At 61.7% G+C, this 57671-nt stretch carries 51 protein-coding genes and 1 pseudogene; 16 read left to right on the top strand and 36 right to left on the bottom strand.

Annotated elements, in window-relative coordinates; translation table 11 throughout:
- Positions 1-460 precede the first annotated feature (460 nt).
- From NKH28_RS19385 to NKH28_RS19370, 4 genes are all read right to left on the bottom strand, one after another.
- Positions 461-1498: a phosphatidylglycerol lysyltransferase domain-containing protein gene (locus NKH28_RS19385; protein WP_352613678.1), complete on the bottom strand. Its 1038-nt coding sequence runs from the start codon at positions 1496-1498 to the stop codon at positions 461-463.
- 276 nt (positions 1499-1774) lie between these two features.
- Entirely contained in the window at positions 1775-2497 is a 723-nt protein-coding gene (locus NKH28_RS19380; RefSeq protein WP_352448862.1) for a glycosyltransferase, read from the bottom strand.
- Between the two features lie 108 nt (positions 2498-2605).
- Positions 2606-3379 carry a glycosyltransferase family 2 protein gene (locus tag NKH28_RS19375; protein ID WP_352980072.1) on the bottom strand — a complete coding sequence of 258 codons (774 nt, stop codon included), beginning with the start codon at positions 3377-3379 and terminating at the stop codon, positions 2606-2608.
- Positions 3380-3491: 112 nt separating this feature from the next.
- Entirely contained in the window at positions 3492-4655 is a 1164-nt protein-coding gene (locus NKH28_RS19370) for a glycosyltransferase family 4 protein (protein ID WP_352980070.1), read from the bottom strand.
- 221 nt (positions 4656-4876) lie between these two features.
- Between NKH28_RS19370 and NKH28_RS19365 the strand changes: the two genes are divergently transcribed.
- The gene (locus tag NKH28_RS19365; protein WP_352471921.1) at positions 4877-5857 is read left to right on the top strand and encodes a glycosyltransferase family 2 protein; all 981 of its coding nucleotides are present in this window, start codon (positions 4877-4879) and stop codon (positions 5855-5857) included.
- A gap of 30 nt (positions 5858-5887) precedes the next feature.
- Here NKH28_RS19365 and NKH28_RS19360 read toward each other — a convergent pair whose 3' ends face one another.
- The 11 genes from NKH28_RS19360 to NKH28_RS19310 all read right to left on the bottom strand — a co-directional run bounded on the left by NKH28_RS19360 (position 5888) and on the right by NKH28_RS19310 (position 16315).
- The gene (locus tag NKH28_RS19360) at positions 5888-6577 is read right to left on the bottom strand and encodes a sulfotransferase family protein (RefSeq protein WP_352980068.1); all 690 of its coding nucleotides are present in this window, start codon (positions 6575-6577) and stop codon (positions 5888-5890) included.
- A gap of 20 nt (positions 6578-6597) precedes the next feature.
- Complete coding sequence (locus tag NKH28_RS19355) at positions 6598-7377, bottom strand: sulfotransferase domain-containing protein (RefSeq protein ID WP_352980066.1); 780 nt, start codon at positions 7375-7377, stop codon at positions 6598-6600.
- A 301-nt stretch (positions 7378-7678) separates the two neighbouring features.
- Positions 7679-8857: a glycosyltransferase family 9 protein gene (locus NKH28_RS19350; RefSeq protein WP_352980064.1), complete on the bottom strand. Its 1179-nt coding sequence runs from the start codon at positions 8855-8857 to the stop codon at positions 7679-7681.
- Positions 8847-10034 (bottom strand): glycosyltransferase family 9 protein, encoded by a 1188-nt coding sequence (locus NKH28_RS19345; RefSeq protein WP_352980062.1) that lies wholly within the window; start codon positions 10032-10034, stop codon positions 8847-8849. Before NKH28_RS19345 ends, NKH28_RS19350 begins: the two co-directional genes overlap by 11 nt.
- Before the next feature lie 9 nt (positions 10035-10043).
- On the bottom strand, positions 10044-11225 hold the full coding sequence (locus tag NKH28_RS19340; protein ID WP_352980060.1) for a glycosyltransferase family 9 protein: 1182 nt from the start codon (positions 11223-11225) through the stop codon (positions 10044-10046).
- Between the two features lie 6 nt (positions 11226-11231).
- The gene (locus NKH28_RS19335) at positions 11232-13019 is read right to left on the bottom strand and encodes an ABC transporter ATP-binding protein (protein WP_352471929.1); all 1788 of its coding nucleotides are present in this window, start codon (positions 13017-13019) and stop codon (positions 11232-11234) included.
- A 237-nt stretch (positions 13020-13256) separates the two neighbouring features.
- The gene (locus NKH28_RS19330; protein ID WP_352815633.1) at positions 13257-13883 is read right to left on the bottom strand and encodes a class I SAM-dependent methyltransferase; all 627 of its coding nucleotides are present in this window, start codon (positions 13881-13883) and stop codon (positions 13257-13259) included.
- Between the two features lie 380 nt (positions 13884-14263).
- Positions 14264-14518: a DUF6894 family protein gene (locus NKH28_RS34505; RefSeq protein WP_352977186.1), complete on the bottom strand. Its 255-nt coding sequence runs from the start codon at positions 14516-14518 to the stop codon at positions 14264-14266.
- Positions 14519-14733: 215 nt separating this feature from the next.
- Entirely contained in the window at positions 14734-14958 is a 225-nt protein-coding gene (locus tag NKH28_RS19320; protein ID WP_352502409.1) for a hypothetical protein, read from the bottom strand.
- 260 nt (positions 14959-15218) lie between these two features.
- On the bottom strand, positions 15219-15530 hold the full coding sequence (locus tag NKH28_RS19315) for a hypothetical protein (RefSeq protein ID WP_352980058.1): 312 nt from the start codon (positions 15528-15530) through the stop codon (positions 15219-15221).
- Positions 15531-15769: 239 nt separating this feature from the next.
- Positions 15770-16315, bottom strand: coding sequence for a hypothetical protein (locus tag NKH28_RS19310; protein ID WP_352980056.1), 546 nt, complete (start codon positions 16313-16315; stop codon positions 15770-15772).
- 289 nt (positions 16316-16604) lie between these two features.
- Between NKH28_RS19310 and NKH28_RS19305 the strand changes: the two genes are divergently transcribed.
- Positions 16605-17660: a methyltransferase family protein gene (locus tag NKH28_RS19305; protein ID WP_352980054.1), complete on the top strand. Its 1056-nt coding sequence runs from the start codon at positions 16605-16607 to the stop codon at positions 17658-17660.
- Between the two features lie 33 nt (positions 17661-17693).
- Here the strand turns inward: NKH28_RS19305 and NKH28_RS34500 are convergent, their stop codons facing one another.
- Positions 17694-18266: a DUF982 domain-containing protein gene (locus NKH28_RS34500; RefSeq protein ID WP_502906642.1), complete on the bottom strand. Its 573-nt coding sequence runs from the start codon at positions 18264-18266 to the stop codon at positions 17694-17696.
- Between NKH28_RS34500 and NKH28_RS19295 the strand changes: the two genes are divergently transcribed.
- The 4 genes from NKH28_RS19295 (at position 18252) to otsB (ending at position 24242) form a co-directional block, all read left to right on the top strand.
- Positions 18252-19313, top strand: coding sequence for a glycosyltransferase family 4 protein (locus tag NKH28_RS19295; protein WP_352980052.1), 1062 nt, complete (start codon positions 18252-18254; stop codon positions 19311-19313). The two genes, NKH28_RS34500 and NKH28_RS19295, sit on opposite strands and share 15 nt — an antisense overlap.
- Before the next feature lie 47 nt (positions 19314-19360).
- Positions 19361-21523, top strand: a complete 2163-nt coding sequence (locus NKH28_RS19290; RefSeq protein ID WP_352540550.1) for an amylo-alpha-1,6-glucosidase — start codon at positions 19361-19363, stop codon at positions 21521-21523.
- A gap of 179 nt (positions 21524-21702) precedes the next feature.
- Positions 21703-23484: an alpha,alpha-trehalose-phosphate synthase (UDP-forming) gene (locus NKH28_RS19285; protein WP_023674969.1), complete on the top strand. Its 1782-nt coding sequence runs from the start codon at positions 21703-21705 to the stop codon at positions 23482-23484.
- Complete coding sequence (gene otsB / locus NKH28_RS19280; RefSeq protein ID WP_031211298.1) at positions 23481-24242, top strand: trehalose-phosphatase; 762 nt, start codon at positions 23481-23483, stop codon at positions 24240-24242. Before NKH28_RS19285 ends, otsB begins: the two co-directional genes overlap by 4 nt.
- A 17-nt stretch (positions 24243-24259) precedes the next feature.
- Here otsB and NKH28_RS19275 read toward each other — a convergent pair.
- Positions 24260-24469: pseudogene (locus tag NKH28_RS19275) on the bottom strand (ABC transporter ATP-binding protein); the annotation flags it as partial.
- Here NKH28_RS19275 and NKH28_RS19270 point away from each other — a divergent pair.
- Together NKH28_RS19270 and NKH28_RS19265 are read left to right on the top strand one after the other, a co-directional pair.
- Positions 24465-24857 carry an MmcQ/YjbR family DNA-binding protein gene (locus NKH28_RS19270; protein ID WP_352474256.1) on the top strand — a complete coding sequence of 131 codons (393 nt, stop codon included), beginning with the start codon at positions 24465-24467 and terminating at the stop codon, positions 24855-24857. The pseudogene NKH28_RS19275 and the gene NKH28_RS19270 overlap by 5 nt on opposite strands.
- A gap of 193 nt (positions 24858-25050) precedes the next feature.
- Positions 25051-26508 (top strand): NCS1 family nucleobase:cation symporter-1, encoded by a 1458-nt coding sequence (locus tag NKH28_RS19265; RefSeq protein WP_352474257.1) that lies wholly within the window; start codon positions 25051-25053, stop codon positions 26506-26508.
- 29 nt (positions 26509-26537) lie between these two features.
- Here the strand turns inward: NKH28_RS19265 and NKH28_RS19260 are convergent, their stop codons facing one another.
- The 5 genes from NKH28_RS19260 to tpiA all read right to left on the bottom strand — a co-directional run bounded on the left by NKH28_RS19260 (position 26538) and on the right by tpiA (position 31568).
- Positions 26538-27077, bottom strand: a complete 540-nt coding sequence (locus tag NKH28_RS19260) for a DUF1697 domain-containing protein (RefSeq protein ID WP_352474258.1) — start codon at positions 27075-27077, stop codon at positions 26538-26540.
- 10 nt (positions 27078-27087) lie between these two features.
- A complete protein-coding gene (pyrG, locus tag NKH28_RS19255) occupies positions 27088-28716 on the bottom strand; it encodes a CTP synthase (protein ID WP_352448839.1) in 1629 nt (542 codons plus the stop codon).
- 147 nt (positions 28717-28863) lie between these two features.
- Positions 28864-29985 (bottom strand): L,D-transpeptidase, encoded by a 1122-nt coding sequence (locus NKH28_RS19250; RefSeq protein WP_352980050.1) that lies wholly within the window; start codon positions 29983-29985, stop codon positions 28864-28866.
- 199 nt (positions 29986-30184) lie between these two features.
- Positions 30185-30637, bottom strand: coding sequence for a preprotein translocase subunit SecG (gene secG / locus NKH28_RS19245; RefSeq protein WP_352540554.1), 453 nt, complete (start codon positions 30635-30637; stop codon positions 30185-30187).
- A 163-nt stretch (positions 30638-30800) separates the two neighbouring features.
- Positions 30801-31568 carry a triose-phosphate isomerase gene (gene tpiA, locus NKH28_RS19240; protein ID WP_352613710.1) on the bottom strand — a complete coding sequence of 256 codons (768 nt, stop codon included), beginning with the start codon at positions 31566-31568 and terminating at the stop codon, positions 30801-30803.
- 142 nt (positions 31569-31710) lie between these two features.
- Here tpiA and NKH28_RS19235 point away from each other — a divergent pair, with 142 nt between their 5' ends.
- Genes NKH28_RS19235 through NKH28_RS19215 form a run of 5 tightly spaced genes read left to right on the top strand, consistent with a single transcriptional unit; the run spans position 31711 to position 37141 of the window.
- Positions 31711-33603 (top strand): SurA N-terminal domain-containing protein, encoded by a 1893-nt coding sequence (locus NKH28_RS19235; protein ID WP_352772201.1) that lies wholly within the window; start codon positions 31711-31713, stop codon positions 33601-33603.
- Complete coding sequence (gene trpD, locus NKH28_RS19230) at positions 33600-34610, top strand: anthranilate phosphoribosyltransferase (RefSeq protein ID WP_352474265.1); 1011 nt, start codon at positions 33600-33602, stop codon at positions 34608-34610. Before NKH28_RS19235 ends, trpD begins: the two co-directional genes overlap by 4 nt.
- A gap of 4 nt (positions 34611-34614) precedes the next feature.
- Complete coding sequence (gene trpC, locus NKH28_RS19225; protein WP_352980048.1) at positions 34615-35427, top strand: indole-3-glycerol phosphate synthase TrpC; 813 nt, start codon at positions 34615-34617, stop codon at positions 35425-35427.
- 2 nt (positions 35428-35429) lie between these two features.
- A complete protein-coding gene (gene moaC, locus NKH28_RS19220) occupies positions 35430-35936 on the top strand; it encodes a cyclic pyranopterin monophosphate synthase MoaC (RefSeq protein WP_352681152.1) in 507 nt (168 codons plus the stop codon).
- Complete coding sequence (locus NKH28_RS19215; RefSeq protein ID WP_352980046.1) at positions 35936-37141, top strand: molybdopterin molybdotransferase MoeA; 1206 nt, start codon at positions 35936-35938, stop codon at positions 37139-37141. The genes moaC and NKH28_RS19215 overlap by 1 nt, the downstream gene beginning before the upstream one ends.
- Positions 37142-37148: 7 nt before the next feature.
- Here the strand turns inward: NKH28_RS19215 and NKH28_RS19210 are convergent, their stop codons facing one another.
- A complete protein-coding gene (locus NKH28_RS19210; RefSeq protein ID WP_352872420.1) occupies positions 37149-37979 on the bottom strand; it encodes a hormone-sensitive lipase in 831 nt (276 codons plus the stop codon).
- 96 nt (positions 37980-38075) lie between these two features.
- Positions 38076-39323, bottom strand: a complete 1248-nt coding sequence (kynU, locus tag NKH28_RS19205) for a kynureninase (protein WP_352980044.1) — start codon at positions 39321-39323, stop codon at positions 38076-38078.
- A 445-nt stretch (positions 39324-39768) separates the two neighbouring features.
- Between kynU and lexA the strand changes: the two genes are divergently transcribed.
- The gene (gene lexA, locus NKH28_RS19200) at positions 39769-40503 is read left to right on the top strand and encodes a transcriptional repressor LexA (protein WP_023674949.1); all 735 of its coding nucleotides are present in this window, start codon (positions 39769-39771) and stop codon (positions 40501-40503) included.
- On the opposite strand, the gene NKH28_RS19195 is transcribed toward lexA, so the two are convergent.
- Positions 40497-42962: a ComEC/Rec2 family competence protein gene (locus NKH28_RS19195; protein WP_352474271.1), complete on the bottom strand. Its 2466-nt coding sequence runs from the start codon at positions 42960-42962 to the stop codon at positions 40497-40499. The genes lexA and NKH28_RS19195 overlap by 7 nt on opposite strands.
- 96 nt (positions 42963-43058) lie before the next feature.
- Between NKH28_RS19195 and gltX the strand changes: the two genes are divergently transcribed.
- Together gltX and gltA are read left to right on the top strand one after the other, a co-directional pair.
- Positions 43059-44480 (top strand): glutamate--tRNA ligase, encoded by a 1422-nt coding sequence (gltX, locus tag NKH28_RS19190; protein ID WP_352474272.1) that lies wholly within the window; start codon positions 43059-43061, stop codon positions 44478-44480.
- Between the two features lie 179 nt (positions 44481-44659).
- Positions 44660-45988 carry a citrate synthase gene (gene gltA / locus NKH28_RS19185; RefSeq protein WP_023674946.1) on the top strand — a complete coding sequence of 443 codons (1329 nt, stop codon included), beginning with the start codon at positions 44660-44662 and terminating at the stop codon, positions 45986-45988.
- A 106-nt stretch (positions 45989-46094) separates the two neighbouring features.
- Here the strand turns inward: gltA and lpxB are convergent, their stop codons facing one another.
- The 11 genes from lpxB to pyrH form a co-directional block, all read right to left on the bottom strand.
- Positions 46095-47261, bottom strand: coding sequence for a lipid-A-disaccharide synthase (gene lpxB, locus NKH28_RS19180; RefSeq protein WP_352980042.1), 1167 nt, complete (start codon positions 47259-47261; stop codon positions 46095-46097).
- Positions 47251-48153, bottom strand: a complete 903-nt coding sequence (locus tag NKH28_RS19175) for an LpxI family protein (protein ID WP_352685773.1) — start codon at positions 48151-48153, stop codon at positions 47251-47253. Before NKH28_RS19175 ends, lpxB begins: the two co-directional genes overlap by 11 nt.
- A gap of 6 nt (positions 48154-48159) precedes the next feature.
- Positions 48160-48993 carry an acyl-ACP--UDP-N-acetylglucosamine O-acyltransferase gene (gene lpxA, locus NKH28_RS19170; RefSeq protein ID WP_352474276.1) on the bottom strand — a complete coding sequence of 278 codons (834 nt, stop codon included), beginning with the start codon at positions 48991-48993 and terminating at the stop codon, positions 48160-48162.
- 13 nt (positions 48994-49006) lie between these two features.
- Positions 49007-49471, bottom strand: a complete 465-nt coding sequence (gene fabZ, locus NKH28_RS19165) for a 3-hydroxyacyl-ACP dehydratase FabZ (protein WP_352502391.1) — start codon at positions 49469-49471, stop codon at positions 49007-49009.
- A complete protein-coding gene (gene lpxD, locus NKH28_RS19160; RefSeq protein WP_352474278.1) occupies positions 49464-50522 on the bottom strand; it encodes a UDP-3-O-(3-hydroxymyristoyl)glucosamine N-acyltransferase in 1059 nt (352 codons plus the stop codon). The genes fabZ and lpxD overlap by 8 nt, the downstream gene beginning before the upstream one ends.
- Before the next feature lie 179 nt (positions 50523-50701).
- Positions 50702-53056: an outer membrane protein assembly factor BamA gene (gene bamA / locus NKH28_RS19155; RefSeq protein WP_352613732.1), complete on the bottom strand. Its 2355-nt coding sequence runs from the start codon at positions 53054-53056 to the stop codon at positions 50702-50704.
- A gap of 217 nt (positions 53057-53273) precedes the next feature.
- Positions 53274-54416, bottom strand: coding sequence for an RIP metalloprotease RseP (gene rseP, locus NKH28_RS19150; protein WP_352980040.1), 1143 nt, complete (start codon positions 54414-54416; stop codon positions 53274-53276).
- A 104-nt stretch (positions 54417-54520) separates the two neighbouring features.
- The gene (locus NKH28_RS19145) at positions 54521-55354 is read right to left on the bottom strand and encodes a phosphatidate cytidylyltransferase (protein WP_352980038.1); all 834 of its coding nucleotides are present in this window, start codon (positions 55352-55354) and stop codon (positions 54521-54523) included.
- Between the two features lie 3 nt (positions 55355-55357).
- Positions 55358-56080, bottom strand: a complete 723-nt coding sequence (locus NKH28_RS19140) for an isoprenyl transferase (RefSeq protein ID WP_023674936.1) — start codon at positions 56078-56080, stop codon at positions 55358-55360.
- A gap of 32 nt (positions 56081-56112) precedes the next feature.
- On the bottom strand, positions 56113-56667 hold the full coding sequence (gene frr, locus NKH28_RS19135) for a ribosome recycling factor (RefSeq protein WP_084640965.1): 555 nt from the start codon (positions 56665-56667) through the stop codon (positions 56113-56115).
- Between the two features lie 91 nt (positions 56668-56758).
- Positions 56759-57481 carry a UMP kinase gene (pyrH, locus tag NKH28_RS19130; protein ID WP_023674934.1) on the bottom strand — a complete coding sequence of 241 codons (723 nt, stop codon included), beginning with the start codon at positions 57479-57481 and terminating at the stop codon, positions 56759-56761.
- Positions 57482-57671: the final 190 nt, after the last annotated feature.

Below are 57671 nucleotides of genomic sequence, written 5' to 3'. Positions count from 1 at the left end.
GGCTGATTGGATGGCGGGCGCAACTCCTGTACCCATTGACAGTCGTCATGCTCGGTTGGAAGATGAAGAAGGTCCGCGGCGATAGCCATACGGGAAGGCAATGGTCCAACCGCCAGATACCGGACACCATCCTGGCAGCGTCGTCGCGGTCATCGTCATTTGTTTGATCATCGTTGCTTTGTTCTTCATAGGCTTCAGATACTCAAGGCCAGGCCAGGGTGCCCTCGTTATTCCTGGCGGTACGCTGCAGCAACCGTGAATCCGACCCCTTGGCGCTGACGCGGAGCCGTTCTCAGGCCAAAGTGCCCCGGCGGGACTGGTGGACGCCGCAGAATGGGCCGGCGGTTCGCAGCCGGTCTTTTGCTTCCCGCCGCGGCATTCCTTTCCCACCTAAACAACCGAGCCTGACCGGTGTGAGGTCGACCATACCAGGAGACGACGAGCGCTCAGCCACCAGGCACTAGACGGCCCTGATCAGCCGGAGCAGAGAAAGCGCTTCGAAAAAGGTCCCCTTGCGAAAGGCAAGATAGGTCGGCTCTTCGACACCATGGAACCGGCGCTTGAAGGCCGCCTGCCCCTGCAGATTGAAGCGGGTGCGATTGACCCAGGGGGAGTCATAGGCACGCTGGAAGGCGTGCCGCCAGAAATCGCTTTCGGCAAACCCGCTAGGTCCGATTTCGACAAGCGGCGACAGGCCTAGGGTGACGACGGAAACACCTTCATCGCGAAAGCGGTCGACCGCGAATTTGGTCAGGCCGATCTCGGCATGCGCCGAGGCATCGATGTGCTTGCGCTTGAACGAGGTGGTGTAGCCGATGACCTTGCCGTCGCTGAACAGCGGATCGAAATCCAGCAAGGCCACGAGCTCCCCATCCGGACCGTGCAGGACGAAACGGCGCATATCGACGCCAAGGTGATCGGCAAACGGCCTGTTGAGAAATCTCATCTCCCAGCGCTTGACGATGCGGTCGCCCCGCCAATTCTGGGAGAGCCTGGCAATCTCGTCGAGGAAGACAGTCCCGTTGTCCTCCGCGAAGAAAAAACCCTTCTTCAAGAGCCAGCGTTCGGAATAGCGCACTGTCTCATTGCGCTTTCCGGAAAAGTCGTGTCTGGGCAGGACAAGCCTGGTGTCGACGCCGAGGCGGTTGACCTGATAGCCAAGCCCGGCAAGCACGCGCGCCGTCTGGTCGCCGATCTGCACGAACCACGGGCTGCCGGCAACCTCGATGAAACGTCTGATATAGTCGCGCCGATCGGCCGGGGCAGCCACTGGATCACCGAGCGCGAAATGATGTCGCGTTTTGCTGCCGTAAGCGATGTAGCCCTGGGCATCGCCGAAGTAGTGAAGCCCCTTCTGCACGGCGGTCGAATAGGCAAGGGAAAAATCACCATGGCGACGGACCAGCGCCAGGCGCTCGACATGGTTCAGCTGCAGCCGCGGTATTTTAGGCCCGCGGTTCTCCAGGAAACGATCGAGGCGTCTTCGCAGTGACGGCATGGTCGACTTTCGCGTGCCGGCTAGGCCGATGAAAGAGCTGACGGACCCAAAAAACCGATCATATTGCCGCGAGCTGATCCTTATCTCAGCGCGGCATGTTTACCCGGCCGGAGCCGCCAGATTCGTAGGCGCAATCTGCCCCGGTCCCGCCCCCCAGGCGGCAACACGCATTGTTGTCGACGCCCCGCGCCTGACGGCTGGTTGCTGCGCCCTTGGCGACACGAAAATCAATGCCACTTTCGGAAGCGCCCAGGTCACCTGCCAAACACGATGTTCTTATCGAACGGCGCTCTGAGAAGATTCCGCTTGATCGGAAGCCAGGAACTCGTCGCGTTCTGCTATCCACAAATCGGCGTAGTCGACATTCTGCCATTCGGCAAACCACGGGCCGCCGCTGGTATAGTGGACCGCCTTAGGTGTGCCGACCGCAGGCTTTTCATTCCAACCTTCGAGCCAATTCCACTCTACCGGCAATGAGCCCAAATCTTTGTCGGCAACCCACTGCATTCGGTGAAGATAGGCGCCACTTTCCTGATTCACGACCTCTGGCGTGAGCGATCTGACCGAAGGATGCGCGCAATTGAACAGCATCAGCGACGACCAGTTTTTCCGAGGATAGGACGTCTGGACCACACCATCCATCTTGGTTGTGGCCTTCGGCGTATAGTCATGCTGGACGCAATAGACCGCCTTGTCCGAGTCCGTATATTTCAGCAGGCCTGCGACATCACCAAGCCACAGGAAATCACAATCGCAAAACAGGGCCCAACCCGTGTAGTCGGCGAGAAAGGGCGTGAGGAAGCGCGTGTAGGTGAACTCCGTTGAGGCGAGCGGATCTTTTTCCCGCCAATAGAGCCCGCGGGCACGCATCTCGTCCTGTTTGATCGGAATGACGGAGACAGGCGCCGACGCATGTTTGAGCAGCGAGTGTCGCGCGACGTCGTACGCGATCGGCTCACGGCTGTCCCATCCGATAAATACCCTAAACGCATCAGTCATATTCACTACCCTGGCTTTCGATTTTTACGGTCGTACACTAACTAGTTGGCGATGGCTCGGCAACAATTGCGGTCAACCAAGCCGGTTTCTCACAGATTTGTCCTGGCCTCAGCGTTGCGTTTTTGGGTGGACCGGGCCTCGCATTCCCAATGCGACACGGGCCCATTTCTGATAGGTGTAGCTGGCCGAATACGCGGCCACCATCGCACCAATGGAACCGTCCAGAAATCCCAGCCGGAAAATATAGCTGCGCACATAGGCCCAGACCGAGCGCAAAACCGCCTTGCCTATCGAGCTTTTTTTGCCCTCGGCAAGCAGTTGCGCGGCGGACGCCTCTGCGTACCGGCCGATCTTGTCGTGGGCATCTGCCAAGTCGGTAATGGAATCGTGCTCGATCGGCTGGGACAATCGGCCGACCTTCCCGTTCACCAATACCTTCTCGTGCACGGTGTCGTCGCTGAACCGCCCGGAGCGGCGACGGAAGAGCCTGAGCACCAGATCGGGCGACCAGCCGCTATGGCGGACAATGTGCCCGCAAAAGCGCGATCTTCTCGGTATTTCGAAGCCGTCATTGGCTTTTGGGTCGGCGATTGCGGCCCTTATTTCCGCGCCGAGCGGCGCCTCCACCCACTCATCGGCATCCAGCGAGAGGATCCAATCCCCCGTTGCCGCGGCCAGCGCACGGTTTTTTTGCGCGCCGAAACCGGGCCAATCAACGGTCATCAGGACCTTGGCCCCCAGAGCACCGGCAATCTCCCTGGTCCTGTCGCTGCTGTTGTTGTCGAGAACGACGATCTCATCGGCAAAATGGACCGACCGAAGGCATTGCGCGATGGATGCCTCCTCGTTGCGGGTGATGATAATGACCGAGAGCGCCGGCACGGTCAGAATGCTCCGGCATCAAAGCTGCCACTGTCATTCGAATGCATCTGCAGCATCGGCTCCCGCCCGTTGGCACACTGAGGGTACTAACCTAATTCAACAAAGTCGAAAATCATTTCAGATCAAGGCTTTCATAAAGCGCCATCATTCGCTTGATCATGACATTGAAATCATAGTGTTCGGCCGCCGCTCTCACCCGGGCTGCGGTGTCAGGTCGTGACGACAACTGCAGCGCGTGCGCGAGCGCTGCAGCGAGGTCGCTTTCGCTGGCCGCATCGCAAACGAGCGTCGGCTCGAACCGCTCGACAAGCTCGCGCGCTCCACAGCCGGTGCTTACCACGGCGGGCAAGCCGCTGGCCATCGCTTCGATGACCACTGTGCCGAAAGGATCATAGATGGAAGGCAGCACGGCAATATCGGCCGCGCCGTACCACGGCAGCATGTCTTTCTGCGGCCCCAGCATCTTGAGCCGTGCGCCGAGACCGAGCCTGTCACCGGCCTGCCTGAAAGCGTCGGCGCGCGAATCATGGCCGATGACCCACAATTCAGGCTCGCCATCGAGCCTGGCGGCCGCCTTCATCAGTGCAAGCAGTCCTTTTCGCGCAAAGCCCGAGCCGACAAACAGGACGACCGGCCTGTTTTCGTCGGCGTCGAGCCGCGCGCGGATTGTCGCCCGATGCTGCTGGCGCAGCTGCGGGTTGAAGCGGTCGAGATCCACCCCGTTGGGAATATGGTGCACATTTTCCGCCGGATAATCGTAGTGACGGACAATGTCCTCGGCGACCATCTTCGAAATCGCTATGACAGCTTTGAGCCGTGGGCTGGCATAGGTTGCGCGCTCGAGGCGCAGCGTCTGGCGGTGAAAGGGGCTCAGCGCCATTGCCGCCCTGCCAAGCCGCGTTTCGAAACGCCGCCGCTCGGCAAGATAGGCGGCATGAACGCCCTCCCCGGCCCGGAAGACATCGCAGCACGGGAGACGATCGTTGCTCTGCACCAGCGCCGGCGGCATCTCGGCGATCTTGCGGCAGGCAGCTTGAGCAAAGGACGTCGCCCGCAGCGAACGCGGAAACCGGCGGCCGGCACAATGGATGAACTCGATGCCTTCATAACGCGGCCAGTCGCCGGACAGCACGGCCACCCGCCGCTGACGCGCGGCGAATGCGGCCATGATGTTTTCCAACATGATCTCGCCGCCACCGAAAGGCGCATAGCGCTGGCGCACGAACAGGATCGGCCTGTCGAATTGAATTTCGCTGCCACGAATGCCGGCGTACATAGGGTCTGGGCTCCGGCCTTGTTGCCATCTGACGATGTCTATAGAGGCCAGCTCGCATCGGCAACACTTGGAAAGCTCCCCCGCCGGAACTCAGAACAGGCCTGTGTCCATTGTCCGCAACTGCTTGCGATTTGCCTAACGGTGCTGCATGTAGAAATTAACTGCAAACAGCGGATCAGCGCCAGCTCCAGCCGGTGACCGCCATGAGGGGAATCGATGGCTTGAGCAAAGCAACCTGGCCCGCCATTGTCCGCCGGACGATTACCGACACCGCCATATATCGGCTGAGACACACCTTCGGAAGACGGGCAGAAGTGTCATCGCTGCGGCCGATAACGCCCCTTAAAGCGAATGACCTGCCTTTGATCCTCGTCATCCGCAACGAGGCGGACAGGCTACCCCCGTTCCTGAAGCACTATCGCGAACTCGGCGTCACCAGATTCGCCGTCCTCGATGATCGCTCGACCGACGGCACAGCTGAGCTTCTGGCCGAGCAGCCAGATGTCGATCTATTCAGCTCGCCGATCACCTATTCGCAGTCGGACCTGGGAAACCTTTGGCGACAGCGGATTGTGCAGATCTATGGTCAGCCTCGCTGGTATCTGACCGTGGATGCGGACGAATATCTTGTCTATGACGGCATGGATCAGCATCCGCTCGGTGCGATGGCCGACTGGCTGAAGCGGCGCGGAATGACACGCCTGCTGGCGCCGATGATCGACATGTATCCGAGCGGAAGCATCTGGGACGTACCCTTCGATCCCATCGTGCCGCCATGGCAAGTTGCAGACCATTTCGACGGCAGCGGCTATGAGGTGACGAGGAGCCCCCGGCATCTCAAGATCACAGGCGGCCCGAGAACCCGGCTTTTCGCCAGGCAGCACAAGTTGACCAAGTTTCCTCTGATATATGTTGATCGCCAGACGATTTTTACGTCGATTCACTCACCGCTGCCCTACTGGCGAAACTATATAAAGGGATTGGCTGGCCTGCTTCATTTCAAGTTCTTCGCCGATTTCAACGACAAGGCGCAGGTCGCGGTGGCGGAAGGTCAGTATTGGAACGGCGCTTCCAAATATCGCCAGTATCATGAGGTATCGAGCGGTAAAGCCGCTCTCAGCGCGATGAGCGAACAGTCAATGCTGTACGAAGGCGCTCACAGCCTGTTCAAAACGGGTTTGATCGACAAAATTGATTGGTAGACGGCATTTCAAGCAGATGCCGAGCCGACATCATGCATAACCGAATGCTTTCATAAGCTGGGCACCTCGTCCTTGTACCAGGTCCTGTAGCTCGGCGTTTCCAAGTTCGGAGCGCCATCTTCCGCTCCCGTCATAGATCGGCTGATTGACCTGTTGGTTCCGGAGCACCGCATGTGGCGTCTCGCCGCTGGCGTCGGTCGGCTTGAACCACTGCTGCGGGTTCTTGTGATAGTCGAGGAGATCCGGCCTGAAAGTTACATCGAGAAAGCTGCATATCTGCTCGACGACTTTGGCCGGATTCTCGACTAGGTCCTCATAGCGATAGATCAGCACATCCGGCTTTCCCCGTTCCGCAAGAACCAGCGCATTGTCGTTGATCCAGCGGTCGAGAGCCTCCGTTGGGTCGCCAAGTCGTTTGATCAGGGACGCTACGACGTCGCGCCCATCTCGCACCGGCATGACGAAACGCGCACCGGGGACGAGCCGGCGAATGCGGGCGACACGGCGGATATGCCGCGGTGTCTTTTCAAGCAGCACGTTCTTTCCAGCATCGAGCGCCGCCCGCTTCAGTTTCCAGAAGCGGAACATGGCCAGTGGCGTCCACTTGAAGAAAATGTTGGTTTCCTGGAGCGGCAGGTAGACGTCGGGATGCGACGCAAGGATCGTCGCAATCAACGTCGTCCCGCTATGGCCGCAGCCGCAAATGAATCCGGTCCGCATCACCATGTCGGCAATGCTCCCTAACCCAAGGCGACCCGGGCGCGGTTATCGACGCGAGCGTAGCACAAGCCGTTCGTGCTAAAAACCTTGTCCAGCTTCTCCCAATATTCGAACTTAGCCAACTGCTCGTCACAATAGGCCACATCGTCATCGGAAAGATATTCGCCGTAACCGCCTATCTTGCCCTTGCGCACCTTGAAGCTTTCGGGATCATTCGCATCGCGCGGCTGTAATATCTTGCCGTATCGATCGGACAGATCACCAGTCGATTCACTCACTTTCATCTTGTCGAACGTTCGGTTGTTCGCCACCTCGACAAGCGTCCGATCGTCAGCCTGCTGGTTCAGGAATCCAAGGATCGCGCGAAGGACACCAGCGGTATCCCGATGCATATCTTCATATTGAAGATACCGGATTTCGCGCATCCGGGGCATGGCCGCGAACCAATGCAGATTGAATCTGATGATCTTTTCAATCCCATGATTGTCGCTTCTGATAAAATCACTGAACGATCCCGCTGGAAGCATGTGGCGCTTCTGAACCTGAAAGTACCCTGAGACCACCGTATCTCTTGGATCGCGAACAAGCATTATTGTTCTTCTCTTTTTATACCGAGATTTATTCTCCTTGAGGCTCGATTTCGGTCGAAGTAACTTGTGGTCGGTTCCGTCGTGAATGTATTGAACTTCAACTCCGAGATCGTCCAGCATGACACGTAGCCACGTGCGCCCCGATTTTGGAAAGGATACGATAAGAGGAAGAGGCGGCGCTTTGGCCTGGAAAAATTTTAGAAAGGACATGGGAGAGACCTCCTTTAGATTATCAGAGCTGGCGCCCGAACCGCTGCCGGCCAGACCAACCCCATTACTGGGCGCCTAAGCCTACGGCTAATTCGAACACAAGGCAGAAATGCCAGCAAGAATTGCGATCCTCTGCGGGGCGAATTGGCCTTTACTATATCCCGGTTCGGAATGCCTTATGTTTTTTGGCCTGTTGCGACGACTGTTCGACACGGGCGCTCCATTCCGCGATCCGTCGGCCGAACCCTTAATGCGGATCGCGTCGAAGCGTCTTCAGTGACACCCTTTCGGACGACAGGCATTAGCCACTCACTTTTGTGAGCCATGGCGCCAGGATGGCCTCAGCCTCGCCCATCACCACGGACCAGGGGCGTTCCCGTTTCGAGACCAGCACGGCCGATGGATAGTAGGGCGTGCGGTCGCCCTCGACCGGCCAGGAGCGCTTGAAGCCGTCGCCCAGAATGAAAATCGAGGGGATGCCGAGCGCGCCCGCCAGATGCGCTCCGGTATTGCTGATGGTCACCACGGCGTCCATCGCGGCAACCTGCGCGGCGAAAAGGTCCATGTCGACGAGCTGATCGACCGATCTGTCATGAAGAATGCGCTCCGGCTCACCGTCGGTCAGGACCTTCAGATCGGTCTCGATCTGGCCGTACTGCAGCGAGACGAACCGGAGGTCCGGTCGGCCGATCAGGTTTCGCCAGGCGGCTAGCGGCGGCAGGTCTTTGCCGGGATTGGAGCTGCCCCATGCGATACCGACCAACGGCCGTCCTTCCTTCCGGTAGCGGGCGCGAAGTTCAGCGACCCGGGCCGGATCCGGCTTAAGGGGCACGAAATGCTCGCGGATCGTCGCCTCGTCGGTCTCGAAAACGGCAGTCAGATGCTGGACGCCGGCGAAGGCCTGCGCCTCGGCATAGGCGGCCTTGCCGCCAGCGCCGACCGGCCGCACATCGGCGGTCGGAAAAGTGCGCTGAAAGAGCGGTACCAGGCGGCGCTCGACCAGCACGATCGAGCGGGCGGCGCGCGCCAGGGCACAGCCGACGGAACTCGCATGATGGATCGCGGTGGCCAGACCCTGCTTTTCGGTTTCCATCAGATCGATCAGCAGTGTCTGGCCAGAAATATCCTGGCCCAGCCACTCGCCATCGACGCGGCCGTTGACGATGTGGCGTCGGGCGATCCTGAGTTCGGCGGCTGCGCCATAAGCGCCCATCCGCATCAGCGCCTTGCTGAGCTCGTCGATCAGGTGGACCTCGCCCCTCGACTTCGCAATGGACCCAAGAGCCAGGGCTTTCGGCAGTGCCGCCGGCCAATCGCGGGACTCGACGCTTCGCCGATAATCCGCCATCTGATCGGCAATGTCGCCATCGCGCCAGCGAAGGAAGAGCTGCCGGCGGTGACGTCGGAACCAAACCTTGTATTTGTAGCCTGCAAGCGCGACAGCGCGGCGCAACCGGCCGAGAAGTAGGCTACCTTCCATCGCCAGCTCCGCTGATGATTTGCATGACCCGTCCGCCTGCTTCCTGCACTGCCGACGCCCAGGCTCGGCCGCCTTTTCGGACCAGTCGAACGCTCGGATATGCGGCGACGGTGTCACCGAAAGCAGGCCAGGACAGCCGAAATCCATCGTCGAGCATGACAATCGTCGGCACGCCGAGCGCTCCGGCCAGGTTGGCGCCGGTATTGCTGATCGTCACCACCGCGTCCAGCGCCGCAATTTGGGCGGCAAAGCGGTCCATGTCCGTCAACTGGTCGACGGAAGCGTCATGGATGATGCGCGCCGGCGCGTGGCGCTCGAACTCGGAGAGGGCCGGCCCGACATCGCCATATTGCAAGCTGACAAGGCGCCCCGGCAGGCTGCTGAACAGCGTCCGCCAATCGTCCAGGGCCGGCAGATCCTTGCTCTTGTTGAGGCTTCCCCAGGCAAATCCGATCAGGGGACCTGGGCCGCCATCGAGATAGGTGCCGCGCAGCTCGGCAACCAGTCGGCGGTCCGGCTCCAGCGGAACGAAGGGCGCGCGTGCCGTCGGGTCGTCCGGCCAGAAATGCTTTGCGAGCGTCTCGAAACCGGCAACGACATCGGCGTCCACCGCCGCCATGTCCTCTTCCCCTTCAATCCTGACATCGAGCGCAGGATATGTTCTGCGATAAAGCGGTGCCAGTCGCGGCTCGACGAAGACGATGCATCGACCGGCAGCCACAGCTGCTGGACCAAGCAAAGACGCGAACTGGAAAAAGATCGCCAGGTCGCCTTCGCGACGATCGACGAGAAGCGTGCGACCCGCAAGATCACTGCCATCCCAATCGGGCCTGCCGCGCAGCTGCTTGCTCGCCGCCATCAACTGCCAGATGCGATTTCCTCCGTCGAGACGCCTCAGTCCACGCCCCGCTTTCTTGATCAGGCCGAGATCGCCAAGCTGCTCACCAAGCACGCCAAGCGCCAGTGCATGGTCGCGAGCAGTTTGCCAATCACCACGCTGCACGCTTTCCTCCATCAGCCTCATATGCCGTTCGGCGCTTTCGTCGGCGTGGCGCGAGGGACATCTAAGAAGTTCCTTTGCCCGCTCGAGGACCTTCTGCAGCCGCTTGCCGACGGCGCCCTGCGGGCGCAGATCGGCGGTTTTTGCCTTCTGAAGGATGGTTCGTCTGTTCTGCACGGCGATGTTCTATCGTCCCCGGGGAGCGTCGGAAAGCGTCGTCAGGATCGACGAGAGCCGCCGGCCAGCCTCGTCGAGCACCAGCGACCAAGGGCGCCCCTCCTTGCGAATGACAATGCCATTCGGATACCAGGGTGTCCGGTCGCCGGTCACCGGCCATGCCGTCTGAAAATTATCGTCGATGAGGAAAACAGTCGGCACGCCAAGGGCTCCGGCAAGATGGGCCGCCGTATTGCTGATCGTCACGACAGCATCGAGTGCAGCGACCTGTGCGGCGAAACGGTCCATGTCGACCATCTGGTCGACGCTGTCGTCAAAGATCAGACGCGCGTCGTTGCCGTTGCGAAGGCGCCGCAACGCCGGCTTGATCTGCCCGTACTGGAGCGAAACGAATGTCGCTGGCGTCTGGGCGATGAACCGTGCCCATTCAGGAAAATCAGGCACGTCCTTGGTATGGGACTTGCTGCCCCAGGAGAGACCGACCAGCGGCAGATCCGTCATCGCCCGATAGCGCTTGCGGAATGCCTCGACGAGTTCAGGATCTGCCCGCAGCGGTACGAAGTCGGCAGCAAGCTTTTCGGCGTCGCGTCCGAACACCCAGGCGAGATCTTCGAAAGTCGCGTGTTTGTCGCCGACCACATCCCGCTGCGCCGGGACCACGGTCGCCTTCGGGAACGTTCGCTGCAGAATTGATACCAGGCGCGGCTCGACCCGAATTGTTGCGCTTTGGGCATAGGCAGCGGCAGCGCCGGCCAGTCGCGCGTGGCGGATAACCCGGCCAAGGCTGCGCGGATCATCCTCCACAAGATCGATCAGCAGTGTATCCGATCCGAGATTCTCGCCGGTCCACTCGTTGGCGCTTTTCCCTTTCCGCAGCCGGCGAGCGGAAAGCCGAAGCTCAGCTGCCCGCGCAAAGTTGCCAAGGCGTTCGAACGCCTGGCCCGCCTTCTGCATCAGCTCGGGGTCGCGATTATGATCGGCCGTGACAGCCATCTCATTGGTACCGGCTTCAAGGCCTTTCCAGTCCCTGCGCACAATCAGGGCCGCAACCTTGGCCTGCAGCTCAAGAATGGAACGAGGCTGCTTGCGACCGGAAAACAACCCGCGCACCGCCTTTTTGTACCGGCGCACCTGAAGGCCCAGTCCACCAATCACATACCGGACATAGGAACCGTGATAAAAGCTGGTCATCGGCCTTCAGCGCAATACGCTCTGCCGCAGCTTTTTGCCGCTTTCGACCATCGGATCGGCCGTCTCCAGGTGGAATATCGAACGATATATCTCGCTGTGCTTGGAAAGCTGGTCATGCGTTCCAGCATCGACAAGCTGTCCGGCGTCAAACACGAGAATACGATCGGCCGCCTTGATTGTAGACAGCCTGTGCGCAATGCAGATCACTGTGCGCTGAAATGTGTTGTCGAAGGCTGCCTCCATGACTGCCCGTTCGTTTTCACCGTCAAGCGCCGATGTCGCTTCATCATAGACGATTACCGCAGCATTCTTGAGCAGGGCGCGTGCGATGGCAACGCGTTGTTTCTGCCCGCCGGACAGGTTGGTGCCGCTTGGCCCGACAAGCGTGTCGAGCCCGTTTTCGAGCGCCGAAGCAAAGCTGGTGACCCGGGCGAGGTTCGCAGCGGATTCGATTTCCTGATCCGTGGCATTCGGGCGGCCGTCGCGAATGTTGTCGCGGATCGAGCCTTCAAACAGGAAGACGTCCTGTGACACAAGTGCGATGTTATCGCGGACGTCGGCCAGGCTGATCTTCGAAATGTCCTTTCCGTCGATCAGGATCCTGCCCTTGTCCGGCTCCATCAGACGCAGGATCAGATTGACGATGGTGGTCTTGCCGGCGCCGGAGCGGCCGACGATCGCCAGCTTCTCACGAGGTCGGACATCGAAGGAAACACCCTCGAGCGCGGGGCTGTTGCCGTCATAGGAAAAGGCCACATCTTCAAAGCGGATACCACCATCGACGTCGGTCAGACGCTCGCCCGCGATCGCGAGTCGCCGCTGCTCGGGCGTGTCGATCAAATCATACATCTGCTCGACGGCGACCATTTGCTTCTGAATGTCGACATTGACCCGGGCCAACCGCTTGGCAGGCTCATAGGCAAGCAGGAACGCGGTAATGAAGGCCATGAATTCGCCGGGCGTCTTGCCGTTGCCGAGGGTCTGCCAGCTGGCGTACATAACGAAAAGCCCGATGATCACGCCGCCTCCGGTCTCCATCAACGGGCTCATCAATGCTGACGTCCGGTTGATCTGGATGCCACGTCTTTCCATCTTGCGGACGGCCTTTGCAAAGCTGGCGACGGCCTTGTCCTCGAGCTGGAAGGACTTGATGGTGCGGATGCCTTCGACGGCTTCCGTGCCGATCGACTGGACCTGCGCGGCCAATTCCGTCTCGCCCCTCGCCAGCGCCTTGAGCTTCCTGGTTATCGCGCCGACTGACAGGAACAGCATCGGCAGAACCGCCACGGATATCAGCGACATCACCGGGTCCTGCTTGACCATGACGCTGGCCAAGGCAATCAGGGTCAGCAGATCAGAGACGGCGCTGCTCGTGAGGGTGAGAATAACGGTCGCCCCGGCGCGCGCGTTGAACATGATTTTGGAGATGAATTTTGCCGGATGCTGGTTCGCGAAACGGCTGATGTCGAAACGCACCATTCGAGAAAATTGCCGGTTTTGCAGGTCCGAAACGATAGCCCGGCGAATCTTTCCCGTTGTGACGGTCTGGCAGTAGGCAGCTATGCCCTTGACCAGGAAAATGCCGATGATGACGACGCTGATACCCGATACAGCGGCAGCATCTCGCTCGACATAGATGGTGTTGATCATGACTTTCATGATCCAGGCCGTCGCGCCGACCGCGGCAGCAGCAGCGATCGAGCACAGCAAACCTGTCACATACAGCATCTTGTGCGGCGGCAGATTTTCGCCAATCAGACGCTTGATCAGCGGATATGCCGGGACCGTTGACACTCGTTTCTTTGCAATCATCTTGTCGCCGCCCGTTGCGATCCCGTCCGGTCTTCGTGTTGTCTTGAAGCACGAGACGGCTTCGATCACCTGTCTGTGGCTTCGTTCCCGACCGCAGTCAATGCCGAACCGGATCCTTGCACGTCATCGGCTTATGACTGTCGGTTCCTCGCATCCGAGCATAGCGGATCCCAGCCACGCGGCTCTTGCGCCATTCGCCGTCGGCCGCGCTATGCCCGGTCAGTGTTTCGCGAGGACCATGAGATGGCTTCCAAGAGGCGATGTGTGATTGCTTTTGATTGAAAAGCCCACATCCGAAAGCACCGCGATCATCTCCTTATCCTTGCCAGGAGGGACGCGGGCAACGATCGTTTGAGCACGCCCGGCGATATCGCACAGCACGCGTCGCGCCTTGTCCGCGCCGAGGCTCCACTGCATGTGATGGTAGACCGCCAGCAGCATGACGATGTCGTACTGCGGTTTGAGAACATTTTGCAGCTTCCGGCTGCCGAGATCGAGACAATCGAACTGGCTTTGGACCGGACAACCCAGGAAGATCATCCTGGCCGTCTCGATATGCGGCTTGAGAATGTCGATCCCATGGATCGAACTCGGTCCTAGCTTGGATATCTCATAGGCGACAATACCCATGTTGCAGCCAACATCGAGAATGGATTTCCCGGCGTAGTCGACCTCTGCTGAGAATAGGCCGTCCAGTCGGTCGTCCCACGTTCCCTTGAATCTCTTTTGCTTATTTGACCACCACAAATCATTGTTCTCCAAAAACGGCGCCGGATTGGTTTCCTTGACGGAGGGGGACTGTGCGCCCGGCCTAACTCGGTCCAGTTGCCGGCGCGCAAACGACACTGTCCTGAGCGTCCTGTAAACGCAACCGCGGGAGAAAGGAACTCCTGATCACAGCATCCTGCGAAGACGTTTCGGTAAGTTGACGAACACCCGGCCCGACAAATCGACATACTGGTTGGAAATGGCAACGTCGCTTGGCGCCCCCTACCCGTGCCTGCCCTCGAGTTCCTGAAACGCACGATAGCCCGGGCCGGCACACGCAGGGACATAAGTAATGCCCCGTAGGCAAGGCAAGCCATATTTGTTCTTGCTTTGTGCCGGCAGCTATGCTACTAATTTGGCTACGGTGCTGATTTGCACCAACGACCGTCTTGCCGCGACATGCGGTTTTTCAGCCAGGCTCGATCAAAGCTCGCCCGCATCGCGGGGCTTTTGGCCAATCACGGCCGAGTGCCGGCCTTTTCGGCAGCTTCCGAGAATGGAAATCGGAAAAGCAGCTTCCGGTTCTCGTCGCAGATTTCGAAGGAAAGACCTGTCAGGACCGGGCTGCCGCTGAGCAGGCCCTCGGCCAGGATTTCCTTGGCCGAGGCCATTGCGTTATCCTGAGCCGCGGACAAACCGTCCAACTCCTGACCCTCGAAATCTTCCGTCAAGCGGCCCTCATTGTTTCGGAAATGGAAAAAATATCTCGGCATGGCTGCTCCGGTCGATCGGTTTCTCTAATGCATGTCGCGCAAAACTGTGCAGCGGTTTTGCGGCAACGACATGCACAAAAACAGGCACTTACAGCGCATCGCATGAGGCCGATCGACGCGATGCGCTTTAGTGGCGAGCGCCTCAGGAACAGCGTCGGATTTGTGCACGACAGCACCGTGCGATTTTGGCGTTGGGATTCATGGCGTTTAGGCCTTCATGCGTCAGGTCGATCGAACAGCACCCCCAGCCCGTGTTCGAACGCACATGCCGCAATCATGTCGTCCAGGACTTTTCCGGAGGCCGGGCAATTCGGCATGACAGCCCTGATCGCGATCTCAGCCGCTGCGGTGGAAACCGCATCGTGGCGCCTCTTCCTGGTCTCCATGTATTGCTCGAGCAGAATTTTCAGGCGCCGCGCGGCAATCTCGTCAACGACCATTGTTCTCCCTCGATTCGGCACAATCCGTCTTCCGGGTCTGTCCTCCGGATGAAGGTCCGCTGCCATTGGGTAGCAGCGGACCACTCGGCTGGGTGAGCCAATGACCCGAGGCGGGGTGTCTCGGACCGCCACCACAATAGCTTCGGCAGGCCACTCGTTCCACAGACCGCTGTCGTTGGTAATTTTCGTACACTGAGCATTGCCGCAGACAGTCTGCGACGGTGGGATTTTTGCGTTATGCCCGTAGCCTGATAACCGGATCAGCTTCGGCTTCGATCGACATAGCTGTAGATGCCCGCGCCGATCGCGACCGCTCCTACAGTGATCAGAATCGATGGCACACCCATTAACGTGGCGATGATCCCCCAGACAATGGCGACGGCAATTGCGCCGGCCGTTCCCAGCACCAGTCTAAGCCGTTTCGACATTTTCCGTTTCCCCCAAAGTGCATCTTCCTTTTTCTGGTCGAAATACCGCAATGCGGCAGCATTGTCTGCGCTTTGTTCAACTTTTTCGCCGCCCCTGAGCCCGACCGCTGAGGCGTAAGCGATCCGTATGCGGCCTTGTTGCAAATACCCACTCGACAATCAGGAAGCTTGGGCGCGAGCCCGAGAAGCAAGGCGTCAGAAAGCGAGGTATCTATGCAAAGTTTTCGGAATTTACTCCGGTTCTCGATCATGGCCATGGCGGCCACGACAACCGCAATAGTGATCACCGGCCTTACCCCCGAGACAACCGAAGCGAATTTGATTTGCCCTAGGTTGGTCTGCAAGAAGGCGAGCAATGAACACAGTGCTTTCGGCACCAAATATCAGCGCAAATGCACCTGCGAAAATATAAACGAGGGCGCCAACAACCATCGCTCCCCACACAACCTCAACAACAGGCCCATCGGCGGCTCAAGCAGCAGCAGTGGTTCGAGCGGCACCAGCAGTTCGAGCGGCAGCAGCGGTTCGAGCGGCAGCAGCGGATCGAGCGGCACCAGCGGTTCCAGCGGCACCAGCGGTTCGAGTGGCACCAGCGGTTCGAGTGGCACCAGCAGTTCAAGCGGCACCAGCAGTTCAAGCGGCAGCAGCGGTTCGAGCGGCAGCAGCGGTTCCCGCGGCAGCAGAGGGTCAAGCGGCCGCAGCGGTTCGAGCGGCAGCAGCGGTTCCAGCGGCAGCAGCGGTGCGAGCGGTAGCAGCGGATCCAGCGGCAGCAGCGGTTCGAGTGGCACCAGCAGTTCAAGCGGCGGCAATGACGGAACAAGCAGCGGCGGCTCAAGCGGATCGAGCAGTAGCAGCGGATCCAGCGGCGGCAACGACGGGACAAGCAGCCGCGGATCCAACGGCAGCGGTGGAGTGTAGCGGCTGCTCAAGTGGCACCAGCGGCGGCGGGTGGGCACACTACGTGACCCGTGGCGGCCGCCGACGACGATCAACCCTCATGACAACGGGAGTAGCAGCTTGACGCTCCAACCGAAATCCGCGACCGCGCCCCTAACCGGCCTTGCAGGACTGTTTGGTCTTGCGCTGGCCGTCGGAGTGCTCGTCAACAGAAGCTGGCCTGTGCATTTGCAGGCCATGACTGTCATTGCAGCTACCGCGGCAGCGATGATCGCGGTCGACACGGCCTATTTCCAGACGTTCCGGAGGCGTTCGACGGGATTGCAGGCGAAGCCGATGCGAGCGCTTGAAGTCGAGCGCGTCGTGCGCAAGCTCATAGGCTTCATCGTCACGCTCACGACCATTGCCGCAGTCTACTGGATAGTGCCGGAATACCGGCGCGGGTTTTACGCCCCCTACTGGGCGGCGCTTTACGACACCTTGCCGGAGCTGCTCGTCGCCGCGCCGTTTTATGTTGCCTATGTCGACCGCCGGCAGACCGATCCGGAAGATTCATATGCCGAAATCGGTGCATTCGTCCTCAGCGGCGCCGTGCCGCAAAGGACCGAGCAGATACGCCAGCACGTGCGGGGCTGGATCGTCAAAGGCTTCTTCCTGCCGCTGATGTTCGTCTATCTGTGCTCCACACTGGGTTCGATCCTTGCCGGGCTGGAACAACCGTATCGATTCGACATCATGCGCTGGCACGCTTTTGCAATCGATCTCCTGTTCATGGTGGATGTTCTTGTCGCGGTCGTCGGCTACGTCTTCACGCTGCGCGTCCTCGACAATCATATCCGCACCGTCGAGCCCACCGTATTCGGCTGGCTGGTCTGTCTTGCCTGTTATGAACCCATCAACGCCGCCACCCGTGCCTACCTGAACTACGAAACGGGCGCCAACTGGACGGCGGTGATGCCCTCACCGGCGCTCCAGGTTTTCTGGGGATCGGCGATCCTCTTCTGCATCTTGATTTTTGTCTGGTCCACCGTGAGCTTTGGCCTGAGATTTTCCAATCTCACCAATCGCGGAATCATCACCTGCGGACCGTATCGCTGGATCAAGCATCCGGCCTATGTTTCGAAAAACCTCTCCTGGTGGCTGGTCTCCCTACCGTTCCTCACCGCCGCAGGACCCGCTGAAGCGCTGCGGCACTCCGCCATCCTGCTCGCGCTCAATGCCATCTACGCACTCCGCGCCATCACCGAGGAATGCCATCTGTCACGCGACCCCGATTACGTCGCCTATCGCGATTACATCAGCGAAAACGGCGCCGTTGCTCAGCTCAAACGACTGTTCGCGAAAGCGAGTCGGTCGCCGATCAGGCGCTCAGGCTGAATGCCCTTGCTCGGACCATCTGCGGCAGCTTGCCTATCGCCTCAAGGCATGATCGCGATGCCGATCCTCGCCGCTCATCGGCAACGGCCGATCGCCCTCGAGCAGGCGGGTGATCCGGGCGAAGCCGGCAAAAGCCTTTCTCGCTTCCTCGGCCGACATCCGGCCGGCCATGGCCGCAGCGCAGCAATTCACGGCGCACTGGTAAACCGGCCCGCGCCGCCCGGCCGGCCATTTTCGCAAGAATGCCATCGCTTCGGCAACGCTGTCGATCTCCTCCACGGACTGTCCCTGTCCGCGCAAAATCCGCACGGGCGAAAAGAATTGCAAGCGGTCCATCATTTCCTCCCCGTCGACCGGATGCGTGCGATCGAACCCCACTAAACTCGCGAACCCGACTTTGGTTCCCGGCAAAACATGGCTTGGCCTGAAAAATGTTTGCTGGACGAGACGAGCAGCGGTGGACGCGCCCGGCAGCTCCAATTGGGTGACATCTTGCCCCAATTGGGTGACATCTTGCCATTGTACGGGAACGTTAGGGCGGCTGATGCATTTCGATGCCACGAGCAGTCTTTTTGAGGGAAATGCCAAAACATGAGAATAGCCCATGTGGCGCCGCTCCATGAATCCGTGCCACCCCGGTTCTATGGAGGGACGGAGCGCATCGTCTCCTATCTGACCGAAGGATTGGTCGAGCTTGGCCATGACGTGACCCTGTTCGCCAGCGGCGATACCAAGACATCGGCGAAATTGGTGGCGTGTCGCGAGCGCGCGCTCCGTCTCGATCCGCGCCCGCACAAATCCGAAACCGCGGCGCATCTCTCGATGCTCGCCGAGGTGAGGAGCCGTGCGCAACAGTTCGACATCATCCATTTCCATCTCAGCCACTTCCTGCATTTTCCTTTCTTCGAACACATGCCCGACCGGACGGTGACGACACCGCATGGCAGGCTCGACTATGTCGACCTGGCCCCGGCCTACGAACATTTTCCGCGCTTTCCGATGATCTCGATTTCGCGTAGCCAGAGAACCGGGCTACCCAGGGCAAATTGGCTGGCGACCATCCATCACGGGCTACCGATCAATACGTATGAGCCGACTTTCGAGACGGAGGTGGACGAGCCGTATCTGGCCTTTCTGGGCCGGCTGTCGCGCGACAAGCGCCCGGACCGTGCCATTGAGATCGCCTTGCGCTCCGGGCTGAAACTGAAGCTTGCGGCAAAGATCGGCGACGACGACCGCCCTTTTTTCCACGACACGATCGAGCCGCTGATCGACGGCGACCGTGTCGACTATATCGGCGAGATCGAAGAGGACAGAAAAGCGGAATTCCTCGGCAAGGCGGCCGGCCTGCTGTTTCCGATCGATTGGCCGGAGCCGTTCGGTCTTGCCGCGATAGAGGCTATGGCCTGTGGCACGCCGGTAATCGCCTGGAAATGCGGTGCCCTGCCGGAGATCATCGACCACGGCGTGACCGGTTTCCTTGTCGATACGGTCGATGCCGCGGTCACCTCGATACCGGAATTGCTGCGCCTCGACAGGCGACAGGTGAGAGCCGTGTTCGAAAACCGTTTTTCTGCCACGAGAATGGCCCACGACTATGTGGCTGCCTATGCGCGCCTGATCGGTACTCCCGGTGAAGCGAGAGCGTCCTGATCGGCGTCATTGTGGACGTTGGAACGAAACGACAGAGCTTGTGACGTATGAATCAACTCGACGAGCGTAAGCTTGATCCCGCCGTAGCCCTTGCCTCCCTCGACGAGGTTGCGCCCCGGGAGCCGCACCGGCTGTTCGCCCTCAAGCAAGCCGACTGCTTCGCGGTGGCCGACGCCTATGGCGACATCCGCGGCGCCGGCGATGGCTTTTTCCGAGACGACACGCGTGTGCTTTCGGAATTCCGGCTGACGGTCGGTGGCCGGCAAATGTCGTTGCTCGGCGCCTCGCTCAGCCAGGATAATGTGCTTTTCACCTCGAACCTGACCAATCTGCCGATCCAGAGTGTCGGTGGTCGCGACATTCCGCAGGGCGCGATCCACATAGAACGCGTCAGGCTGCTTTGGCAGGACCGGCTGTTCGAGCGCATCACCCTTTCCAACTACAGCCAGGAATCGTCGGCCATTCGGGTTTCCTTGCATTTCGCAGCAGATTTCCGCGACATGTTCGAGGTGCGCGGTTCGACCCGGCTCAAGCGCGGAATAGCCCACGCCGCCGAGACCAGTCCGACATCCGTGGTGCTTCGATATGACGGGCTGGACCAGCTCGTGCGCCTGTCAGCGATCTCGTTCTCGCAGGCGCCGGACAATTTGACCGCCAGCCGCGCGGATTTCCTGGTTGCGGTGACGAAGCGCAGCAGCGAGGTCCTCTATATCGAGGTCGGCCCGGAAGTGGCGGAGACACCCGACCGCGACCGTTTTCGGGCTGCCGCCGCCCGCGCTCGCTTCGGCATGCGCGCCAAACGCCGCCACGGCGCGACGGTGCACAGTTCCGGCCGCGTCTTCAACGACTGGATCGAACGCGCGCGCGCGGACGTGGCGCTGCTGACCACCGAGCTTGCAACCGGACCTTACCCCTATGCCGGCATACCCTGGTTCTCGACGGCATTTGGCCGTGACGGGGTGATTTCCGCATTGCAGATGCTGTGGTTGAATCCTGGGCTGGCGCGCGGCGTACTCGCCTTTCTCGCCCAGCATCAGGCGACCGAAACGTCGCCGTTCAGCGATTCGCAGCCCGGCAAGATCATGCACGAGACCCGCAAGGGCGAGATGGCGGCACTGCGGGAGCTCCCGTTCGGCCGCTATTACGGCGGCGTCGATACCACGCCGCTCTATATTCATCTCGCTTGCGCCTATGCGGATCGTACCGGCGACATGGCGTTCGTCGACAGCCTGTGGCCATCGCTCTGTGCAGCGGCCGAATGGACGGAGGAGACAAGCCGCGCGACCGGCTTCGTTACCTACCAGCGCGGCGCCGAGACCGGCCTTGCCAACCAGGGCTGGAAGGACAGTTTCGATTCCGTCTTCCATGCCGATGGCCGCATGCCCAAGGGGCCGATCGCCCTGGTCGAGGTGCAAGGCTACGTCTTTGCCGCGTTCCGTGGGCTGGCGGCGCTCGCCCGCCGCCGCGGCGAGGACGACAAGGCCGATCATTGGGAGGAACGCGCCGAAACCATGCGCGCCGCGGTGGAACGCCATTTCTGGATGGACGATCTCAATTTCTATGCACTGGCGATCGATGGTGCAGGCGAGCTCTGCAAGGTACGGACGTCGAATGCCGGCCATCTTCTCTTTGTCGGGCTGCCCGAGCCGGAACGGGCGCAGATGGTCGCCGATCAGCTGCTCTCCGCGTCGTTCCACTCTGGTTGGGGCGTGAGGACGCTGGCCGACGATGCGATATTCTTCAATCCGATGTCCTACCACAATGGTTCGATCTGGCCGCACGACACCGCCATGTGCGGTGCAGGCCTGGCACGTTATGGCGTGCGCGACAGCGTGGTTCGGCTGATGAGCGGCACGTTCGAATCGGCTGTCCATTTCAACATGCGGCTGCCGGAACTGTTCTGCGGCTTTACCCGGTCGCCGGGCGAAGCGCCCATCGCCTATCCCGTCGCGTGCCTGCCGCAAGCCTGGTCAGCGGGATCGGCCTTCATGCTGATGCAGGCCTGCCTTGGGCTCGAAATCGACGGCTGGAACAGCGAAATCCGGGTCACCCGCCCAAGGCTGCCGATCGGCATCGACACGCTGACATTGCGGCATCTGGGTGTCGGCTCGACAGTGGTCGACCTCACATTCCAGCGTGTCGGCGACCGGGTCGTCGCCTTTCTTGCCGACCGGTATGAGGGGATGGTGCCGCTCATCGTGCGCACTTGATGCCGCCGCGCTCCGGCGCATCGAAAATGACGCGCGCGTTGCAATCGTCCGGAACCGATAGCCTCTTTGTGCGTTGCAAAAATGGGCGGGATGGGGACGCTGTCGTTGTCATACGGCGGCGAACCAGAAAACAAATAAAAAAAACGGCTATCGGCCGGCCGGAGGCGAGATCACATTCCATGTCAGATTATACTGTAAACCTGCTCTGGGTTTTGCTGATTGCAAGTTTTGGCTTTTCCGCTTTTGCCATTCTCCTGTCGATATCCCGCCAGCGCCGCGGTCGCGCAACGGCCGCCGCATACACGCCGAGCGAGGATGTCGCCTCGGAAGCGGCACGCAAGGTGCTGCGCGAGTTCGAAAAGAACGGCCAGTCCGCCGATGCGGCACTGGTCACGTGGTCGCCCGACACGTTGCGCAAGATCCTGGCCGACGACCTGCCGGACGCACAGGTCATCGTGGTGTCCAACCGCGAACCCTACATCCACAACATCAAGGACGACGGGGTCCAACTTTTGGTGCCGGCCAGCGGCCTGGTTTCGGCACTCGAGCCCATCACCCGCGCCTGTGCCGGCACCTGGATCGCCTATGGCGGCGGCACGGCAGACCGTCTCACCGTCGACAAGGACGACCGGGTGCAGGTGCCGCCAGGCAATCCGTCCTACACGCTGCGCAGGGTCTGGCTGACGGAGGAGGAATATCAGGGCTACTATCTGGGCTTCGCTAATGAGGGCCTATGGCCGCTTTGCCATATCGCCTTCACCCGCCCCGTGTTTCGCGCCTCGGACTGGGACGCCTACGAGGCCGTCAACCGCAAATTCGCCGATACGGTGGTTGCCGAAGCCCGCAACGAACGGCCGATCGTGCTGGTGCAGGACTATCATTTCGCGCTGCTACCGCGCATGATCCGCCAGCGCCTGCCGGACGCGATAGTCATCACCTTCTGGCATATCCCGTGGCCTAATTCGGAAGTATTCAGCATCTGTCCGTGGCGTGAGCGGATCCTGGAAGGACTGCTCGGCAGTTCGATCATCGGCTTTCATACCCAATTCCATGCCAACAACTTCACCGAAAGTGTCGACCGCTTTCTGGAGAGCCGGATCGAACGGGCAGACGCGGCAATCTCCTATGGTGGGCAGACCACATTGGTCCACGCCTATCCCATTTCCATAGAATGGCCGGCCCAATTGCTGGCAAAACTGCCGTCTGTGGAGGAGTGCCGCGCCAGCGTGCGCGACAGATTCGGCCTGTCTGCGGATACCAAACTATGCGTTGGCGTCGAGCGCCTCGACTACACGAAAGGCATTCTCGATCGCTTCCATGCCTTGGACGAATTGTTCACGAGATATCCCGAATGGATAGGCAAGGTGGTTTTCCTGCAGATCGCCGCGCCGAGCCGGGGGACATTGCCCGCCTACCAGCAACTCCACGACGAATGCCGCCGCTGTGCCGAGGAGCTCAACCGGCGCTATGGCAGCGAGACATACAGCCCTATCCTGATGGTCGCCGAACATCATCGGCAGGAGCAGGTCTACGAGGTCTATCGTGCCGCCGACATCTGTATGGTCACCAGTCTGCATGACGGCATGAACCTTGTCGCCAAGGAATTCGTCGCAGCGCGCGACGACGAACAGGGCGTGCTTTTGCTCAGCACCTTCGCCGGTGCCTCGCGCGAATTGCTGGAAGCACTGATCGTCAACCCCTACGATGCGGCCATGATGAGCGAGGCGCTGTTGCAGGCGCTGACGATGACGCCGGAAGAGCAGCGCGAACGTTTGCGGCCGATGCGCGAGATGGTCCGCGACAACAATGTCTACCGCTGGGCCGGCAGCATGCTGCTGGACGCCGCGCGCCTGCGCAAACGCGGCGATCTCGACAGGGTGACCGGAACCGGCGAGCGCCCGCCATCGAACACCAACAACGTCATCTCGATGTTCGAGCGGGCTCGGAAGGCAGCGTCGTGAAAAGCTTTGAACAACCACCGGCGTTGAACCTGTCGGAAGGGCAATGGGCGCTCTTCCTCGACATCGACGGAACCCTGCTGGAACACGCTGCCCATCCCGACGCGGTGTTCGTCGGCGAGGAATTGCGCAATCTGCTCGAACGCATCGAGCGGCGGCTGGATGGTGCGGTCGCCTTCATCACCGGCCGATCGATTCCCGCCGTGGACAAGCTGTTCCACCCGCTGAAGCTGCGGATTGCCGGACTGTATGGGCTGGAGCACCGGCTGACGCCGAGCGGTCCGATCGATGCCGCCGACGCGCCGGCCGACATCGCCGCCCTTGCGGACGAGATCGAGGCCGAACTGGGCAGCGGCAAGGTCTATGTCGAGCGCAAGGGGCCGGTCCTTGCCGTTCATACAAGAGCAGCACCGCAACTGCTTGCACCCGCAATCCAGCTCGTCGAACAGGCATTGGCCCGGCTTCCGAAGGGTTATCGGGTGCTTCCGGGAAACGCCGGCGTCGAGCTCATGCCTTTGGAAGCCGTCAAAGGTGCTGCCATCCGGCGTTTCATGGACATTCCGCCCTTTGTTGGCCGGCGGCCGATATTCCTCGGAGACGATACATCGGACGAACACGGTTTCGAGGCGATCAATGAAATTGGCGGCATCTCCATCCGCGTGAAGCCGAACGGACCGACGGCCGCAACCTATGTCCTCGACGACGTGACGGGCGCAATAGCCTGGCTCGAGGCCAGTTTCGAGACGTCGGCGGTGGCCTGATCGCGCCGTGGCCCGGTTCAGCTGATCTTCCCGTCCACTATGTGAATGCGGCGATCCATGCGTGCGGCCATGTCGAGGTCATGCGTGACTGCCACGACCGTCTTGCCGCGTTCGCGCACCAGATTCTGCAGGATTGTGAACACCTGCTCCGAGCTCTTGCTGTCGAGGCTCCCCGTCGGCTCGTCTGCCAGGATAGCCACCGACAGCGATGGAGGAGAGTTGATGAGTAGGAAATCGCGCGCTTCGACCGATGCCGTTCTCAAGGAACTACGCGCCTTCGGCCTCACCTATCCAGGCGCCGAGACAAAGAGTCCGTGGCCTGGTCACGACGATCTCGCGGTGAAAGGCAAGACCTTTGCTTATTTGAGCCTTGAAGGCGAACCGTTCAGCATCTCCCTCAAACTCCCCTACAGCGGCGACGAGGCGAGAAAGCTCCACTATGCGTCGCCGACGGAGTACGGCCTTGGCAAGAGCGGATGGGTGACGTTCGAACCAGCACCGGACGAACTGCCACCGATGGGACAACTGAAGTCATGGCTCGATGAGAGTTATCGCGCACAAGCGCCCAAAAAGCTTGCCGCCCTGATCACGCACAAGGTGGACTCTGGAGCTTAGGTCGAGCGATTGGTGTCACCCCACGAATCGCCGGCGCTAGAAGCTCAACGACGCCACGCCGATAAGCGCGTTTCTCATTGAATGACTTTAAGCCCAAAGCCGGCAAATCGTCTGCTTGCCGGTTCCCCTGCGTCAGGCTTAACCTGCGTGCCATGCGTGGAGGCGCGTGCGGTTGCAAGGGGAGGACATAGCAATGACAATACAAGGCGCATCACCGGACCTGTACAATGAGGATCTCGCTCCGGCGAAGGTTCGAAACTGGGGACCGTTCTCGATCTTCAACGTCTGGACGTCGGACGTCCACAGCCTGTGGGGCTACTATCTCGCTGCCAGCCTGTTCCTGTTCTGCGGCGGCTTCGTCAACTTCATCATCGCCATCGGTATCGGTTCGCTGATCATCTATGCGTTGATGAACATGGTCGGCTATGCCGGCGTGAAGACCGGGGTGCCCTACCCGGTCCTGGCGCGTGCCTCCTTCGGCATCTGGGGCGCCAACATACCGGCGCTGGTGCGCGCCATCGTCGCCTGCTTCTGGTACGGCGCGCAGACGGCGGCCGCCTCCGGGGCGATCGTAGCCCTGCTGATCCGCTCGCAATGGTTCGCCGACTTCAACCAGAGCACACATTTCCTCGGCCATTCCGGGCTCGAGGTGATCTGCTTCGCCGTCATCTGGGCGCTGCAACTCCTGATCATCCAGAAAGGCATGGAAACGGTGCGCCGCTTCCAGGATTGGGCCGGACCGGCGGTGTGGGTGATGATGCTGATCCTGGCGATCTATCTTTGCATCAAGGCAGGCACCTTCGCTTTCACCAGCGACATCCCGATGGATGTGCTGCTGGAAAAGACAAAGGACGCGGGCGTGCCGGGCACGCCGGGCTCCTGGACCTCGCTGTTTGCGGTGGCCGCGATCTGGGTGACCTATTTCTCCGCGCTCTATCTCAACTTCTGCGATTTCGCGCGCTACGCCCCCGACAAGGCATCGCTGCGCAAGGGCAACATCTGGGGCCTGCCGGTCAATCTTATCCTGTTCTCGCTGGTCGCCGGCGTTACGACGATCGCCGCCTTCGACGTCTATGGCGAGGTGCTGCTGCATCCCGACCAGATTTCGGCGAAATTCGACAGCTGGTTCCTGGCGGCGCTCGCAGCCCTGACCTTTGCGGTGGCGACGCTCGGCATCAATGTGGTGGCGAACTTCGTGTCGCCGGCCTTCGACTTCTCCAATGTCTTTCCACGCCAGATCGACTTCAAGAAGGGCGGCTACATCGCGGCGCTGATCGCGCTGGTGCTCTATCCATTCGCGCCCTGGGAAGGCAGTGCCGCCTCCTTCGTCAACATCATTGGCGCAACGATGGGGCCGATCTTCGGCGTGATGATGGTCGACTACTATCTGATCCGGAAGGGCGAGGTCGACGTCGAGGCGCTCTACAGGGAGAATGGCGAATTCCGCTTTCAGGGCGGCTGGCATGTCAATGCCTTCATCGCCGCCGGTATCGGCGCGGTCTTCTCCTCGATCCTGCCCAACTTCACCAGCCTGCTGCCGTCATGGTGGGGCGTCTATGGCTGGTTCTTCGGCGTGGCAATTGCCGGCGTCATCTACTACGTGCTGCGCACCATGGCACTCGGTGCCGGAGCCAGGATAGCCAAGGCCTGAGCGATTTGGGGCGGCGCGAGCCGCCCCGTTTATTCTGCGACCATCTCGGCCAGGCGGCGCACCGTATTCCAGTTGCGCGAGGTGCCGATGCCGAGACGTTTGTGACTGACCGCCGCAAGCAGCCGCGAACTCGGCGTCTCGCGGGAAAAGACGATCCAGATGTCGCCGCCGACAATCCGCAGCTTCTCGTCCTTGCCGGCATACGCCTCAAGCGCCGCGGCGGTCTCGGCGGGAACGGGCGCCCGCATCACGCGCACCGCCACCTGGTCCGCGGCCTCAGCCGATTCGGCTGGGAACGGATTGCTGGCCGCCATCCTCAGCCAGCCGTCGGCGCGGCGCACGATGATGTCGACGTGGCGGCCGAAAGTCTTTGCGAACGTCACCTCCAGCCGCTGCTCCAACGCCGCAAGTTCTGTTTCTTGCGCCTCGAAAACCAGATTGCCGGTCGCCACCAGCGTGCGCGGGTTATTCAGACCCAGGCCTTCGGCCATCGCCTTCAGATCGGACATGACGACCCGCCGCCCCTCGCCCAGGACAATGCTGTAGAGCAGCGCGACGTAAGTTTGCATGGGCGGCTAGTTAGACCAGCCGCGACTGCTCTACCGCCGCCTCGATGAAGCTGGCAAACAGCGGGTGCGGATCGAGCGGCCGGCTTTTCAACTCGGGATGGTACTGCACGCCGATGAACCAGGGGTGGTCGGGATATTCGACCGTTTCCGGCAGCACGCCGTCCGGCGACATGCCGGCAAACACCAGGCCGCAATCCTCGAGCCGCTCCTTGTAGTCGACATTGACCTCGTAGCGGTGGCGATGGCGTTCGGAAATCTGCGTATCGCCATAGATCTCGGCGATCTTCGATCCCTTGGCAAGGTCGGCCTGGTAGGCACCGAGCCGCATGGTACCACCAAGGTCGCCGGTTTCCCTGCGCTTTTCCAGCATGTTGCCCTTCAGCCATTCGGTCATCAAGCCGACAACCGGCTCCTCGGTTGGACCGAACTCGGTCGATGATGCGTGCTCGACGCCGGCCAGCGAACGCGCCGCCTCGATGCAAGCCATCTGCATGCCGAAGCAGATGCCGAAATACGGCACCTTGCGCTCGCGCGCGAACTTCGCCGCCAGGATCTTGCCCTCCGAGCCGCGCTCGCCAAAACCGCCGGGGACGAGAATGCCATGGACCTTCTCCAGCCACGGCGCCGGGTCTTCCTTCTCGAATATCTCGCTTTCGATCCAGTCGAGCTTGACCTTGACCCGGTTGGCGAGGCCGCCATGCGACAGCGCCTCGATCAGCGATTTGTAGGCGTCCTTGAGGCCGGTATATTTGCCGACGACGGCAATGGTCACTTCGCCTTCCGGATTGTGGATGCGGTTGGACACCGCTTGCCACCGTTCCATGCGCGGCTTCGGCGCCGGATCGATGCCGAAGGCCGCCAGCACTTCCGAATCCAGCCCTTCATTGTGATAGGCCATCGGCACGTCGTAGATATGCGGGACGTCGAGCGCCTGGATGACGGCGCTTTCGCGGACATTGCAGAACAGCGACAGCTTTCTGCGCTCTTCCTTGGGGATCGGCCGGTCGGCGCGGACCAGCAGTATGTCGGGTGCAATGCCGATGCCGCGCAACTCCTTGACCGAATGCTGCGTCGGCTTGGTCTTCAGTTCGCCTGCCGTCGGAATGTAAGGCATCAAGGTCAGGTGGACGTAGACGGCGTTGTTGCGCGGCAGGTCGTTGCCGAGTTGGCGGATCGCCTCCAGGAACGGCATCGCTTCGATGTCGCCGACGGTGCCGCCGATCTCGCACAGCACGAAATCGTAGTCGTCATTGCCGTTGAGGACGAAATTCTTGATCTCGTCGGTGACGTGCGGAATGACCTGCACGGTAGCGCCGAGATAGTCGCCGCGCCGCTCGCGCTCGATGATGTTCTTATAGATGCGGCCGGTGGTGATGTTGTCCTGCTGGTTGGCCGAGCGGCCGGTGAAGCGCTCATAATGGCCAAGATCGAGATCGGTCTCGGCCCCGTCATCGGTCACGAAGACTTCGCCGTGCTGATAGGGCGACATCGTGCCGGGATCGACATTGAGATAGGGATCGAGCTTTTTGATGCGTGCGCGATAGCCCCGCGCCTGCAAGAGAGCCCCAAGGGCCGCTGCAGCAATGCCTTTTCCAAGTGAGGAAACCACGCCGCCTGTGATGAATACATATCGCGCCATGGGAGTCATCGCTTAACGCGGCCGAATTGATTCCGCCAGAGAAAAAACCGCCGCGAAGGCTTTTTCCCAAGAAGGCGCTCTGGTCGTTGGCGTATCAAAACAAAAGGGCCGGCGAGGCCGGCCCTTTTGGCACGATCTGTCAAAGCGTCAGATGATGACGACTTTGGTGCCTACTTTCACCCGGCGGTAAAGGTCCATGATGTGCTCGTTGATCATACGGAAGCAGCCATTGGAGGCGCTGGTTCCGATTGACTGCGGCGCGATGGTGCCGTGAATGCGCAGGTGGGTATCTTTCTTGCCGTCGTAAAGATAGATGGCGCGTGCACCGAGCGGATTGTCGCCGCCGCCGGGCATGCCGTCCTTGTACTGGCCATAGTGCTTGGGTTCGCGCTTTTGCATATCCAGCGTCGGAATCCAGCGCGGCCATTCCTGCTTGTCGCCGACGGCAACCGTACCCTTGAACTGCAGGCCTTCCCGGCCGACCGCGATGGCATAACGGCGGGCGGTTGACGATGATTCGACGAGGTAGAGACGACGGGCGCTGGTATCGATGACGATGGTGCCGGGGTTGTAGCCGGTGAATTCGACCTCCTGCGGCACGAATTCCGGCTTGACCTTGAACTGCCGCTTGGCCTGCTTCCTTTCGAGCGCGGCGTCGAGCGCGCGTGTTTCCGGAAGCAGCGACATCGACGAAGAGGATGTGCCGCCGAACAGTCCCGCGAACAGCCCGACGCTCTGCGGCTTCTGCCCGACCGGTTCGCTGCGCAACTCGCCATTGTTGCCGGTCAGCGCAACGTTCATGGCCTCGGCCGGGATCGGCTCGGCCGACTGGATCGGCGCAATGGGCGTAATCGGTTCGATGATGTTGACGGTCTTCTTCTTGGCCGGCGTGGCGTCAGCCACCTTGGCCGTTGCGAGCGGCTGGCTCTTCTTGGCAAGGAACGCCTGGCGTTCCGCATCGGCTTTGGCTTTCGCCGCCTCGCGCATCGCCAGCTTCCTGGCTTCGAGTGCCTTGGCGCGAGCGGCGTCCTTGTCGGCTGCGATCTTGGCTTCGATCTTGCGGATCTGCGCAAGGTCGTCCGGCGTCGGATCTTTCTTCTTCTTGAGAAGCTTCAATTGCGCTGCATCGCTTTTGGCAGCGACCTTGACGACGTCGGTTGTTGTTGCGGCTTTGTGGGCCGAGTTTGCCGTCGGCATGGCCGCGAAAGCGGGCGCACCTAGGCTGAGCACGGCACAAAGGCCGGCAAAAATGAAGCTGCGAAGCTGCATGGGGAAGATCCGATCGTTCAATGCTTGTTGCCCACGGCGTCGCCCGGCGCCCCCCAAGGACGCCGAGAATGCCGCGTGCAACGTATAATCGATTAGCCGGAAGCGCCTCAAGCGTGAGGCGCAGTCGAATCTTCATGATCGTGCGGCATTTGCCGCGACTGTGTTCAAACGACAACAGATCGCGGCATAAGTTGCCCTATTACTGGTTGGGGACCTGCGGCGTGGCCGGCGCGGCGGCGCCGTTTGTCGCTGGCGGCGTCGCCGGAGCGGTTGCCGGCGGCGTCGTTGCCGCGCCATTGCCGGACGGCGGGGTCGGCGCCGTGGTGCCTGAAGGCGGCGTCGGCGTCGTGGTTCCAGGCAATTGGTTGAGTACGCCCTTGCCTGCTCCGTCCGAGGTCGCCGGCACGCGATCGAGAATGTCGATCGGCTTCTCGCCATAGCGCGCAACGATCGACAGTGTCAGCGAGGTGACGAAGAAAGCGGCAGCCAGGATCGCCGTCGCCCGCGTCAGCGCATTGGCGGCGCCACGCGCGGTCATGAAGCCCGATCCGCCGCCGATGCCGAGGCCGCCGCCTTCGGAGCGCTGCAGCAGCACCACGCCGACAAGCGCGAGCACGACCATGAGGTGGACGACGATCAGTACGGTTTCCATAATTTACCCTGGCAAGGCCTTGTGCGGCCGCTGATTTGGAGGCGGCTCAATACAATGCTTTGACGGCATTTCCAAGCCCGTGGCCGGAATATGGGAAGCAATGCGTCCTTTGCAACGATTTCGACGTCGGCCGTCCGCTCAAATGCAGCAACCAGCCCTTGTATCAAGCGATGTTTCGATAGGCTTCCGCGATGCCGAGGAAGTCCGCCGCCTTTAGGCTGGCGCCGCCGACCAGCGCGCCATCGACATTCCTGACGCCGAGCAACTCGATGGCGTTGGACGGCTTGACCGAGCCGCCGTAGAGAATGCGCATCTTGGCCGCCGTATTGCCGAGCTTCCGTGCCAGTTCTTCGCGGATATGCGCATGTGCCTCGGCGACGTCGGCGGCGGTCGGGGTCAAGCCGGTCCCAATCGCCCATATTGGCTCATAGGCAATGACGGTGTTGGAAGCCGTGGCGTTTGGCGGGACCGAGCCAGCGACCTGGCGCGACAGCACGTCGAGCGTGGCTCCTGCTTCTCGTTCGGCTCTTGTCTCACCAATGCAGATGATGGCCACCAGCCCGGCGCGCCATGCGGCGGAGGCCTTAGCCTGGACCAAGGCATCGTCCTCCTTGCGATCGGCGCGGCATTCGGAATGGCCGACGATGACATGGCTGGCACCTGCATCCTTCAGCATCTCGGCCGAAATGCAGCCGGTATAGGCGCCGCTTTCCTCGGTGTGGCAATCCTCTCCGCCGGCCCGCACCGGCGTGCGCGACAGAATCTCGGCGGCGTGCGCAAGCAAGGTCGCCGGCACGCAGACCACCGCTTCGGTCTCGGCGTCTAGCCCACTCATGAAGCCGTTGCCGATCATCCTGAGCTCGTTGAGCGAGGCGCTGGTGCCGTTCATTTTCCAATTGCCTGCGACGAGCGGGCGGATTCCAGTGGTCATGGGATTTGTTTCTCCGGGCAATTTCCAGCTGGCCCTCACTATCAAAATCAGGCCACAAAGCAATCGACAGTGGGCAGGAAGGGCGCTATTGCGCTTGTTTCAGACTCGGCGCATGCGAAATGCGCAAAAATCGGAAGTACTCATGCTTGGTATGTTGAGAAGCGCGGCGGGGACCTGGGTCGCGAAACTGCTGCTGTCATTGTTGGTGTTGAGCTTCGCCATCTGGGGCATCTCGGGGCGGCTGATGGGCGGTCTTGCCGGCCATGACGCCGTGATTACGGCCGGAGGCACCAAGGTCTCGATCAACGAATACCGCCTCGCCTACGATCGCCAGCTCAGCGTCATGTCGCAGCAATTCGGCCAGCGCATCAGCCGTGAGCAAGCGACGGCGCTCGGCATCGACAACCAGGTGCTGGCGCAACTCGTGTCGGGTGCCGTCCTCGACGAGCAGGCCCGCAAGCTCGGCCTCGGCCTGTCCAAGGACCGGCTCGCCGAACTGACGCGTGAAGACCCGGCGTTCAAAGGGCCTGCCGGAACCTTCGACAGGAGAACCTTCGAGTACCTGCTTCGGCAGGTCGGCATGCGGCCGGAAGACTATTTGAAGAACCGCGCCCAGGTCGCGGTCCGCCAGCAGATCGTCGAGGCGGTTTCGGACGGCCTCAAGGCCCCGGATACATTCTTCAAGGCGGTCGCGCTCTATCGCGGCGAAGATCGCACCATCGACTACCTGACCTTGCCGAAATCGCTGGTCGAACCGATAGAAGCGCCGTCCGACAGCGCGCTTTCGGCCTATTTCGAGGAAAACAAGAAAACCTACGCCGCTCCCGAATACCGTAAGTTCTCCTATGTCAGGCTCGAACCGGAGGACATCATGGATTTGAGCGCGGTGACCGACCAACAGGTCAGCGACGACTACAATAAGAACAAGGCGCGCTACACCACGCCGGAGATGCGCACCATCGAGCAGCTTGTGTTCAAGACACCTGATGCCGCAAAGGCGACGCTCGATTCGCTCAGGACCGGCGCGACCTTCGACAAGATCGTCGCTGCCGAAGGCAAGACGCCGGCAGACACGCTGCTCGGCACGCTGGCCAAGGACAAGATCGCCGACAAGGCGGTCGCCGATGCTGCCTTCAAACTGAACGTCAATGAGGTCAGCCCGGTCGTACAGGGCGCCTTTGGTCCCGTTCTGCTGCGCGTCACCGAGATCAAGCCCGAAGTGGTGAAGCCGCTGGCCGAAGTGTCCGAGCAGATCCGCAAGGACCTGGCACTGGGCGAGGCAAGCCGCATCTTGCTGGACGTGCACGACAATTACGAGGATACGCGCGCCTCGGGCAGTTCGCTCGCCGAGGCAGCCGCCAAATTGAAGCTGAAGGTCGTCACCATCGATGCCATCGACCGCACCGGCCAACGGCCGGATGGAAGTATCGTCAAAGACCTGCCGGAATCGCCGGCACTCATCAAGGCGGTGTTCGAATCCGAACCCGGAACCGACAATGAAGGCCTCACCACCGCCGATAACGGCTTCGTCTTCTACGACGTGAGCGCGATCACGCCTGCCCGCGACCGCACATTGGACGAAGTCCGCCAGAAGGTCGTGGCCGACTGGACCGCGGCGGAGACCACCAAACGGCTCACCGCAAAAGCACAGGAGCTCGAGAAGCGTCTCAAGGCTGGCGTCACGCTCGAGGTGATCGCCGGTGAGCTCAAGCTCGAAAAGCAGACCAAGCGCGGCGTCAAGCGCGATGCGGACGACGTCGATTTCGGCAAGGAAGGCGCCGCCGCGATGTTCGGCGTCGGCGAAGGCGGCACCGGGTTGATCCCCTCACCTACGGGCGACGGACAGATCCTGTTCAAGGTTGCCGAGGTGTTCGAGCCTGCCGGGGCCGATGCCAGCTCAGTGCCCCAGGACGCACAGAAGTCCTTCACCTCCGGCATGTCCGACGACCTGCTCGACCAGTTGGTGGCGCAGTTGCAGACGCAATATGACGTCCGCATCGATCAGGCGGCCGTAACCCAAGCCCTGGCCAGATGAGCGCGCTGAAGATCCACATCGCCAAGGTCGCCGCCGGCAGCGCTCTTTCCTTCGAGGAGGCGCGCGAGGCCTTTGACATCATCATGTCCGGCGATGCTACCCCCGGCCAGATCGGCGGCTTCCTGATGGCATTGCGCGTGCGCGGTGAGACCGTCAGCGAGATCGCCGGCGCCGTCGCCACCATGCGCGCCAAGATGCTGCGTGTCGAAGCTCCCGAGGGTGCCATCGACATTGTCGGCACCGGCGGCGACAATTCGCACAGCGTCAACATTTCGACCGCATCCGCTTTCGTCATCGCCGGCAGCGGCGTGCCCGTCGCCAAGCACGGCAATCGCGGGCTGTCCTCGCTGACCGGCGCCGCCGATGTGCTGATCGCATTGGGCGTCAAGATCGACATCCCTCCGGAGACGATCGGCCGCTGCATCCACGAGGCCGGCGTTGGCTTCATGTTCGCGCCGGCGCATCACCCGGCGATGAAGCATGTCGGCCCGACCCGGGTCGAGCTCGGAACCCGCACCATCTTCAACCTGCTGGGCCCGCTTTCCAATCCGGCGAGTGTCAGACGGCAGATGGTCGGCGTGTTCCTGCCCGAATGGATCATGCCGGTGGCAGAAACGTTGAAGGAACTTGGTGCCGACCATGCCTGGATCGTCCATGGCGACGGCTATGACGAGATCACCACCACCGGCGAGACACTTGTCGCCGAATTGGCCGGCGGCGAGATCCGCAGCTTTACGCTGACCCCGGAAGCCGTCGGACTGAAGCGGCACACCAAGGACGAGTTGCGCGGCGGCGACGCCGCCCACAACGCCCAGGCACTGCGCGACATGCTGGGCGGCGCCGCCGGCGCCTTTCGCGATACGGTGCTGATGAATGCCGGCGCCGGGCTGGTGGTGGCCGGCACAGCGACGACCCTCGCCGACGGCATGGTAACGGCGGCGCAGGCCATCGACAGCGGCCGCGCGCTGAAAGTGCTCGACAGGCTGATCGAGATTTCGAACGGTTAAAACCATGTCCGACATCCTGCGCAAGATCGAGGCTTACAAGCGCGACGAGATCGCGGCGGCCAAGGCGCGCGTGTCATTGGCCGAGATCAAGGCACGGGCGACGGATGCCGACGCGCCGCGCGGCTTTCTTTCCGCCCTTGAAGCAAAGCGCAAATCCGGCAGGTTCGCGCTGATTGCCGAAATCAAGAAGGCTAGCCCATCCAAAGGCCTGATCCGCGCCGATTTCGATCCGCCGGCGCTGGCCAGGGCCTATGCGAAGGGCGGTGCCGCCTGCCTTTCGGTGCTGACCGACGCACCCTCCTTCCAAGGCGCGCCCGAATTCCTCACCACTGCGCGCGCTGCCGTCGAGCTGCCTGCCCTGCGCAAGGATTTCCTGTTCGACCCCTATCAGGTCTACGAGGCCAGGGCATGGGGCGCCGATGCCATCCTGATCATCATGGCCAGCGTCGACGACGCGTTGGCAAGAGAACTCGAAGCGACAGCGTTCGGGCTCGGCATGGACGCGCTGGTCGAAGTGCATGACGAGGCTGAAATGGAACGCGCGCTGCAGCTGTCGTCGCGACTGATCGGTATCAACAACCGCAATCTCCGGACCTTCGAAACCAGCCTGCAGACCTCGGAGCGGCTGGCAGCGATGGTGCCGGCCGACCGCCATCTGGTCAGCGAGAGCGGTATCTTTTCGCACGACGATTGCCGCCGGCTGGAGCAGAGCGGAATTGCGACTTTCCTGGTCGGCGAGAGCCTGATGCGCCAGCAGGACGTGGCCGCGGCAACGCGCCTGCTGTTGACGGGCAAGGCGCCGGCAGAGGCCGTTTGAGGATGGCGGCCACCCTCACCCATCTTGGCGCGCAGGGCGAAGCCAACATGGTCGATGTCGGCGACAAGGCTGAGACGGTGCGCACGGCAGTCGCAGAAGGCTTTGTCGCGATGCGGCCCGAGACGCTGGACATGATCCTCGCCGGCGACGCCAAGAAGGGCGACGTGCTGGGCACCGCGCGCATTGCCGGCATCATGGCGGCCAAGAAGACGCATGAACTGATCCCGCTTTGCCATCCGCTGCTGCTGACCAGGATATCTGTCGATATCGAGGCGGACGCCGCGCTGCCCGGCCTGAAGGTGACAGCATTGACCCGCGTCACCGGCAAGACCGGCGTTGAGATGGAGGCTCTGAGTGCCGTCTCGGTCGCTTGCCTGACCATCTACGACATGGCCAAGGCGGTCGACCGCGCCATGGTCATCTCCGGCATAAGGCTGGTTGAAAAGACCGGCGGCAAATCCGGCGACTACAAGATCACCGGAGACGGGGCCACCGAGGCAGGCCGATAATGGTGCTGGTCCCAGTTGCCGAGGCGCTCGAGCGCCTGCTGGACGGCGCAGCAGCGCTGCCGGGCGAACGCGTCGCACTGCTGGATGCCGCCGACCGCGTGCTGGCGGAGCCGGTTGTGGCGCTCCGCACCCAGCCGCCGTTCAACGCCTCCGCCATGGACGGCTATGCCGTGCGGGCGGCCGATATCGCGTCCGTACCGGCAAGGCTTTCGGTGGTCGGCATGGCGCCGGCCGGACGCGGCTTTGCCGGAACGGTGCAGCAGCGGCAGGCCGTGCGCATCTTTACCGGCGCGCCGCTTCCCGAAGGCGCCGACACTATCGTCATCCAGGAGAACGTCCGCGATCTCGGTGGCGGCAGCGTCGAAGTGACGGAACGGACGGTGCAGGGGCGCAACATCCGCCGCCTCGGGCTCGATTTCGCCAAGGGCGATGTCCTGCTGCCCAAAGGCCGCCTGCTCGACCCGGCGGCCTTGTCGCTGGCGGCATCGGCCAATCACCCCGAGGTGCGCGTGGTCAAACGGCCGCTGGTCGCCATCATCGCCACCGGCGACGAATTACTGCCGCCGGGCAGCGATCTTGGCCCCGACCAGATCATCTCCTCCAACGCCTATGGTGTCGCCGCTGCCGCACAGTCGGTCGGTGCGCGCGCGCTCGACCTTGGCATCGCGCCGGACCGCAGGGAGGCGATCGCTGCGCTGGTTGAAAAGGCCGTGAAGGCTGGCGCGAACGTCATCGTCACGCTGGGCGGTGCCTCGGTCGGTGACCACGACTTCGTCCATGACGTGCTGACCGGGCAAGGCATGACGCTCGATTTCTGGAAGATCGCCATGCGGCCGGGCAAGCCACTGATGTTCGGGCGGCTGGGAGACATTCGCTGCATCGGCCTGCCCGGCAATCCGGTGGCAAGCCTGGTCTGCACTCAGCTCTTCCTGAAGCCGCTGCTGGCGCGGCTCGGCGGCCGCGCCTTTCAGCAGGATATACGTCGGGCACGGCTCGGTGCCGCCATGCCGGCCAACGATCTCAGGCAAGATTATCTGCGGGCTGTTGTCATAGATGACGCCGGTACGCTCGTGGCGACGCCGTTCGGCATCCAGGACTCCTCGATGCTGAAAATGCTGGCCGATGCCGACGGGCTGATCGTTCGCGCGCCGTTCGCGCCTGCCGCGGCGGCGGGCTCCCCCTGCGACGTACTGATGCTACGCTGAACCTGCCTCACTCCGAAATCAAGGTCCGGGTCAGCGGATGGTCTGGATCGGCCAAACCGTCGATGATGTTGAAATGATGCCGGTCAGGCTCGACCACCGAGCTGGTCGCGGTACCCAGGCCGATCCAGATGTTGGCCAGCAACGCGCTCTGACGCAGGAATTCGGCGCGCTCGCCGCCGCCGGCCCAGCAGGTCAGGCGGGCCTTGTCCATCGGGCGCAGCAGCACCGGACTTTCGGCCTGCGCCTCGGCCTCATCGATCGCCAGCGTCTCGTTCATGCCGGTGCGCATGATCGGGCGCAAATCGTGCACCCCCGAGATCGACACCACATGACGAACGCGCCGGACCACTTCGGTCGCCAGCGGCGTCGTCGCCGTAACCATCCGGCTAACAAGATGGCCGCCGGCCGAGTGCCCGGTCAGCATCAGCGGCCCTGCAACCATCGCCGCCGCCTTGCCGATCGCCGCGCCGACTTCCTTGACGATGCCGCCAATGCGTATCTGCGGACAGAGCGTGTAGGACGGCATCGCCACCGCATAGCCGCGATCAACAGGGCCAGCGGCAAGATGCGACCAGAAATTCTTGTCGAATTCCATCCAGTAGCCGCCATGAACGAACACCACGAGTCCCTTGGGCTTGATGGCCGGCAGGAAAAGATCGAGCCGGTTGCGTGGGTTGTCGCCATAGGCCATGTCCAGCCGCGCCCTGCCCTCGGTCGAAAGCACGTCGCGGAAAACCCGCGCGGGCTCGATCCAGGCCGCCGGCCAGCGATCGCTGCCGGCTATGTTGGCGCCGTTGGCATAGGCGTTGTCCCAATCGGCAATGTGACGTTCGAACACCCTGCGCCCTCCCTGGCATATGGCCTTGCAACGTAGCCGTGAGCATCGCGCGGCGCGTCGCTCGCCAGCCTCACGATTCCAGCTCTCGCATCAATCTCAAGTGACAGCTGCTTTGATGGCGAAGCGCGCATCCTTCCACGCACCGGTGCGCAGGATGTCCTCAAGCACTTTGACGGCCTGCCAGACATCGGCATAGCCGACATAGAGCGGGGTGAAGCCGAAGCGCATGGTCGATGGCGCGCGAAAATCGCCGATCACGCCACGTTCGATCAGCGCGCGCATGACCTGGTAGCCATGCTCATGCATGAATGAAATCTGGCTGCCGCGTTTTTCCCCATCGCGCGTGCTTTCGAGCGTGAGCCCGTAAGTGCCGCACTTTGCCTCGACAAGCTCGATGAACAGATCCGCCAGCGCGATGCTCTTCTTGCGCACCGCCGTCATGTCGACATCGTTCCAGATGTCGAGCGCGCCCTTCAGCGTGCGCATCGACAGGACCGGATGGGTGCCGCACAGAAATCGGCGGATGCCGGTGCCGGCCGCATAGCCTGGCTCGAAGGCGAAGGGCCGTGCATGGCCCCACCAGCCGGTGAGCGGCTGCTGGATGTCGGAAAGATGCCGCTCAGCCGCATAGATGAAGGCAGGCGCGCCCGGGCCGCCATTCAGATATTTGTAGGTGCAGCCAACGGCAAAATCGGCGTTTGCCTTGTCGAGCTCGACTGGCATCGCGCCGGCGGTGTGGCAGAGATCCCAGACGATCATCGCCCCGGCTTCCTGAGCCCTGCGCGTCAGCGTCGGCATGTCGCGCAGTTCGCCCGACTTGTAGTTGACGTGGTTGACCAGCACCACGGCGGTGCGTTCGTCGATCAGCTCTTCGATGGTCGGCGCGTCGACCCCCGAGAGGCGCAGCAGCGTATCTTTTCGCGTCGAAACCACACCCTCAGCCATGTAGAGGTCCGTCGGAAAACTATCGCCCTCGGCGACGATGACCTGCCGCTCCGGTCGCATGGCCATGGCGGCGTGCAGCAGCTTGTAGATGTTGACCGATGTCGTGTCGCAGACCACCGTCTGGCCGGCCGCGGCACCGATCAGGCGCCCGAGCTGGTCGCCAAGTTCAAGCGGCATGTTGAACCAGCCGGCGGTGTTCCATGCGCGGATGAGATCATACGACCATTCTTCGGTCGCGGCCTTGTGCAGTTCATCGAAAGCGGCACGTGAAGCAGCTCCTAGCGAATTGCCGTCGAGATAGATCACTCCTTGCGGCAACACAAAGCGGTCGCGCATCGCGCGCAGCGGATCCGCGGCATCCATCGCCTTTATGGCCACGAGATCGGGAATTCCTGTCATGATTTGTCTGCTCCCCCAAGATCCAACGCAACGTCGGACACGCATCGACTGTTCTTCCATTACCTGGTTGCGCGCAGCAAGGCTCCACCGGCGAGAAGCAGCCTGACCAGGCGGTGGAAGCCGGGACTTAACCCGAGGTTGGCGTTTTGAGTTCGTTTCGTTCACGGTGCATTGACCAAACCGCACAGTCGATACGGTTCAATTCCGTGCCTTTTACCAACCGACGGCCGATGCCAGTGCCGCCTTCTAGGAGACCAGAAGGGCGCAAACGAAGCAGAATCAAGGCGATAAGGCTCGCGGCGATGAAAATGCGGTACGCCGGTAGGGGACGTCGTTTGTTTCCCGAGCCTTAACGCATTCATTAAACTTTAAACAGTTGCGGAACACAACTGGAACAGATAGTGTTTGTTCTGGGTTTGTTTTTCTGATTCTGTTGGGGGTCGCTATGCTGACACGCAAACAACACGAACTGCTTATGTTCATCCACGAAAGGTTGAAGGAAAGCGGTATCCCGCCTTCCTTCGACGAGATGAAGGAAGCGCTCGACCTGGCTTCCAAATCCGGAATCCACCGGCTGATTACGGCGCTGGAGGAGCGCGGCTTCATTCGCCGTTTGCCCAACCGGGCCCGTGCGCTGGAGGTGCTGCGCCTGCCTGACTCGATCGCCCCCGGCCTCAATGCGGCACGCAAGTTCTCGCCGAGTGTCATCCAGGGCAGTCTTGGGCAAGGCGCCCCTCGGCAAGGCAAGCCGACATCGTCGCGCGTGCCCGCAGCCGGAAATGACGACGATGTCGTCGCCGCCGTTTCGATCCCGGTGATGGGCCGCATCGCTGCCGGTGTGCCGATCGACGCCATCCAGCACCAGACGCATTCGATTTCGGTGCCGCCGGATATGATCATGGGCGGCGAGCATTATGCGCTTGAGGTCAAAGGCGATTCGATGATCGAGGCCGGCATTTTCGACGGCGACACGGTGATCATCCGCAATGCCGATACGGCGAGCCCCGGTGAGATCGTGGTGGCACTGGTCGACGAGGAGGAAGCGACGCTGAAGCGGTTCCGCCGCAAGGGCGCCTCGATCGCCCTGGAAGCCGCCAATCCGGCCTACGAGACGCGCATCTTCGGACCAGACAGGGTCAAGGTGCAGGGCAAGCTCGTCGGACTGATCCGCCGCTACTGAGCTCCGCCCTTGGCGCCGGCTTTGGGGTTGTCGGCCCGGCGGTATGGCGGCAGGCCCCGTGCCGCGCGTGAAAATTTCCGCTGCACGTGCCAGGGCCGGTATGATTTTTCGACGGCGAAGCGGATCTCGGCGCGTGTTGCCGCTTGTGGATCGAAATAGACGGCGGCACTTCCCGCGCGCGCCAGTTGCCGTTTGGTGACGACGAGGACCAGCCGGTCGTAGTAGCAGGGGTTATGGGCGGTGGCGTCGTCGATGACGATCAAGCTGGCAAAGGCGCAGGCTGGCCGCGCAGTATCGCGGTCCTTGGCTTGCGCGATGATCGCGCCGGATGGATGCCTGGCAAGGCAGAGGCCGTCCGTGCAAATGAACGGCATGCCCGGCGGTAGGTCGGCCGGATCGGCAATGTCGAATTGCGGGTCGTTCTTTCCAGGTGTTTCCGGCGCGACGATAGCCTCTGATGTGAGCGCGCGTTTCCAGTTGTCGATGGTGAACTCATTCGGGCGTGCCCGGTTGACCGCGAGTTCACCGCTGCCGATCGGCAGCGCGACCAGCCGTGCGTCCTCCGAGACCAATACGTCGGGTATGCGTGTCTGCGTTGTCGTCAGCAAGCCGGCGAGCGCAAAAGGAAGTGCCGCCAGCCGCAACCACGTCGTCGCCATGCTGGCAATGACGAGGGCGATCGTCACCAGAAGGACGGATCTCAGCGAAATCAGCCCGACCGCATCGATCGGCGAGCGCTCCGAGATCCACCCGGACAGGGCGATCATCGCCGTCAGCCCCTTGCCCATGACATAGAGAAAAGGGCCATCCGCACCGAACGGCATCGCCAGCGCGCTGAGAACGGCGAAGGGCATGACGACCAGTGACACGATGGGCATGATGGCCAGATTGGCGAACAGGCTGAGCGGCGCCACGCGCTGGAAATGCCATATGGCGAAAAGCGCCGTGGCGCTCCCTGCAATGATCGAGGTCATCGCCAGACCGCACATGCCCAGCAGGACCTTTCGAGTGGCAAAGCGTAGCGGCGACTGCCGCGGCGGCGGCGTGGTAGCCCTGCCGGCGCGGTAATCGGACCAGCCTGCATAGGCGCCGACAAGGGCCGCCGTCGCGGCGAAGGACATCTGGAAACTCGGACCGACCACCTCGTGCGGCGACACCAGGATGACCGCGATGGCCGAGATCGCCAGGTTGCGCATGGTGAGCGCGGCCCGGTCGAACAGCACGGCGATAAGCATCACCGCCAGCATGATGAAGCTGCGTTCGGCCGCCACGACAATGCCGGAAAAGACGAGGTAGGCCGCAATCGAAAAAAGCGCGGCGGCCGCGGCATATTTCTTGACCGGCCGTCGCGATGAGAAATCGGGAAACAGCGCGAAGGCACCCCGCAGCAGCGCCATGATGGTGCCGGCGACCAACGCCATATGCAGCCCCGAGATGGAGATGATGTGGTAGATGCCGGTGCGCCGCATCGCTTCGTTGATCTCCTCGGGAATGCCGGCGCGCACGCCGACGATCAGCGCAGCAGCAATCTCGCCCTCGGCACCGCCGATGCGGCTGCGGATATGGTCGGCGATGGATTCACGCGCGTCTTCGATCGCGGAAGAAAGCTGCGCGGCAAGCGGCATGCTGTCCGACGACACGATTTTCGGATTGCCGAGAAAAAAGCCGCTGCCGCCGATACCGGCGAAATAGCTGTCGAAGGAGAAATCATAGCTGTCGGGCCGCACCGGGCCGGTCGGCGGCAGCAGCCGCACATAGCCGGTGATCTCGGAACCGGCGGTCAGCTCAGCCGGTATCTTCATCGCCGAAACGCGGACCCGTTCCGGCATGTAGCGCAGTGTCGGCCTGGCGGTTGAGATCACATCGATTGTCAGCCTGATGCGGCCGCTCGCCATGGGCTCGTACGATACGACGCGACCCGTCAGCCGCGTCGAGATTTCGGAGCCGAGCATATGCGTTCCGACACGCCATGTTTCGAACTTGGCGGCAAGTACGCCAAGCGCGCAGAGCAGCGCCACCATGAAGCACAGGCGCGTCCTGGGCCATGACCGCGAGACGACGGCACAAAGGGTCGCGAGGAGCGCGATTGCGATCGGCTGTGGAAAGGCCGGCTCCACCGACAGCCCGAAATAAACGACCACCCCGCATGCGAGGAACACCGGCACCAGCAGGAAGGCGATGCCGCGGTCGAGTTCCAGACCGGCCGCTGTGGTTACGCTGTTGCGGATACGGGACGGTGACGGGAGGCGGAAACGCCTGCGCAGGCGTACGATAGGCTCGCCCGCGGGCACGAGAACCGTTGCTGGGTCGCTGGCCGGCAGCGACGGAGCATCGAAGCGCGGAGCAGGTAGCAATGCCGGTGCCGGCAGGACAGGCGGGGGAGCGGCAAACAGCAAGCGTTCGCTGACGTCGCTGCCAACGTCCTCGCCCTCGCCCGCACCACGGCCTCGCACAGCCATCGGGTCTGCCCCTTGCGCCCTCGACCTCCTATGCTACATGAACGCGCAACGCGCGAAAGTCCGCAAACCCACTTCCTTCGCCCGCCTGAGAGTTCCATGCCCGATAAGGTCGTCACCCGTTTTGCCCCCTCGCCCACCGGCTATCTGCACATTGGCGGCGCGCGCACGGCGCTGTTCAACTGGCTGTACGCCAAGCACACGGGCGGCACGATGCTGCTGCGTATAGAGGATACCGACCGTGAGCGGTCGACGGATGCGGCGACGGCAGCCATTCTCGACGGGCTTTCCTGGCTCGGACTCACCTGGGACGGCGCGCCTGTCTCGCAGTTCGAGCGCGCGCCGCGCCATCGCGAGGTGGCCGAGGAGCTGGTGCGCGTGGGCAAGGCCTATTACTGCTACGCGACGCCGGCGGAGCTGGAGGCGATGCGCGAGGCAGCGCGAGCCAAGGGGCTTCCGCCCCGCTATGATGGGCGCTGGCGCGACCGCGACCCGTCGGAGGCGCCGCCCGGCGCCAAGGGGGCGATCCGCATCAAGGCGCCGACAGACGGCGAGACGGTGGTGCATGACCGCGTCCAGGGCGACGTGCGCTTTCCCAACAAGGATCTCGACGATTTCATTATTCTGCGCTCGGACGGCAATCCCACCTACATGCATGCCGTCGTCGTCGACGATCACGACATGGGCATCACCCACATCATCCGCGGCGACGATCATTTGACCAACGCCGCACGCCAGACCGTAATCTATCACGCCATGGGCTGGGAGGTGCCGTCGATGTCGCATATCCCGTTGATCCACGGTGCCGACGGCGCCAAGCTGTCGAAGCGGCACGGTGCGCTTGGCGTCGAAGCCTATCGCGCCATGGGCTACCTGCCGGAGGCGCTGCTCAACTATCTGGCGAGGCTTGGCTGGAGCCACGGCGACGATGAGATCATGTCGATCGCCGACATGATTACATGGTTCGACATTGGCGACGTCAACAAGGGCGCCGCCCGTTTCGACTTCGCCAAGCTCGAGGCGCTTAACGGCGTGCATATGCGCCGGATGAACGACGCGGCGCTGCTCGACATCTTCATCGCCACTCTGCCCTATCTAGAAGGCGGCCCGGCAATCGCCGCTCGCCTCGACGACAGACGCAGGGCGCAACTGCTTGCCGCGTTGCCGGGCCTGAAGGAGCGCGCCAAAACGCTGGTCGAACTTGTTGAAGGGGCTGCATTCCTTTTCGTCGAACGGCCGCTGCCGGTCGACGAGAAGGCGGCGGCGCTGCTCAGCGGTGAGGCGCGCGCGATCCTGCGGGGCGCTCATGCGGCACTAGCCACGGTTTCGGAGTGGTCTGCCGCCTCAGCCGAAGCCGCGATCCGCGACTATGCGCAGGCCGCCGGCCATAAACTCGGCGCCGTGGCCCAACCTTTGCGCGCCGCGCTCACCGGCAAAAGTACCTCGCCAGGTGTCTTTGATGTGCTTGCCGTGCTTGGCCGCGAGGAAAGCCTGGCGCGGATCGCTGATCAAATCGATTAGCAAACTGGCCCAAGAAGATTGGCATTGAAAGGTGTGTTTCGCAGTGCAACATTGGGTCTTGGCCTAATCTGCCGCGCAGATTCAATTGCGGGCGCAAATGTGCGTATTCCGATGCTTTTGACGTGTTGGGTTCAGATATTTTGCCTTTGCCGGCCTGAGGAAACAAAAAGGAGTTTGCTATGACCGAACCTGCGACAAAAATGGAATTTGGCGGCAAAACCCAGGCATCGACGGCCAAGCTGGAACTCGGCGGCAAAACCCATGAATTCAAGATACGAAGTGGTTCGGTAGGACCTGACGTCATCGATATCGGTTCGCTCTACAACACCGCCGGCGTCTTTACCTACGATCCCGGTTTTACGTCGACGGCGAGCTGCGAATCGGAAATCACCTTCATCGATGGCGATGCCGGCATTCTTTTGCACCGCGGCTACCCGATCGACCAATTGGCCGAGCACGGCGACTTCCTCGAAGTCTGCTATCTCTTGCTCTATGGTGAACTCCCGACCAAGGCGCAGAAGGACGATTTCGACTACCGGGTGACGCGCCACACTATGGTGCATGAGCAGATGTCGCGCTTTTTCACCGGCTTCCGCCGTGATGCGCATCCGATGGCGGTGATGTGCGGCGTGGTCGGCGCGCTGTCGGCCTTCTATCACGATTCCACCGATATCTCGGACCCCTATCAACGCATGGTCGCGTCAATGCGGCTGATCGCCAAGATGCCGACGATCGCGGCGATGGCCTATAAATACCACATCGGCCAGCCATTCATTTACCCGAAGAACGAGCTGAATTTCGCAGCCAATTTCCTGCATATGTGCTTCGCCGTGCCTTGCGAGGAATACAAGATCAATCCGGTGCTGGCCCGCGCGATGGAGCGCATCTTCATCCTGCACGCCGATCACGAACAGAACGCCTCGACTTCGACCGTCCGCCTGGCCGGCTCGTCGGGCGCCAATCCTTTTGCCTGTATCGCTGCCGGCATCGCCTGCCTGTGGGGTCCCGCACATGGCGGCGCCAACGAGGCAGCCCTGAACATGCTGGGCGAGATCGGTCATGTCGATCACATCCCGGAATTCATTGCGCGCGCCAAGGATAAGAACGATCCGTTCCGATTGATGGGATTTGGCCACCGCGTTTACAAGAATTACGATCCGCGCGCCAAGATCATGCAGAAGACCGCGCACGAGGTCCTGGGCGAGCTCGGCATCAAGGACGATCCACTGCTCGACATCGCCATGGAGCTGGAAAGGATCGCACTGACCGATTCCTATTTCATCGAGAAGAAGCTCTATCCGAACGTCGATTTCTATTCCGGCATCACGCTGAAGGCGCTGGGCTTTCCGACCACCATGTTCACCGTGCTGTTCGCGGTCGCCCGCACCGTCGGCTGGATCGCGCAGTGGAAGGAGATGATCGAGGATCCGCACCAGAAGATCGGTCGCCCGCGCCAGCTCTATACCGGCGCGCCGGAACGGGACTACGTGCCAATCGCGAAGCGGTGAAGGTGGTGAATGGTGAATGGTGAATGGTGAATGGGAGTAGCGAAGCGTCGCTCCCTGTCCATAGAAACCGCTATTCACAATTCACTATTCACTATTCATAATTCACTCACTTCCTCACCATCCCCATCACCACCCCCGCGGCAATCTCGCCTGACGGCTTGGCGGTTGCCATACGCCCGGCAATGTCGGCAAAACCATGCTTCTGCCAGGTGCGGTAGGCGGTATCGGAGCACAGCGCTTCCAACTGCCGCGCCAGATAATGCGGCCGCACATATTGATTGTAGTGTTCCGGCACAACCGGTCGGTCGGCAATGAGATTGGGCAAGGCTGCGCTCCATACTTTGATCAGCGGCTGCGCCATGCGCATGACCGGATCGAGCCGGTAGCAGGAGATCATTGGCACACCCGCCAGTGCCAGTTCCAGCGATACCGTCCCCGACGCGATCAGCGCCGCATCCGCCTTGCCGAAGGCCTGCCATTTGCGTTCGGCATCAAGGATGATCTCCGGCTTCTCGTCCCAGCTCGCGACCGAGGTCCTGACCAGGTCGGCGACGTGCGGCACCGTCGGCAACAGCAGGCGCAAGCGGTGCCCGCGCGCCCGCAGGATCGACAGCGTTTCGCCGAACGGCCCAACCAGGCGCCGCACCTCGCCGCGACGCGAACCGGGCAATACAAGCAACGTTTTCACACGGTCAGCGGCGAGGTTACGCGGCTGCGCCTGCGCCCTTGCGGCACTGACTATGCCCGGATCGTGTGTAAGGCGATGCCCGACATAGGTGCCGGGCGGCCCGCCCAGGCGAGCGAGTTCCTTCACCTCGAACGGCAGGATGCAAAGAATGTGATCGACATATGGCTTCATCGCCGCCGCCCTGCCCGGCCGCCACGCCCACACGCTCGGGCAGACATAGTGGACGATCGGGATAGTCGGATCGGCGGCACGCACCTTCTTGGCGACGCGCAGCGAGAAATCCGGACTGTCGATGGTGATAAGGCAATCGGGCTTTTCACCGGCAATCGAGTTTGCCGTCTGGCCGATCCGCCGCATCAGGCGCGGCAGGTCGCGCAGGATGGCGCTAAGCCCCATCAGTGCGATCTCGCTGCCGTCGAACAATGGCGCCAGGCCGAGCGCCTGCAAATGGCGGCCGCCGATGCCGACAAGCCGAACTTCGCGCCCGGTCATGCGCTTGAGCGCCTGCACAAGGTCGGCGCCAAGTAGGTCGCCGGACTCCTCGCCGGCGACGACGGCTATCTTCAACGGCCGCTCATTCGCCATGCGCCGGCTCCGTAGCAGGCAGGCCAATCACGAACAGGCCGAGCGCATTGGCACGTCCGATGGTGGCGGGACCTTCGAGCACCAGCGAGCGACCGGCTTCGACGGCAATGCCGGCCAGTCCGGCGGCATGCGCCGCCTCGACGGTCAGCGGGCCGATGGAGGGCAGATCGGCACGCAGTTCCTGACCGGGCTTGGCGCATTTGACCAGAACACCGCGGCTCCCGCCGGCCAGCCTGCCGTGCCCGCGCAACTCCCTTGTCCGCTCGAGCAGCCCGTCGGTGCCTTCGACGCCTTCCAACGCAATGGCGCGGCCGCCGACCGCAACAGCCGCTTGGCCGATATCCAGCGCGCCGATGGCTTTTGCCGCCGCGTGCGCCGCCTCGATGTCGCGCCAGTCGGATTTGCGTGGCGCCGCCTTGGTCAGCAGGCCTTCGGCGGCGACCAGCTCCGGCACGATCTCGTGAGCGCCGATGACCTTGATGCCGCTGCGCTCGATCCTGCGGACGAACAGTTTCAGCACCGTATCGTCCCCCCGGGTTACACCGACGAAGAGGCTGGGTAGCCACGCGAGCAGGCCCAAATTGAGGCGCATGGCGCTCAGCCTGGGGCGGCGCGTGATATGACCCGCGGTTACGAGATGCGTGACGTGGTGCCGCTTAAGGATCGGCAGCAGCGAGCCGACGTCTTCCAGCCTCAAGGTTGCCTGCTCATAGGGCTCGAAATCGGCTATGCGATCGACCTCGCCGGCCGCCATCACGACGAAGGGCAATTTGCCTTGCCGGGCGAGCGCTCGGGCAATTTCGACCGGGAGACTGCCGCCGCCGGCGATGATGCCGACCTTGGCATCTGGCGCGAGATCAAGGCCTTTTCCGGCAGCCTCAATCTTCGTCATCTGCCCTCAGTCTTCATCATCGGTGTCGTCGCCGTCGCTACCCTTGAGGGACGGCACGGCGTAGTGCCGCTTGCCGCGACCGGCGATGAAGTCGACGATCTTCATGGCAGTCGGCGACGAGGCGAATTCCGCCTTGGCAAATTCGATGTTTTCGCCGACGGTCCGGGAGCGATCGAAGATCGTCTTGTAGGCTTTGCGCAGCAAGTGGATCTCCGAACGCGGCAGGCCGGCGCGCTTCAGGCCAATGATGTTGAGGCCGCGAAGGCTGGCACGGTTGCCAACGGCGATGGCGTAAGGAATGACGTCGCCGACGATCGCCGAGCAACCGCCGAGAAAGGCGTTATCGCCGATGCGGACAAACTGATGAACCGCGGTAAGGCCGCCGATGTAGACATTGTCACCGACTTCGCAATGCCCGCCTAACGTCGCTTGATTGGCGAAGGTGGCGTTCTTGCCGACCACGCAGTCATGGGCAATATGGGCATAGGCAAGGAAATTGCCGTTGTCGCCGATCGTCGTCTCGCCGCGGCTGGAATCGGTGCCGACATGCATGGTGACACCTTCGCGGATCGTGCAGTTCTCGCCGATCACCAGCGTGGTACGGCCGCCCTTGTGCTTGGTGTTCTGCGGCGGCCCGCCCAGTATCGCCATCGGATAGACCTTGGTCGATGCACCGATGGTGGTCGCGCCAATCACCGAGACATGGCTGACCAGTTCGACGCGGTCGCCGATCACGGCGTCGGGGCCGACGTGACAGAAGGGCCCGATGCGGGCGCCTTCGCCGATTTGGGCGCCTGCCTCGATGACCGAGGATGGATGGATGACTGTCTGGATTTTCATTAGCATTCGTTTGTCAGCCGCTTGCGACCATCATCGCCGAGATCTCGGCTTCCGCCGCCTTGGCGCCATCGACGAGGGCCTCGCAAGCGAATTTGAGAAGATTGCCGCGTTTCTTGATTTTCTTCACATGAATTTTCAGCTGGTCGCCTGGAACGACCGGCTTGCGGAACTTGGCATTATCGATGGTCAGGAAATAAACCAGCGACGGCTTTTCCGTACCAAGGCTGCGGATGCAGATGGCGCCGGCCGTCTGCGCCATCGCCTCGATGATCAGCACGCCGGGCATGACCGGCTGGTCGGGGAAATGACCTTGGAAATGCGGCTCGTTTATGGTGACGTTCTTGATGCCGACGGCGGATTCGTCGCCATCTATGTCGACAATACGGTCGATCATCAAGAACGGATAGCGGTGCGGCAGGAGCTTCATCAGCCGCATTATGTCAACCGCTTCGAGCGTCGCCGCTGCGATGTCAGCCATTTCCCCCCTCACCCTGTTTGCGCGTCCGTGCAAGTCTGCGCAAGGCCGCTATCTCGCGCATGGCTTCCGCCATCGGCTGCGCCGGATATCCTCCCCAAATCTCACCGGCAGGCACATTGCTCATAAACCCGCTTCTTGCCGCAAGCTTGGCCCCGGACCCGATGGTCAAATGATCCGCAAGGCCGACACCGCCACCCATGGTGACGTTGTCGCCTACCGTCACGGAACCGGAAATACCCGAAAGCCCGGCTATAATGCAATTGCGGCCGATGCGAACGTTGTGCGCGATCTGCACCAGATTGTCGATCTTGGTGCCCTGGCCGATGATCGTGTCGGACATGGCGCCGCGATCGACGGTCGTATTCGACCCGATCTCGACGTCGTCCTGGATGATGACACGGCCGATCTGCGGAACCCGCTCCGGACCCTTGGCGCCGGCCACGAAACCGAAGCCATCCTGGCCGATCCTGGCACCGCCATGGATGATGACGCGATTGCCAATCAACGCATATTGCACGCTGGCACCTGGACCGACATAGCCGTCACGGCCAATCTGCGAGGACGGACCGATGACCGCATGCGGGGCAATGACGGTCCCGCTGCCGATGGCAGCGCGAGGTCCGATGATCGCACCCGCTTCGATGATCGCACCGGCCTCGACATGGGCGGTCGCATCGATATGGGCGTGCGGCGAGATACCGGTTTCGCCGGTCATCGGTCCAGGCGTTGCAGCGGCCGGAAAAAGCAGACGCCCGACCATTGCGAAGGCCTGCTGCGGGCGCGGATGCACCAGCACCGCGATGCCCGCCGGCGCCTTGCCGGCAAATTCGGCAGGGCAGAGAACCGCCGCCGCCCGCAGTGACTGCATCAGGGCGAAATTGCGTCTGCCATCGACGAAGACAAGGGCGTTCTCGCCGCCTTCGTTGGCGGGCGCCAGAGCCTCGATCGATACATCGAAGAGACCGGAATCAACAAGCGTCGAGCCGGTCAGATTCGCGACTTCGCCGGCCGTATACCGACGTGAGGGCGCGAAGAACACCGGATCGGTCATTCCAGAAGCAATATCCAGCTACCGCATGACCCCGAAATCGGAAATCGACCCTCGGAAAGGATCATGCGCAAATCAAAATGCTACAACGTCCTTTGCGCGTCCGATAGGACGCGCTGCGCTGTAGTGTCGGATCACTGCCATCCGGATCCAAACGAGCCGGAAGCATCATTGCCCGCACATCAGAAGCGGGTCGATATGCCGAAGTTGAATTCCTGCACGTCGTCGGTCTTTTCCTTCTTGACCGGGATCGCATAGTCGATGCGGATCGGGCCGAAAGGCGATGCCCACATCAAACCGACACCGACGGAAGCGCGCCATTCCATGCCGGTTGTCGAAGAATTGACAAGGCCACTTGCGATTTTGCTGCCGTAGAGCGTTGCCGCATCGGCGAACACAGCGCCACGCAAACCGAAGCTTTCGGGGATGACCGGCAGCGGGAACTGAGCTTCCGCCGAGGCATTGAAGTAGGTGGTGCCGCCGAGATGGTCATTGCTGTTGTCCGAAGCAACCGGGCCGATGCCGCCGTATTCGAAACCGCGGATCATACGGTCGCTGCTCTGGAAATGGTCGAAGACGCGCAGATCGCCGTTGCCATAGCCTTGGACATGGCCGGCGCCGCCCGAAATGAGGCCCACCAGGTCCAATTGTTCGGACAGCGTCTGATAAATGCTGCCGCGCGCCGTGACCTTGATGAACTTGGCATCGCCGCCGAGGCCGGCCACTTCCGTGCCGACATTGGCATAAATACCGTCATGCGGGTTCTTCATGTCGTCGATCGTATTGTAGATCAGGCCGAGACTGACCGAAGACTTGAGCCATGGGCTCTCGTTAACGCCGTTTTGGATCGCCTGGGACACGTCGCAACCGGCCGCTGGGTCGCAGCCCTCATCGAACTCGTACTTCTCTTGCGCAATATTATAAGCGAGTTGCGTCGAGATATTGTCTGTGATCGGCAGGCCGAAGCGAACGGTCGCGCCTGTCGTGTCGCTGTCGTAATGGTCGTAGTTTCGGCTCTGCTTGTAGATGTCGAAGCCGGCCGCGATGCGGCGTCCGAGGAAATAGGGTTCGGTGAAAGAGAAGCTGTAGTCGCGCGAGTTCTTGCCACCGCCCGCTGCCACCTTGATGAATTGGCCGCGACCGAGGAAGTTGCGCTCACTGACGGAACCTTCGACGGACGGACCTGACGTTTCACCGCCGCTCGAATAACCGGCGCCGACGGTGAACTCACCGGTCGATTTCTCGACCACATCCACCACCAGCACAACCTGATCCGGCTCAGAACCCGGAACGGTGGAAATTTCGACTTTTTCAAAATAATCGAGCGCTTCCAGCCGCCTCTTCGCGCGCTGGATGAGGACCTGATTGAAAGCGTCGCCTTCGCTGACATCGAACTCGCGGCGAATGACGTAGTCGCGCGTCCGATCGTTGCCGCGAATCTCGATGCGCTCGATATAGGCCTTGGTGCCCTGGTCGACCGTATAGACGACCGAGATCGTGTGGTTCTCGAAGTTGCGGTCGCCGCGCGGCGTCACCTGGGCGAAGGCATAGCCGGATCCAGCGACCTTTTCGGTCAAGGCGATGATCGTGTCCTCGACGTTCTTGGCGTTGTAGACATCGCCCTTGTGGGTCTCGACCACCGATTCAAGCGACTTGGCGTCGACCTCGGGGATCGTGCTTTCGACGCTGACATCCCCGAACGTATAACGCTCGCCCTCCTGCACCGTGATGGTGACGGTGTATTTGTTGGTTGTGTCGTCGAGTTCGCCGACAGCCGAGACGACCTGGAAGTCGGCATAGCCGTGATTATAATAGAAGCGGCGCAGCAGCTCCTGGTCGGCGCGCAGCTTGTCCTCGTCATAAACATCGTCGCGCAGCACGAACGACAGGAAGGACGAGCGCTTGGTGGAGATGATGTCCGACAGACGGCGGCTCGAATAGGCGCTGTTGCCGACGAAATTGATCGCGGCAATCTGGGTGCGGCCGCCTTCGTTGATGTTGAAGACCACGTTTACCCGGTTGTCGCCGAGATCCATGATCTGGGTGGTCACGGCGGCATCGTCGCGGCCGATACGCCGGTATGCGGCCTTGACCGCCTCGACATCGGCATCGAGTTGCTGTTGCGAGAAGGTGCCGCGCGGCTTCAATTGCACCGCGGCCTCAAGCGCGTTGTCCTTGAGCTTCTTGTTGCCCTGGAACAGCACCTGGTTGACGACCTGGTATTCGGACACCTTGATGACCAGCGTCGATCCGACCTGGTTGATCTGCACATCCGAAAACAGCCCGGTGCCAAACAGCGCCTTGACCGCATCGTCAATATCCGAACTGGAAAACGCCTTGCCGGGCTTGATCGTCACGTAATTGCGGATGGTGTCCGCGTCGACACGCTGATTGCCGGTGACTTCGACTCTGGAGACGACAGCCGCCTCGGCGGCCGATGTGGCAACGAACTGCACTGCGAGCGCGCCTGGTACAACCAGAGCGGCGGACATAGCCACCGCGGACGCGGCGCTCAAAAACTTGGATGCTGCCTTCATCGGGCTTTTGTACCTTTTCTCGAAGTCCCCACGGCGAGAAAACCGGACGTGCGGTAATTTCCCCTACCGTATTAACCGGATTTTCCCTACACGCAAGGCTTCTGGTTAATTTGTATTTACTTAACCCTGCGGCGTGGCTTTCGCGTCACGCATATCCCCACGCATGGTAAACGGCGTCTCAACATTGCTCGTGCCGAAGCCAAATTCCTTCATGATTTCAGCACCCAAACAGATCGTTCCAGAAAACAAAGCCCATGAACCCGAGCACCAATATGAGGCCGCTTCGGTAAGCCATTTCCATCATGCGTTCGGACACCGGCCGCCGGATGACAGCCTCCACGCCGTAGAACAGAAGATGCCCTCCGTCGAGGGGGGGAATCGGCAAAAGATTGAGAATCCCTATCCCGACTGACAGGAATGCAACAAGCTGCACGAGCCATTCAAAGCCGAGCTTTGCCGCCTGACCCGACATCTTGGCGATCTTGATGGGGCCGCCCAGCTGGCACTTGTCCTCGCGACCGACAACGAAACGTTGCAGGAACTGGCCGGTACGCTGGATGACGTGTCCGGTTTCCTGGACCGCTGCCCCGACCGCCCCGGCCGGACTATAGGTGATCAGCCGTGGCTGGCCGAGTTCCTTGTTGTTGACGACACCGATCACGGCTACCTGGACCTTGTTGCCCAGTGCGTCTTGTTGTTCCATCAGGCGCGGCGTCGCCGTGACGGTGATTTCCTTGCCGGCGCGTAGCATGACGAAGGTGATGCTGTCGCCGGCGCGGCCAGAGACCAGACGCTGGACGTCGGCAAAGGTCTCGACCTTGCTGCCGTCGACGCTGACGAATCGGTCGCCGGGCATGATGCCGGCCGCGGCGGCCGGACTGCCGACGGTGACCTCAGCCACCATCGGCTCCAGCACGGGCCGGCCATGGACGGAAAACAGCACGGCAAAGACGGCGATCGTCAGCAGGAAGTTGAACAGCGGCCCCGCCACGACGGTCGCCGCGCGCTTCCAGATCGGCTGCGTGTGGAAGGCGACCTTGCGTTCCTCCTCGCTCAGCGCCTCGATCTCCTCGGAGCTGGGCTGGCTCGACGTCGCGTTCATGTCGCCGACGAACTTGACGTAGCCGCCGAGCGGTATGGCGCAAAGCTTCCAGCGCGTGCCGCGGCTATCGTTGAAGCCGATGATCTCTGGGCCGAAACCGATCGAAAAGGCTTTTGCGCCGATGCCGCACCAACGCCCGACGAGGTAATGGCCCATTTCGTGGACAAAAACGACCACGGTCAGCACGAACAGGAAAGGCACCAGCGTGCCGAGGACAAAGCCCTCTGTGCTGAAAACCGCGTTAAAAATCTCGTTCAATTCATGCCCTCAAATTCATCCACGGCAGAGATCACGCCGCGACTGTGACATCAATCCAGGCGAATCCATGACGCAGCCCCGCGCCGGCCCACCGACGATGCCGTTCAAACCGGAAACAGCCCCTGTGCCGGATGGTCGGCGGTCGCGGAAATCCAGCCGATGACGTATAGGGCGAAAGCCGCCGCGACAAGCCCATCTACCCGATCCATGATGCCGCCATGGCCGGGTATCAGCGTGCCGGAATCTTTACGGCCGTGGCGTCGCTTGACCCATGATTCGAACAGGTCGCCGGCCTGCGCGACAATCGAAAGCACCAGTGCGACCACGCCAAGCACGACGAGGTTGCCCGTTCCGGCTACGGCGGCCAGAAGCAGCCCGGCCACTACGCCGCCGACCACCCCACCGAGCGCCCCGCTCCGCGTCTTGCCCGGCGAGATCGACGGCGCCAGCCTTGGACCACCGATGGAGCGGCCGACGAAATAGGCAAAGATATCGGTCGCCCAAACCACGGCGAATAGGAACAGAATGGCCAGCAGCCCTGAATGGTCGCCGTCACGCAAGAAGGCCAGCGACAAGCCGGACACGGCCGCATAGGCAAGGCCGGATGCTTCCCACGGTCCTGCCCTGCGCATAGAAGAAGCGACGGCAGTGACAGCAACCAGAGCCGCGACGAGCGGCAGCAGCAAAGACGCAGGCAGGCCGGCGACGAGGGCACCAATAAAGACCACGATCAGCGCCTCGGGCAGAAAGCCGAGACCTGCCGTAGCATCAGCACCTGCCGGGGCAACGGGGCGGCTCATCCGCGTCCACTCGTAGAAGATCACCGCCGCCATGGCAGCGCAAAGCAACCGGAAGGACAGTCCGCCGAGCCAGGTCAGGGCAAGCGTGACGATGGCAAGCACGACGGCCGAAATGACCCGGAGTTGGAGGTTGCTCATTCCTCAGCCTGAGGCGACATCTTGGGCGGCAAGTCCGCCGAAGCGGCGCTCGCGGCCGGCGAAATCGCGCAGTGCATCGGACAGGTGCTCGCGACTGAAGTCGGGCCAGTAGCAAGGCAGGAAAACGAGTTCGCTATAGGCGGCCTGCCATAACAGGAAGTTGGACAGCCGAAGCTCGCCGCTGGTGCGGATGACCAGTTCCGGGTCCGGAATGCCCTCTGTATCGAGCGAGCTGGCAAAGGAATCGGCCGTGATCGCCTCGCTCTCGATCTCACCGCGCGCCACCGCCGCTGCGAGCTTGCGCGCGGTGCGCACGATCTCGTCGCGCCCGCCGTAATTGAAGGCAATGACCAGTGTCAGCGCCTCGTTGCTGAGAGTGAGCGTTTCGGCTTCCTCGAGCAGCCCCCTTATGTCGGGCTGCAGCCCTGCCCTGTCACCGATGACCCTGATCCGCACCCCACTCTGGTGCAGCTCGGCGAGGTCACGTCGGATGAAAAGCTTCAGCAGGCCCATGAGGTCGCTGACTTCGGATTTCGGCCGTGACCAGTTTTCCGACGAAAAAGCGTAGACGGTCAGGAAGGAGATGCCGAGGCCGGGGGCGGCGCGCACTGTCTTGCGCAGCGCCTCGACGCCGGCGCGGTGACCGGCCAGCCGCGGTAAGCCGCGCGCCTTGGCCCAGCGTCCGTTTCCGTCCATGATGATCGCGACATGCGCGGGCGTTGCCATATTCTCGCTTCCGGGCCAGGCGTGGCCAGACCCTAGACCTGCATGATTTCCGCTTCCTTGTCGGAAAGCAGGTGGTCGATGGTGCTGATTGTCTCGTCGGTCAGTTTCTGAACTTGGTCGGCCCGTTTGCGATGGTCGTCCTCACTGATGTCGCCGTCCTTTTCCGCCTTTTTCAGAAAGTCCATGCCGTCCCGGCGAACGTGGCGTGCGGCGACGCGGGCATTCTCGGCATAACCGTGCGAGATCTTGACCAGCTCCTTGCGGCGCTGTTCGTTGAGCTCGGGCAGCGGAATCCTGAGATTGGTACCGTCGACGATAGGATTGAAGCCGAGATTGGCTTCACGGATGGCGCGGTCGACTGCGCTGACCATCGACTTGTCCCAGACCGAAACCGAAATCATGCGCGGTTCCGGCACCGACACTGTTGCCACCTGGTTGATCGGCATGGTGGTGCCATAGGCCTGCACCTGGACGGCATCGAGCAGGTTGCTCGACGCGCGGCCGGTGCGCAGCGAAGCCAGATCATGCTTGAACGCGGCGATCGCCCCGTCCATCCGCCGTTTGAGATCATCGTACTCGCCACTCATCATCGTCTCCTCGACCCGTTAACCCGGGTTCACTGCTTAGGCCCTGTTCGAGCCTCATCCGCAACCGGTCCCTTTCGGGTTCATGGTCCGGTCAATCGTCTGCGACAACCGTGCAACGGCCGCCGCCCCTCAGGATATCGCCGAAGCCACCCTTCTCGTGGATCGAATAGACGATTATCGGAATGTTGTTTTCGCGCGCAAGTGCAATCGCCGCCGTATCCATGATCGAAAGCCCGCGTTTGATGACTTCGTCATGGCTGATCCGCTCGAAACGTGTCGCATGCGGGTCCTTCTTGGGATCAGCCGAATAGACACCATCGACCTGGGTGCCCTTGAACAGAGCATCGGCGCCGATCTCGGCGGCGCGAAGGGCTGCAGCCGAATCGGTGGTGAAGAACGGATTGCCGGTGCCGCCGGCGAAGATGACGACCTTGCCCTGGTTCATGTAGGCGGTCGCCTGACGCTGCGAAAAACTTTCGCAAAGCTCGGGCATGGCGATCGCCGACAGCACCACGGCGTCGACGCCGATCTTGTTGAGCGAGGTGCGCAGCGCCAGCGAATTGATAACCGTGGCAAGCATGCCCATATGGTCGCCGGTGACGCGGTCTCCGCCTTTTGACGCAACCGCGACGCCACGGAAGATGTTGCCGCCGCCTATGACGACACCGACTTCGATGCCCAATGCGCGGGCCTCGGCGATGTCGGCGGCGATGCGGTCGACCACCGATACGTCGATGCCGAAATGCTGCTCGCCCATCAACGCTTCGCCCGACGCTTTCAGCAAGACACGTCGGTAGAGGGGCTTCACCGTCATCTGGTCCTCGTCATCGTGCGTGTGACGCGTTTCGGTGCGCCCCGAAACACTGGGCGTTCCGATACACGAAGGGCGCCGCGCTGTGACCCGGCGCCCCCGCCCGGTGTTTAGATAGTGGGCCGGGGTATCCGGCAGCGCACCCCCGGCACAGTGGATTTTTAAAAAATACCCGCCCCCCACCCCGGGAGGG

Origin of the sequence: Mesorhizobium sp. M1227, from assembly GCF_040318315.1 — a bacterium.
Taxonomy (GTDB): domain Bacteria; phylum Pseudomonadota; class Alphaproteobacteria; order Rhizobiales; family Rhizobiaceae; genus Mesorhizobium.
Note: the sequence above shows the minus strand (reverse complement) of the source record. Positions and strands in the feature narration are given on the sequence as shown.

Excerpts from the sequence above, each read along its gene's own strand:
- NKH28_RS19385 (WP_352613678.1), bottom strand. The coding sequence starts at position 1,498 with ATGCCGTCACTGCGAAGACGCCTCGATCGTTTCCTGGAGAACCGCGGG.
- NKH28_RS19380 (WP_352448862.1), bottom strand. The coding sequence starts at position 2,497 with ATGACTGATGCGTTTAGGGTATTTATCGGATGGGACAGCCGTGAGCCG.
- NKH28_RS19370 (WP_352980070.1), bottom strand. The coding sequence starts at position 4,655 with ATGTACGCCGGCATTCGTGGCAGCGAAATTCAATTCGACAGGCCGATC.
- NKH28_RS19360 (WP_352980068.1), bottom strand. The coding sequence starts at position 6,577 with ATGCGGACCGGATTCATTTGCGGCTGCGGCCATAGCGGGACGACGTTG.
- NKH28_RS19355 (WP_352980066.1), bottom strand. The coding sequence starts at position 7,377 with ATGTCCTTTCTAAAATTTTTCCAGGCCAAAGCGCCGCCTCTTCCTCTT.
- NKH28_RS19350 (WP_352980064.1), bottom strand. The coding sequence starts at position 8,857 with ATGGAAGGTAGCCTACTTCTCGGCCGGTTGCGCCGCGCTGTCGCGCTT.
- NKH28_RS19340 (WP_352980060.1), bottom strand. The coding sequence starts at position 11,225 with ATGACCAGCTTTTATCACGGTTCCTATGTCCGGTATGTGATTGGTGGA.
- NKH28_RS34505 (WP_352977186.1), bottom strand. The coding sequence starts at position 14,518 with ATGCCGAGATATTTTTTCCATTTCCGAAACAATGAGGGCCGCTTGACG.
- NKH28_RS19320 (WP_352502409.1), bottom strand. The coding sequence starts at position 14,958 with ATGGTCGTTGACGAGATTGCCGCGCGGCGCCTGAAAATTCTGCTCGAG.
- NKH28_RS19295 (WP_352980052.1), top strand. The coding sequence starts at position 18,252 with ATGAGAATAGCCCATGTGGCGCCGCTCCATGAATCCGTGCCACCCCGG.
- NKH28_RS34500 (WP_502906642.1), bottom strand. The coding sequence starts at position 18,266 with ATGGGCTATTCTCATGTTTTGGCATTTCCCTCAAAAAGACTGCTCGTG.
- NKH28_RS19290 (WP_352540550.1), top strand. The coding sequence starts at position 19,361 with ATGAATCAACTCGACGAGCGTAAGCTTGATCCCGCCGTAGCCCTTGCC.
- NKH28_RS19285 (WP_023674969.1), top strand. The coding sequence starts at position 21,703 with ATGTCAGATTATACTGTAAACCTGCTCTGGGTTTTGCTGATTGCAAGT.
- NKH28_RS19270 (WP_352474256.1), top strand. The coding sequence starts at position 24,465 with ATGAGTAGGAAATCGCGCGCTTCGACCGATGCCGTTCTCAAGGAACTA.
- NKH28_RS19265 (WP_352474257.1), top strand. The coding sequence starts at position 25,051 with ATGACAATACAAGGCGCATCACCGGACCTGTACAATGAGGATCTCGCT.
- NKH28_RS19260 (WP_352474258.1), bottom strand. The coding sequence starts at position 27,077 with ATGCAAACTTACGTCGCGCTGCTCTACAGCATTGTCCTGGGCGAGGGG.
- pyrG (WP_352448839.1), bottom strand. The coding sequence starts at position 28,716 with ATGGCGCGATATGTATTCATCACAGGCGGCGTGGTTTCCTCACTTGGA.
- NKH28_RS19250 (WP_352980050.1), bottom strand. The coding sequence starts at position 29,985 with ATGCAGCTTCGCAGCTTCATTTTTGCCGGCCTTTGTGCCGTGCTCAGC.
- secG (WP_352540554.1), bottom strand. The coding sequence starts at position 30,637 with ATGGAAACCGTACTGATCGTCGTCCACCTCATGGTCGTGCTCGCGCTT.
- tpiA (WP_352613710.1), bottom strand. The coding sequence starts at position 31,568 with ATGACCACTGGAATCCGCCCGCTCGTCGCAGGCAATTGGAAAATGAAC.
- NKH28_RS19235 (WP_352772201.1), top strand. The coding sequence starts at position 31,711 with ATGCTTGGTATGTTGAGAAGCGCGGCGGGGACCTGGGTCGCGAAACTG.
- trpD (WP_352474265.1), top strand. The coding sequence starts at position 33,600 with ATGAGCGCGCTGAAGATCCACATCGCCAAGGTCGCCGCCGGCAGCGCT.
- trpC (WP_352980048.1), top strand. The coding sequence starts at position 34,615 with ATGTCCGACATCCTGCGCAAGATCGAGGCTTACAAGCGCGACGAGATC.
- moaC (WP_352681152.1), top strand. The coding sequence starts at position 35,430 with ATGGCGGCCACCCTCACCCATCTTGGCGCGCAGGGCGAAGCCAACATG.
- NKH28_RS19215 (WP_352980046.1), top strand. The coding sequence starts at position 35,936 with ATGGTGCTGGTCCCAGTTGCCGAGGCGCTCGAGCGCCTGCTGGACGGC.
- kynU (WP_352980044.1), bottom strand. The coding sequence starts at position 39,323 with ATGACAGGAATTCCCGATCTCGTGGCCATAAAGGCGATGGATGCCGCG.
- lexA (WP_023674949.1), top strand. The coding sequence starts at position 39,769 with ATGCTGACACGCAAACAACACGAACTGCTTATGTTCATCCACGAAAGG.
- NKH28_RS19195 (WP_352474271.1), bottom strand. The coding sequence starts at position 42,962 with ATGGCTGTGCGAGGCCGTGGTGCGGGCGAGGGCGAGGACGTTGGCAGC.
- gltX (WP_352474272.1), top strand. The coding sequence starts at position 43,059 with ATGCCCGATAAGGTCGTCACCCGTTTTGCCCCCTCGCCCACCGGCTAT.
- gltA (WP_023674946.1), top strand. The coding sequence starts at position 44,660 with ATGACCGAACCTGCGACAAAAATGGAATTTGGCGGCAAAACCCAGGCA.
- lpxB (WP_352980042.1), bottom strand. The coding sequence starts at position 47,261 with ATGGCGAATGAGCGGCCGTTGAAGATAGCCGTCGTCGCCGGCGAGGAG.
- NKH28_RS19175 (WP_352685773.1), bottom strand. The coding sequence starts at position 48,153 with ATGACGAAGATTGAGGCTGCCGGAAAAGGCCTTGATCTCGCGCCAGAT.
- lpxA (WP_352474276.1), bottom strand. The coding sequence starts at position 48,993 with ATGAAAATCCAGACAGTCATCCATCCATCCTCGGTCATCGAGGCAGGC.
- fabZ (WP_352502391.1), bottom strand. The coding sequence starts at position 49,471 with ATGGCTGACATCGCAGCGGCGACGCTCGAAGCGGTTGACATAATGCGG.
- lpxD (WP_352474278.1), bottom strand. The coding sequence starts at position 50,522 with ATGACCGATCCGGTGTTCTTCGCGCCCTCACGTCGGTATACGGCCGGC.
- bamA (WP_352613732.1), bottom strand. The coding sequence starts at position 53,056 with ATGAAGGCAGCATCCAAGTTTTTGAGCGCCGCGTCCGCGGTGGCTATG.
- NKH28_RS19145 (WP_352980038.1), bottom strand. The coding sequence starts at position 55,354 with ATGAGCAACCTCCAACTCCGGGTCATTTCGGCCGTCGTGCTTGCCATC.
- NKH28_RS19140 (WP_023674936.1), bottom strand. The coding sequence starts at position 56,080 with ATGGCAACGCCCGCGCATGTCGCGATCATCATGGACGGAAACGGACGC.
- frr (WP_084640965.1), bottom strand. The coding sequence starts at position 56,667 with ATGAGTGGCGAGTACGATGATCTCAAACGGCGGATGGACGGGGCGATC.
- pyrH (WP_023674934.1), bottom strand. The coding sequence starts at position 57,481 with ATGACGGTGAAGCCCCTCTACCGACGTGTCTTGCTGAAAGCGTCGGGC.